The organism is Tenacibaculum sp. Ill (genome assembly GCF_051938915.1).
Classification (GTDB): Bacteria; Bacteroidota; Bacteroidia; order Flavobacteriales; family Flavobacteriaceae; genus Polaribacter; species Polaribacter larymnensis.
The window spans coordinates 2372501-2430171 of sequence record NZ_JBPSCW010000002.1 but is presented as its reverse complement, the minus strand read 5'-3'; the positions used below and the strand labels follow the sequence as shown (position 1 = coordinate 2430171).

The window sequence follows — 57671 nt, the reverse complement described above, 5'->3', positions numbered from 1 at the left end:
ATTCCCTAATAAACGTTACTTAACCTACCATGCAGAATATGTAAAAGGATGGTATTTAGCTATAACAGACAACTTTTTAGATTTAAAACGAAGAGATGAATTGCTTTCTAAATGTGATGAGGTAGAAAAAGAACATTTGTCTAAATACGATTTAACAGACGAAAACACGGAAGGAATAATTTATAAATCTCAACTAAAATAACGAAAAATGAAAGCATATAAACTTATAATAGTAACTCTATGTATTATACTTACCTACTCTTGTTCAAATAAAAAAGAGAAAGATCCAATAGCAGAAGTATCAAAAGAAGTAAGAAGTACAAGTAAAATAAAGAGTAAAGAAAATTTAAATATTAGTATAGTATTAGACTTGTCAGATAGAATAAACCCCAAAAAATATCCAAAGCCTTCAATGGAGTTTTATCAAAGAGATTTAGGTTACATCGAATCCGTTGCGAAGACTTTTGAAAATCATATTAGAGGGAAGAGAACAAATAAAATTAATGATAAAATACAGTTGTTTGTTGAACCAGCACCATCAGATAGTGAATTAAATCAGAAAATAGCTACACTCAAAACACAGTTTGATAAAACCAATGCAACCAAAGACGAAATTCTAAAAACCTCAAAGAAGTATACAGAAATATGTAATAATATTTATGAAACCGCAATTACAGATGACAGTTATGTTGGGTCAGATATAAGAGGTTTTTTTAAAAATAAACTACAAGATTATTGTGTGGAAGAAGGATATAAGAATGTGGTAGTAGTTTTAACAGATGGTTATGTGTACCATAAAGACAATCTTACAAAAGAACAAAACAGAACATCTTATTTAGTTCCAAAAACAATAAGAAGTTTTAAGCTAAACAAAGGTAATTGGAAAGAGAAGTTTCAATCAAAAGATTATGGTTTTTTACCTTTACATAAAAATTTAGAAAATGTAGAAGTATTAGTTCTGGGAGTAAATCCGAATAAAAAGAACCCCTATGAAGAAGATGTTATAAAAGAATATTGGAAAAAATGGTTAACTGAAATGAATGTTAAGAAATTTCAAATAAAAAGAGCCGATTTACCAATTCATATAAATGATGTTATCAACGATTTTATCCTTAGTAACTAAACTATGTATCTAAAAACAATACTATTATTTTTATTAATAACTTTAACAGGGGCAAAAGTACCAAAAGAATTTAGAGCAAGAGTAATTGGAGTAGTAGACGGAGATACAGTAAAGGTACTATATCAAAACAAACCAATACATATAAGGTTAGAACATATTGATTGTCCAGAAAAAGGACAAGCTTATAGTACCAAAGCAAAACAATTTGTATCTAGCAGTATATTTGGAAAAACAGTTAAAGTAGTCAACAAGGGTAAGTGGCATTGGAACCGTTTAATTGCTGAAATATATTTTGATAACCATCAAAATATCAACAAAAACTTAGTAGAAAAAGGATTGGCAATGCACTTTAAAAAATATTCAAAAAGTAAAGAATATGCCCTGTTAGAAAGGAAAGCAAAACAACTTAAAATAGGTATGTGGTCATTACCTAATGTAACCACACCTTGGCAATATAGAAAACAACCAAACTAAAAAACAAATGAAAAAAGTCATAATAATGCTACTATCAGTAGGTGTGTTAGTGGCATTTCAAAAAGTAGAAGACAAAAAAGTGTATATCTGTAGCAGTATAGCAAGCACAAAATATCACTTTAAAAAGAATTGTAGAGGATTGTCGCAATGCAAAGCAACGATAAAGGAAAGTACAGAGAAAAAAGTGAGGAGATATGGGAGATTGCTCTGTAAATGGGAGAAGAAAGCATTAAAAAAGAAATAAAACGAACTCTGTTGATAACTATATTAACAGAGTTTTTTATTTTTTCTGGCGAAGTACTATTTTAGCACAGACTTCAATTCACACGATTTTTTATGACGCAAGAAACACAATATACCGAAGACAATATACGCTCGCTCGATTGGAAAGAACATATCCGTATGCGACCTGGGATGTATATTGGTAAACTTGGAGATGGATCATCACCAGACGACGGAATTTACATTTTGGTTAAAGAGGTTTTAGATAACTCTATTGATGAATTTGTCATGGGAGGAGGTAAAACCATAGAAGTTTCTGTACAAGGAAATAAAGTAATCGTTCGAGATTATGGACGTGGTATTCCGCTAGGAAAGGTAGTTGACGTAGTTTCTAAAATGAACACAGGAGGAAAGTACGACTCAAAAGCCTTTAAAAAATCAGTAGGTTTAAACGGAGTTGGTACCAAAGCAGTAAATGCGTTATCAACCTACTTTAGAGTAGAATCTAATCGTGATGGTAAATCAGCTTCAGCAGAGTTTGAGAAAGGAAACTTAACGAATCAAGAATTACTGGATGAAACATCACGTCGTAGAGGTACTAAAGTAACCTTTATAGCAGATGAAACAATCTTTAAAAATTACAAGTATCGTCCTGAATATATATCTAAACTATTAAAAAACTATGTGTACCTAAACCCAGGGTTAACCATTGTTTTTAATGGAGAAAAGTTTTATTCAGAAAACGGATTAAAAGACTTATTGGAAGACAACAACAACAAAGAAGATATGTTGTATCCAATAATTCATTTACGAGGAGATGATATTGAAGTAGCAATAACACACAGTAGAACACAATATTCAGAAGAATACCATTCGTTTGTAAACGGACAAAATACTACACAAGGAGGAACACACTTAAATGCCTTTAGAGAAGCAGTAGTAAAAACAGTTCGAGAGTTTTTCGGAAAGAACTTCGATGCTTCCGATGTACGTAAGTCAATTATCGGTGCCATTTCAATCAAAGTAATGGAGCCTGTTTTTGAAAGTCAAACAAAAACGAAATTAGGTTCTACAGAAATGGGAGGAGACTTACCAACCGTAAGAACCTACATTAATGACTTTGTAAAAACACAGTTAGATAATTATTTACATAAAAATACAGAAATAGCTGACAAACTTCAAAAGAAGATATTACAGGCAGAAAAAGAACGTAAGGAATTATCAGGAATACGAAAGTTAGCTCGTGAACGTGCAAAAAAAGCAAGTTTACACAACAAAAAACTACGCGATTGTCGTATACATTTTGGTGACACTAAAAAAGATGGGTATTTAGATACTACGTTGTTTATTACGGAGGGAGACTCGGCAAGTGGTTCAATTACCAAATCACGTAACGTAAACACACAAGCAGTATTTAGTTTAAAAGGGAAGCCATTAAACTCGTATGGGTTATCTAAAAAGATAGTGTACGAGAATGAGGAATTTAACCTACTACAAGCAGCTTTAAATATTGAAGACGGACTGGAAGACTTGCGTTATAACAATATTGTAATAGCAACCGATGCCGATGTAGATGGTATGCACATTCGTTTGTTATTAATAACATTTTTCTTACAATTCTTTCCAGAAGTAATCAAGGAAGGACACCTGTATATTTTAGAAACTCCGTTATTTAGAGTACGAAATAAAAAGGAAACCATTTATTGTTATTCAGAAGAAGAAAAGCAAGCTGCGATAAACAAACTAAGAGGAAAACCAGAAATTACTCGATTTAAGGGGTTAGGGGAGATTTCTCCTAACGAATTTGTCCATTTCATTGGAGATGATATTCGTTTAGACCCAGTTATGTTAGACAAAGAAATGTCGATAGAACAAATGTTAGAATTCTATATGGGTAAAAATACCCCTGACAGACAAAAGTTTATCATTAACAACTTAAAGGTTGAGTTAGACTTAGTAGAAGAAAATTAATATGAAAGAATTAAAGAATTAATTATAATAGTATCATTGATAATGATTCTTGTATGTGCCTTAATGATTTATTTTGGTAGTCCATCAAGTCAAAACTCATATATAGGAATATTATTAATGCTGATTATGGCTTTAGTATTAGGTTCATCTATCAAAACAACTAAAGAATAAAGATATCAGATAAATAAATTAGCTTGCAATTAAAGTACAAGAAAAAATAATGGATAGAAATAGAAGAGCTAGAATATATTTATTAATAGCGTTTTCAATTTTTGTTGTCAACATATTTAACGTTGATTTTAGCAATTTAAACTGGGAAGCAAATAGGTCGTCTTATATCAATATGATAGTAGCAGCCCTAGTTTGTATAGCTATTTTTTTACTAATAAAGAAGAGATAAAAGAACTCCTAAACGAATAAAAGTTTAAACATTCATACATGAGTGAAGAAAACAACAAGTACGAACAAGACGAAGAATTAAATCAACCCCTTGAAAATACAGAGACCATAACCAAGGTTACGGGAATGTACAAGGAGTGGTTTTTAGACTATGCTTCGTATGTAATTTTAGAACGTGCAGTACCGTCAATGGAAGATGGGTTTAAACCAGTGCAACGTCGTATTATGCATTCAATGAAAGACTTAGATGATGGGCGCTATAACAAAGTAGCAAATATTGTTGGTCACACAATGCAGTATCACCCTCATGGAGACGCTTCAATTGCTGATGCGATGGTACAAATGGGGCAAAAAGAGCTGCTAATCGATATGCAAGGTAACTGGGGTAACATTTTAACAGGAGACCGTGCCGCAGCCTCTCGTTATATTGAAGCACGTTTATCAAAATTTGCGTTAGATGTTGTTTTCAATGCTAAAACTACTGAGTGGCAAGCTTCGTATGACGGACGTAAAAAAGAACCTGTAAACTTACCCGTAAAATTCCCTTTACTGTTAGCACAAGGAGCAGAAGGTATTGCGGTAGGATTATCAACAAAAATATTACCGCACAACTTTAACGAGTTAATAGATGCTTCTGTAAAGTACTTAAAAGGAAGAAGTTTTACTATTGTACCTGATTTTTTAACAGGTGGAATAGCAGATGTTACCAATTATAATGATGGTAAACGAGGAGGTAAAGTGAGAGTAAGAGCGAAAATATCTGCTCTTGATAAGAAAACACTAGTAATTACTGAAGTGCCTTTTGGTACAACTACATCATCTTTAATTGATAGTATTTTAAAGGCCAATGATAAAGGCAAAATTAAGATTAAGCGTATTGAAGATAATACTGCAGCTAATGTTGAAATCTTAGTGCACTTACCAGCTAATGTATCACCAGATAAAACGATAGATGCATTATACGCTTTTACTAATTGTGAAAACTCAATATCTCCGTTATGTTGTATTATTGAAGACAACAAACCTGTATTTATTGGGGTAACAGAAGTCTTAAAAAAATCGACAGACTTCACAGTAGAGTTGCTTAAACGTGAATTAGAAATTCAGTTACACGAATTAGAAGAGCAATGGCATTTTGCTTCTTTAGAACGTATTTTTATTGAGAATAGAATTTATCGTGATATTGAAGAAGTAGAAACTTGGGAAGGAGTAATTGAAGCAATTGATTTAGGGTTAAAACCGCATACTAAGCATTTAAAAAGAGAAGTAACTGAAGAAGATATTGTTCGTTTAACAGAAATCAGAATCAAGAAAATCTCTAAGTTCGATATTGATAAAGCGAAACAATTTATTGAAAGTTTAGAGGAAAAAATAGCTGAGGTTAAACATCACTTAGATAATTTAATTGACTTTGCTATAGACTACTTTAAAGAGTTAAAATCAAAATACGGAAAAGGGAAAGAGCGTAAAACCGAAATCCGCATTTTTGACGATATCGTAGCTACCAAAGTAGTAATGCGTAACTCAAAACTCTATGTAAATAGAGAAGAAGGATTCATAGGAACATCCTTACGAAAAGACGAATATGTTACAGATTGTGCCGATATTGATGATGTTATAGTATTTAGAGAAAATGGCTCTATGGTAGTAACTAAAGTAGACTCTAAAACTTTTGTTGGTAAAGGAATTATTCATGTTGCCATATTCAAGAAAAAAGATAAACGTACTGTTTACAACATGATATATCGTGATGGAGCGAAAGGAGCTTCATACATGAAGCGTTTTAATGTGACGTCAGTAACTCGTGATAAAGAGTATAACTTAGCCAATGATGATTCGAAATCAAAAGTATTGTATTTTACCGCAAACTCTAATGGAGAAGCTGAGGTGGTAACTATTTTACTACGAGCAGTAGGAAGCGTTAAAAAACTAAAGTGGGATATAGATTTTGCAGATTTAGCGATAAAAGGACGCGGTGTTAGAGGTAACTTAGTAACCAAGTACTCAATTAAAAAAGTAGAGTTTAAAGAAGCCGGAGTTTCAACTTTAAAACCTAGAAAAATTTGGTTTGACGATACAGTACAACGTTTAAATGTTGATGGTAGAGGAGAACTTTTAGGAGAGTTTAAAGCAGAAGATAAAATTTTAATAGCAACTCAATCAGGAAAAATCAAAGCAGTATCACCAGATTTAGCGATGCATTTTGAAAACGATATGATTGTGTTAGAAAAATGGAAACCTAACAAACCAATTTCAGCAATCTATTTTGATGGTGTAAAAGAACGTTATTTTGTAAAACGATTCTTAGTTGAAACACCAGACAAGGAAGAGCTTTTTATATCAGAAGACGAGAAATCAAAGTTAGAAATTATTGCTACAGATTATCGTCCTATGGCTGAGGTAATTTTCTCAAAAAGAAGTTTAGACAAAATAGAAGTTAATTTTGAAGACTTTATAGCAATAAAAGGAATTAAAGCTCAAGGAAATCAATTAACAACAGACAAAATAAGAACAGTTAATTTATTAGAATCATTGCCTTATGAAGAGCCAGAAGAGGAAAAAGTGGAGGATATCGAGGTAAATGATGAAGAAGAAATTAAAGAAGAAGCATTACCTTTGGAAGTAGAAGATGCTAAGCCTAAAGATAAAGAGTTTGTAGAGTCTAAAGAAGACAAAGCAAAGAAAGCGTTGGAAAGAGCACTTCAAAAGAAGAAGAAAGATAAGGATGACGAAAGTCAAACAGCGTTGTTTTAATGGATAAGCTTTTACCATACCGTTTTAATTTAGATACCTTTTTTGGTGTTTTAGGATACATTATCGTTGTATTTCTAGTGTCTTGGGTTATTTCTAGATTGGTAAGAGCCATTATTTGGCAACTAATTAAGAGTAAGAAAGAAGATCGTTTTGGTAGAACAAGTATTCAGTTTTTACGTAATTCAGTATCTTTTGTAATAGGGCTTTTAAGTGTCATTTATGTAATTATGACCGTGCCTGCTTTTAGAAGTAAAGCAACCTTAATTTTTTCTGGAGCCGGTATTTTAGCAGCCATTATAGGTTTTGCTGCACAAGCAGCACTTTCTAACTTAATAGCAGGAGCTTTCATAGTTATTTTCCGTCCATTTAGAGTAGGAGACTATATTAAACTGGACGATACAAGAGTTGGTATTGTTGAAGACATAACGTTGAGACATACCGTAATAAATAACTTTGAAAACAAGAGATTGATTATACCAAATTCGGTAATAAGTACAGATTCTATTTTAAATCATACTATAGAAGATTCTCATGTATTGAGTTTTAATAATTTTAAAATAGGGTTGAAAGCAGATATTGATTTAGCACGAAGAATTATACAAGAAGAGGCAGTTAAGTTACCAACTGTTATTGATTATCGTACACCAGATCAAGTGATGAGTGATATACATCAAGTAGATGTTCGTGTTATTGATGTCTACCCAGATCATATTCACATGCGTGCTTATGTATGGTTAAATGAACCATTTCAAGAATTTAAGACTAAATGTGCTTTAAAAGAAGCGGTACATAAACGTTTTCTTGAAGAAGGTGTTGACTTGCCAATACCAATTAACATAAATGAAATAATAAAAAGAGCAAACTAAGTTTGCTCTTTTTATTTAATATACTTCAAAAGTTATAAATAAGTTTTTCTCGGAAGGATTAGGAACCTCTGATATTAACCCATAAATACCTTTATTTAATATGGCTGTAAAATAAGCTTTATTACCAGTAGGCATATCGTTAACTCCACCTAAAAAAGTAACATCAGAAGGCGCAGGTTCAATTAGTCCTTTAGGATCAGCCCAATTCATCCAGTTTTCTAGGTTTTCAAAATCAGTATTGCTTTGTAGTTTTACTAAATTAATATCGTGTCCAACAAAACTTTCGTATACAATTTGATCTTTAAAATGCACTGAAAAAGTACGTTTTCCAGCAAAAATTGAATCTTTTAAAACAATCCCATCAGTACTAGAAATAGTTATGTTAGCATCTGCTTTTGGTTCTGAGTTTCCAGAATCTTTGTCAGATACAACAACATCTTTAACCATTCCCATAGAAGTATGAAATACCCCATTACTCATTTTTACATAACATTCAAGCATGTAATTTCCAGGGTTTAAATAAAGTGTAGTTTCTCCTGTACTTTCAGGAGAAAGTAATCCACTACCACCTAAAAAAACAACTTCGCTAAACCATTCGGGTAAATTAGCAAACTCAGCAAACCCTTCTTTAGCTTTACCTTCATTAATAAGCTTCATAGCTTCATCAAAAACGGGTGCTACATATTTTTTAGCATCCTCTGAATTTTTCCCTTCAGGATACTTATCAATTAGAAAAAAGTGTGTTTGTGGAGATTTATTGATGTAACGAAATGTATTCCAGCCAGAAGGTATGGTATCAGACATTTGAAAATCCATACTTTCTGTAATAATTTCAATTACCTTTTTCTTCTTAATAACTTCTTTTTTAGTTTCAGTAATATTATCAGTTTGTTTCTTCTCTTTTTTACAAGATTGAAAGATTAAAAACGAACAACATATAACTATGAGAGCTAGAGTCTCTTTAAGAAAAGTTTTCATATAGAAATGAGTTTAGTTAGTAATTCTATCTTAAAACTAGGGAAGTAAAAGAGAGGAATTATTATTTAGCTAATAATAACACAAAAATAAAAAATACTTTAGAGAAAAGTATAGGCAAATAACTGATTTTTAAATAATTGAATTATTAGTTTGCTTTTTTGAATAAAAAACTTAGTCCTAACCTACTTAAAAACTTCTTTTCAAACTCCCAAAAGAATTTAAATTGACCAAAAAGCCATCCAACTATAGGTAGTGTGGTTTGATAAATAGGAAAAATAAGTAAAATTCTTAAAGGGTAGTATAACCAAGGAGTCATTGTTTGTGGAGATAGACCCAGTAAGTTAGTAACAGGTTTAGCAACCCACGCGGCAAAAGAACCGTTTATTGCGAAAACTATAAAAATGGCAGCTAAAGCCCAATTGTTTTCTATGCCCCAACGTTGTTTAAGTTTCTCCATAAATCCTAATATCGTGGCAAAAGTAGTTAAAAGAAAAAGGGCAAACAAATGTTTGCCCTTTGATTATATTATAAATGAAAAGTTATTTTTTTCCAAATACTCCTCCTAAAAGTCCTCCTAAAAGTCCACCAGACTTTTGTTGACTGCTACTAGCGTTTCCTAAAATCATTCCAGCTACATCATCAACAATACTACCATCACCATCAGCATCTAATATTTGTTCTAAGAAACTTTGTTCTTTTTGAGCTGAACTACCACCAAGTAAACCACCTAAAAGCCCACTTAAATCACTCGAATTATTTATGTTTTCTTGACGAGATTGCTTACCTAATAATCCCATTAAAATTGGAGCTGCAGTTTTTAAGATATCAGCAACAGCACTAGTGTCCATTCCTGCTTTTTGACCAATAACTTTTTCCACTCCTTGTTGTTTATTTCCTAAAACATGACCTAAAATTTTACTACCATCTTGTAAAACATCAGAGTTAACACCACCATTAAATAAGTCACCTAAATTATCTAAGATTCCACCATCATGCTTGTTTAACGCACTTTTTAAACTTTCAGCACCTTGAGGTGTAGCAGCATTTCGTTGCATTGCTTTCATTAAAACAGGCAATGCCATTGTTAGAACACTACTAGTTTTATTAGTATCTTGTCCTGTAGAGCCAGCAACGCCAGATATTATTGCCTTTCCGGTATCGCTATTTAATAAATCTAAAATTCCAGTCATCTTTTTATTTTAATAAGGTTAGTACTTAGTATCTAATTTATGGGACACAATATACGAACTCAAGGTCACTTTTTTTTAAATAATTCTTTATACCTTACGGCCAGAAAAAAACTAATAGATTAATATATTATATGAAGAAACTTGCACTACACTGGCAAATTTTAATAGGAATGGTTTTAGGTATTTTATTTGGGTTAGCAATGACCTTTGTAGATAATGGAGCATCATTCGTATCTGACTGGATAAAGCCTTTAGGAACTATTTTCGTAAAATTATTAAAGCTAATTGCTGTACCATTAATTATTGCTTCTCTTGTAAAAGGGATATCTGATTTAAAAGATATTTCAAAATTTAAAAATATAGGTTTACGTACCATACTAATATATATAGGTACAACAGTAATAGCTATAACAGTAGGATTACTATTAGTAAATGTTGTACAACCTGGAGATGGTATTTCAGAAGATACCATAGCAAAGTTAACAGCTGATTATGCAAATAGTGAAGGTGTACAAGCTAAAATTGCAGAGGCAAGTAAGCAAAAAGAAAGCGGTCCACTTCAATTTTTAGAAGATATGGTTCCTGATAATGCTATGCAGGCAATGAGTAATAATAAAGCAATGTTACAAGTAATTTTCTTCACCATTTTCTTAGGAATATCAATGTTATTGGTAGGTGAGAAAAATGCTAAACCATTAAAAAACTTCTTTGACTCATTAAATGAAGTCGTGTTAAAAATGGTAGATTTAATAATGTTAACAGCTCCTTACGCAGTATTTGCATTATTAGCAAATGTTGTGGTTTCTTCTAACGATCCAGATTTATTATTAGCATTGTTAAAATATGGATTAACAGTTATAGGAGGGTTATTGTTAATGGTGGCACTTTATATGGTTTTAATAAGTGTGTTTACCAAAAAGAACCCATTGTGGTTTTTACAACAAATTAGCCCAGCACAATTATTAGCATTTTCAACTAGTTCAAGTGCAGCAACATTGCCTGTTACGATGGAACGAGTAGAGGAGCATATTGGAGTTGATAAAGAAGTATCGAGTTTTGTGTTACCTGTGGGAGCTACTATTAATATGGATGGTACGAGTTTATATCAAGCTGTAGCTGCAGTTTTTATATCACAGGCTTTAGGTTTTGATTTAACTTTTGGAGATCAGTTAACAATTATTTTAACAGCTTTGTTAGCCTCAATAGGTTCAGCAGCTGTACCAGGAGCAGGTATGGTAATGTTGGTAATAGTATTGGAGTCAGTTGGGTTTCCAGCAGATAAATTAGCAATAGGTTTAGCTTTAATTTTTGCGGTTGATAGACCGTTAGATATGTGTAGAACAGTTATCAATGTAACAGGTGATGCAACAGTGTCTACTTTAGTTGCGAAGTCTGTAGGTAAGTTAGGAAAACCACATCCACATGAATGGGATGAACATTATGATGAAGTAAAATAGACTTATATGCTTACAGTAAAATCACCTATAGTTCCTGTTGAATGGTTACATAATAATTTAAGTGTAGACAACTTAATAATTCTTGATGCAACTATTCAGAAAGTAGGAACAAAATCAGATGATAAAAAAGAAAAAAAGCAGATTCAAAATGCTGTTTTCTTTGATTTAAAGAATGTCTTTTTAGGTATTGAAGGAGAATATCCTAATACAGTTCCGTCAGAGGAATACTTTGAAAACGAGGTTAAAAAATTGGGAATAGACAATGATAGTTGTATTGTTGTTTATGATGATTTAGGAGTGTATTCAGCACCGAGAGTTTGGTGGTTGTTTAAAGTGTTTGGTTTTGAAAATATCGCAGTTTTAAACGGAGGTTTGCCTGCTTGGAAAGACGCTGGTTATAAAGTAGAGTCCAAAAAAGAAAGAGAACTCTTAACAGGAAACTTTAAAGCTAATCTTAGTAAGGATAAAATAAGTGTTACCGAGGAAGTCTTAAAAGCTTCTCATGATGATAATAAAGTTATTTTGGATGCTCGCTCTAAAGGAAGGTTTTATGCTACGGAACCAGAGCCAAGAAAAGACTTAAGAGGAGGTCATATACCGAATTCTAAAAGTTTGCCTTATGCAGAATTGCAATTAGAGGGAAAGATGAAATCGAAAGAGGAGCTTCAGAAAATATTTTCAGATATGAATCCGAATGAAGAAGAAATGATTTTTTCTTGTGGTTCAGGAATTACAGCGTGTATTTTAGCTTTAGGAGCAGAAGAATCAGGAAGTACTAATTATAGTGTATATGACGGTTCTTGGACAGAGTGGGCTAGTAGACTAGAATTACCTATTGAAAAATAATAGAAATAAAAAAGCCTCTGATCAGAGGCTTTTTTATTATATCAATTTCTTTACTTCTTGCTTTAAAAAGGAGATTGCAGTATTGGCGGGACTTTCTTGTTGAGAATAATCAATTAATACATTTTCTCGTAAATCTTTAGCGGTTTCAGAATCTTCTGCTGTAGAACGAAGCTTTGCTATAATGGCTAATTTAGCAGCAGTAACAGCTTTCCAGCTATCATCAGAAATGTATAGTTGTTGTACTAAATTATGTTCAAATTCTTGTTCTATGTTACCAATTAAAAGTTGTAGATAATTATCAGTATCATCTCCAATAGGGTTAACTCTTAAAAGTAATTTAGAAGGGTTGATACGCTCACAAAATAATAACATACGCTCATAAGCTTGTAGTTTTGTAGGTAAGCTTTCACGCTTTTTTTCAACTAAAGCATTGAATGTTTTTTCTTTATTATCCTGTTCAATAAAGCGACCTAAAATTAGGTAAGCCACACCTCCAGTTACTAATGCTGGTAGGGCATAAGCAAGCCCTTCAATAATTTTATCTTCCATAATGCGAATATACGAGTCCTGTTAAAATTGCCAATCCAAAACTTAATAAAGTTCCAATTAGTACATATTCGGTAAGTTTTCTGTCTTTTGAAGCAGTTAAATCTCCAAACCTAAATATAGATTTTGCTGCTAGTAAAAAGCCGACACCTGCCCATTGGTTAATTGCTATAAAAACAAAAATTAATATACGTTCTAAAAAACCAATGTACCTACCTGCATTGGCTAACGATTGTTCTGTTGATTTATTACCCTTTTCAGGATTCCATTTAGAAATTAATGTATTTATAATGATGGAAGAGGTATAAGTAACAAAAATTAAACAAGTAAAAAGTAATAGGTTTTGCTTAGTTAAAATAGTGTCGATATTAATTTTAAAAGGTGAATAAATATAGGTAGCAAGTCCTAAAAAGAATATATGTAAAGCTTGATCTAAAAAGAAAAATAAGCGTTTGTTTTTTTTCTTTTGAAGATACAGTTTTCCAAGATCAACTAAGTAGTGAGAAATAATTACGAGTAAAATAGTACTCCAATATGTAGAGTTGAATTGTAATAATATTAGTAATAAAATAGCATGAACACCTATGTGGGCATAGAGTTTTACAGATTTTATTTTCTTTTTCTCTTTGTTTTTTACCCAGTTTTTAGGTTGAAACACAAAATCACCTAATAAGTGAGCAATAAGTAATTTTAAGAAGAGTATCATAGGTTAGTTAGTTTCTGATTCATAAGTTTTCTATAACGTTTTTCTAGCTTCATAATTTCATCAAAACCAGAACGTTTTCTTCGTTCGCTAGCACTACTTTCTGAAATAGCTAGTTTTTTAGCAATAACTTTTTGAGTACACTCAGGGTTTTGTAATGACATATATACAAAAGCAGCAGAGTTAGTTGTCCAGCTATCCATTATTAACAAACTTAACCCTAAAGAAACTTCAAACTCTTCGTTAATATCTTTCCAAGGAGTTTTTAAAGCCAAATTTTGCTTTTTAAGTAAATGATCAAAAGCATACCCAGAATTTATAAAAGCTTCACCATTAGCTTCGGTAATTTTATCTGTATCAAAATTTTTATTACCAATACCAATAGCTAAACGAATGTCTAAATCTTTTATTTTCTTAATATTGGTTTTTAGCTTTATGGCATAAAGAAGAGCATCAGCAATATTTTCAATTTCAATTTGAAAACTATCTCCACGAAAAAGTTCCCATGTTTTTGGTGCTTTTCCAATAGAGTTAAAAGACTCCTTTAATAAAGGGAGCCATGTTTCAGCAGAAACACCTCTAGAATTAATAATATCACCAGTAATTACACTTGTCATGCATTTAAATTTTAGTAAAAATAGGTTTTCAAATTGAAAACGCCAAACAATTCGGGTTTTAAAACGAATATTTTAAAATAAGGGTTTTAGGACGAATTTTTGGTTATTCGGGTTTAGACTGAAATTTATCAAATAAAAATTAGTGAATAAAAAAAAGGTTAGAATCTTTAAAAAACCTAAAAGATTGGTTAATTTTCCACTTTTAAAATACTTTCAATTTAATTTCCATTGAATACTTATTTAGAGCAACTTAACGAACCACAGAGAGCAGCTGTTTTGCAAAAAGACGGCCCAATGATAATTATAGCAGGAGCAGGATCGGGTAAAACGAGAGTGCTGACTTATAAAATTGCTTATTTAATGGAGCAAGGCGTAGATGCATTTAACATTTTATCGTTAACATTTACCAACAAGGCTGCTCGTGAAATGAAAGATCGTATTGGTAAAGTAGTGGGGTATAGTGAAGCTAAAAACCTTTGGATGGGAACTTTCCACTCAGTTTTTGCACGTATTTTACGCTCGGAAGCTGATCGATTAGGCTATCCATCAAACTTCACCATTTACGATACACAAGATTCAGTTCGATTGATAACGGCGATTATCAAAGAAATGAATTTGGATAAAGATCGATACAAACCAAAGCAAATTTTAAGTAGAATTTCGTCTTTTAAAAACAGTTTAATTACGGTTAGAGCTTATTTTAATAACTCTGATTTACAACAAGCCGATTTAGAAGCAAGCAGGCCTAGAACAGGTGATATCTATAAAGAATATGTAGATAGATGTTTTAAATCTGGAGCTATGGATTTTGACGATTTACTACTGCGAACGAATGAATTGTTAGCTCGTTTTCCAGATGTTTTAGCAAAGTATCAAGATCGTTTCCGATATATTTTGGTAGATGAGTACCAAGATACCAACCATTCGCAGTATTTAATTGTACGTGCGTTGGCTGATCGTTTTCAGAATATTTGTGTGGTAGGAGATGATTCACAAAGTATTTACGGATTCCGTGGGGCAAATATTCAAAATATCTTAAACTTCCAGAAGGATTACCCAGATGTAAAAACGTTTAAGTTAGAACAAAACTATCGTTCAACAAGTAACATTGTACGTGCTGCGAATAGTGTTATTGATAAGAATAAAACCAAGCTAGATAAAGAAATTTGGACAGCAAATGATGCAGGAGATAGTGTAAAAGTAATGCGTACAATTTCTGATGGAGAAGAAGGACGTTTTGTAGCGCAATCTATTTGGGAAAACCAAATGAATCATCAGTTAACTAGTGATCAATTTGCCATTCTATACCGTACCAATGCACAATCGAGAGCTATAGAAGATGCGTTACGTAAAAAAGATATTAAATATAAAATTTACGGAGGTATTTCATTCTACCAACGTAAAGAAATTAAAGATTTACTATCGTATTTGCGAATTTTAATCAATCCGAATGACGAGGAAGCGTTAAAACGTATCATCAACTATCCGGCAAGAGGAATAGGAGCTACTACATTAGATAAATTAACAATTGCGGCGAATCATTATAAAAAATCAATGTTTGATATTTTAAAGAATATCAGTACGATTGATATTAATATCAATTCTGGAACCAAAACAAAGTTGCAGAACTTTGTAAATATGATTCAGCGTTTTCAAATAGAAGCACAAACAAAAAATGCTTTTGAAATAGCTGATTTGGTGGTGAAACAAACGCAGTTGGTTAAAGATTTACAAAAAGACGGAACGCCAGAAGGAGTTAATAAAGTTGAAAACGTTCAAGAACTTTTAAACGGAATAAAAGACTTTATAACCGATAAGATAGAAACAGGTGAAGATGCTTCGCTAACGTCATTTTTAGAAGATGTAGCACTAGCAACTGATTTTGATTCTGATAAACAAGACGAAGAACCTAGAGTTTCATTAATGACGATTCACCTATCAAAAGGATTAGAATTTCCTTACGTATACATTGTAGGTTTAGAAGAAAGTTTGTTTCCATCAGCAATGAGTATGAATACTCGTAGTGAGTTAGAAGAAGAACGTCGTTTATTTTATGTGGCGTTAACAAGGGCAGAAAAAGGAGCCTATTTGACTTATGCACAAACACGTTATCGTTGGGGTAAATTAACCGATGGAGAACCTAGTAGATTTTTAGAAGAAATTGATGATCAGTATCTAGAATACTTAACTCCCAAAGTGCCAGAACCATCAGTTAATAGATTTATAGACGCTAGCCTGTTTGAAGATGATTCTCCAAAGAAAATACGTTTTCAAAAACCAATTCAAAAAAAGAGAAAAGAATTCTTAGCTAAGAAGGAAAAGCCTAATATGGTTCCTCCAAAAAGTAAAATGAAAAAGGTTTCAGAAATGAGCCCGAAAATGAATTTGTTTGATGGAGAAATTACAGTAGGAAACGTAGTAGAACATAACCGTTTTGGCACTGGAAAAGTAGTAGCTTTAGAAGGGAAAGGTCCCAATAAAAAAGCAGAAATAGAGTTTAGTACCGTAGGTAAAAAGAAATTATTGTTACAATTTGCAAAATTGAAAGTAATCGGGTAAGTTAATTCATAATAATTACCTATTTTGCATAGATAAAATATAGAGAAATGACGTTTGATTTAGAATACAATTCGAAAAGATCCAAATTAATTATCCCAGAATATGGGAGACATATACAAAAGTTAGTGAACCATTGTATCGCTTTAGAAGATAAAGAAGAAAGAAATACAATGGCTAAGGCTATTATTGACGTTATGGGGAATTTGCAACCTCATTTACGAGATGTACCTGATTTTAAACATAAACTTTGGGATCAATTACATATAATGGCAGATTTTCAATTAGATGTTGATTCTCCATACGAAACACCTTCAAAGGAAGAGCTACAAGAATCTCCTGAGCGATTGCCATACCCTAAATCAGCATCAAAGTACCGCTTTTATGGAACAAATATCCAAACCATGATTGATGTTGCATTAACATGGGAAGAAGGAGAAATGAAAGAAGCTTTGGTGTTTACCATTGCCAATCATATGAAAAAATGCTATTTAAACTGGAACAAAGATACAGTTGAAGATAGTGTTATTTTTGATCATTTGTATGAGTTATCTGATGGGAAAATAGATATACGTAATACAGAAGAAGAGCTTACAGATAGTAAGAGCTTACTAAGAAAGAGAGGTGGTCAAGGACAGCATAAATCAAAAGGAAAAACAAATACTAAATACAGAAAAAAGTAAATGGCATCATTTAAAATAGAAGGAGGTCACAAGTTAAAAGGAACAATAACACCACAGGGAGCAAAAAATGAAGCATTACAGGTAATATGTGCGGTGTTATTAACGTCAGAAAAAGTAATTATAAACAATGTTCCTGACATTATTGATGTTAATAAACTGATTTTTATTTTAGGAGAATTAGGGGTTAAAGTAGAAAAGCTCTCTAAAAACTCGTATAGTTTCCAAGCAGATGATATCAATTTAAAATACCTAGAGTCACCAGAATTTAAAAGGGATGGAAGTTCTTTAAGAGGGTCTATTATGATTGTTGGTCCTTTATTAGCTCGTTTTGGAAAAGGATATATTCCACGTCCAGGAGGAGATAAAATTGGACGCCGTCGTTTAGATACTCACTTTGAAGGGTTCATTAACTTAGGTGCTAAGTTCCGTTATAATCGTGAAGAGTATTTCTATGGAGTAGAAACTGAAACAGGGTTAGTAGGAGCTGAAATGCTGTTAGATGAAGCTTCAGTAACAGGTACCGCAAATATTATTATGGCTGCAGTACTAGCTAAAGGAACTACAACAATATATAATGCAGCTTGCGAACCATATATTCAACAATTATCAAAAATGTTGAACTCTATGGGAGCAAAAATTTCTGGTGTAGGATCTAACTTACTTACAATTGAAGGAGTAGAGTCATTAGGAGGTTGTGAACATACCATCTTACCAGATATGATTGAAATTGGTAGTTGGATAGGTATGGCAGCTATGACTCGTTCTGAATTAACAATTAAAAATGTAAGTTGGAATGATTTAGGTCAAATTCCTAATGTATTTAGAAAGTTAGGAATTCAACTAGAAAAAGTAGGAGATGATATCTTTATTCCAGAACAAGATAGTTATGAGATTCAAAGTTATATTGATGGATCAGTACTTACGGTAGCAGATGCACCATGGCCAGGATTTACACCAGATTTGTTAAGTATTGTTCTAGTAGTAGCTACACAAGCAAAAGGAACAGTGTTAATTCATCAGAAAATGTTTGAAAGCCGTTTGTTTTTTGTCGATAAATTAATCGATATGGGAGCAAAAGTAATTTTATGTGACCCACACAGAGCTACAGTAATTGGACATGACTTTAAATCTCAGTTGAAGGCAACTAAAATGACTTCACCAGATATTAGAGCAGGTATTTCTTTATTAATAGCAGCATTATCTGCTAAAGGAACAAGTATTATCAATAATATAGAACAGATTGATAGAGGTTATGAAGATATTGAAGCACGTTTAAAATCAATTGGAGCTAAAATTGAAAGAATTGATGATTAAAAAAGTAACATCGAGAAATAAATATAAATCCCAAATCAACTGATTTGGGATTTTTTTATGATTAAAGTGTAATTGAAGTATGTTTATTTCGACTTAATGGATTAATTTTAATCAATATTATGAAAACAAGAATCATACTTACAGTATTATTATTTCAGGTAACAATTTTTACAGCCCAGGAGAGTTCCCAAACTTTTACATCATCAATAGAAAAAGCTCATAAAAAGAATGTATTTATGGGGAAGAAATACCTTAAATATACAATTGATATAACTTTTGGAGGAAAAAAACATTTAAAAGGTGTTATAACACAAGAACCAGGAGGAGGTAAAATAAAAATAGAAAAAGAAGATGGTTCATTAATTATTTTTGATGGAAAAGAAGTGTATGCATTAGGAGTAAATAAAAAGGATATGGCAACAGCTCGTTTTGATATTTTTACATGGTCATATTTTTTAGGCTTACCATATAAACTTAACGATCAAGGAACTATTTGGTCTAATTTTAGTGAAAACAAATGGGGAACTGAAAATTTTACAACAGGTAGACTGACTTTTGAATCTGGTACTGGTGATGCACCTGACGACTGGTACGTGATATATAAAAACCCAAAAACAAATATTTTAGAAGGAGCAGCATATATTGTAACCTTTGGTAAAGGAAAAGAAAAAGCAGAAAAAGAACCTCATGCTATTAAGTATAATCAAATTGAACAGGTTAATTCAATACCAATTGCTACAAATTGGACATTTCATATGTGGTCTTTAAAAAATGGATATGAAGAACAAATAGGAGAGGCAAAACTATCTAATATAAAATTCCTTAAAGAAGCAGAATTTATTGTGCCTACAAAAGCAAAAATAGTTAGCGTTGTACCAAACTAGTTAGGAATAAGAAATAAAAAAGCTGTTATCGTTTAGATAACAGCTTTTTTTTTATGTTTTAACTTTTACATTTCTTCACTACAAGTATATTCTTGTGTACAAGCAAAATATTGATGACAATAAATAGGGCCTGTAACGCTTCCAGAGCAATCACATCCACATTTACTAAGATCAATAGCAGCACCACCTGTTAAGTTCTTTTGTTGATTTTTTGAAAGAATTGTAACTCCTGAAATGTTTAAAAAATTCTGTTTCATAATGAGGGACTTTTTATGTTATAAATTAATTAATAAAAATTTCTTAAATATATAATTTTGAGATGTTTGTACAAAAGATAAATGTACTTTTTTGTATGACAGATATAAAATAATATTTACAATGTCATTATGACACATTTTTTTTATTGGCAGTATTCTTGTTAATCAAAAAGTGTTAAATACATGAAACGATTTACAATGAGTAAAGATCAATATACAAAAGAAGACGAAATTAACGACGCTATTAAAAATGGCGATTTAGGAGAGAATCAAGAAGAAACTCAGGAAAATAAAGAGGTTGAGGCTAAAGAAGAGCCAACAGCAGAAGAATTAATTCAAGCTGAAAAAGATAAATATCTACGATTATTTGCAGAGTTTGAAAATTACAAAAAACGTACTTCAAAAGAACGTATTGAACTTTTTAAAACTGCAAGTCAAGAATTAATGACAGCTTTACTGCCAATTATGGATGATTTTGATAGAGGTTTGGCAGAAATTAAAAAAACAGAAGACTCTGAACTGTTAAAAGGAATGGAACTTATTAATAACAAGTTTAAAAACACCTTAACTCAAAAAGGATTAACAGAAATAGAAGTAAAACCAGGAGATGATTTTGATGCAGAAGTTCATGATGCAATAACGCAAATACCAGCACCTTCAGATGATTTAAAAGGAAAGATTATTGATTGTGTAGAGAAGGGATATAAGTTAGGAGATAAAATTATTCGTCACCCTAAAGTAGTAATGGGGCAAGCGTAAAACAATCATCATTAATACAATTATTAGTAATTATAATAACTGTTTACTAATTAATTGAACATTGAAAGTTATGGCAAAACAAGATTATTACGAAATATTAGGAATATCAAAATCAGCCTCAAAAGCTGAAATCAAAAAGGCATATCGTAAGATGGCAATCAAGTACCATCCAGATAAGAACCCTGATGATAAAGATGCTGAAGAAAAATTCAAATTAGCTGCAGAAGCTTATGAGGTATTAAGTGACGATAATAAAAAAGCACGTTACGATCAGTACGGTCATGCTGCTTTTGAAGGAGGTCATGGAGGCTTCGGTGGTGGCGGTATGAATATGGATGATATATTTAGCCAGTTTGGAGATATTTTCGGAGGAGCCTTTGGTGGCGGTTTCGGTGGTTTTGGTGGTGGAGGTCACCGTCAAGCACGAGTAAAAGGTAGCAACTTACGTATTCGTGTAAAACTAACCTTAGAAGATATTGCTAAAGGAGTTGAAAAGAAGGTAAAGGTTCGTAGAAAAGTTCAAGCCGAAGGAGTAACGTACAAAACCTGTTCAACATGTAATGGAAGCGGGCAACAAATGCGTGTAACCAATACTATTTTAGGAAGAATGCAAACTGCTACTACTTGTAGTACTTGTCATGGAGCAGGAGAGATGCTAGACAAAAAGCCAAGTGGAGCAGATGCACAAGGGATGGTAGTAAAAGAAGAAACCGTTTCTATCAATATTCCAGAAGGAGTAACAGAAGGAGTACAATTAAAAGTAGGAGGAAAAGGAAATGAAGCTCCAGGTAAAAACTCAATTCCAGGAGATTTATTAGTGTTAATTGAAGAAGTACCACACGAAAACTTAAAACGTGAAGGAAGTAATATTCACTATGATTTATACATCAACTTTTCAGAAGCAGTTTTAGGAGTATCGAAAGAAGTAGAAACAGTTACAGGAAAAGTAAAGATTAAGATTGAACCAGGAACGCAATCAGGTAAAATTTTACGTTTAAAAGGAAAAGGATTGCCAAGTATTGAACGTTATGGTCATGGAGATTTCTTAATTCACATAAATGTATGGACTCCTCAAGAATTAACTAAAGATCAACGTAAGTTTTTCGAGGAAATGCAAGAAGATGAGAACTTTAGCCCGAACCCACAGAAGTCGGACAAATCTTTCTTTGAAAAGGTTAAAGATATGTTTTCTTAAAAAAATCATAAAAAAGATAATTTTTTTTAAATAAAATTTTTTTTAAACGAAAAACAGTTATATATTTGCAGTGTCTAGGAGACGTTCTAGACACTTTTTCTTTTTCATAGCAATTTTCCCACTCAATTCTTTTGAGTGGGTTTTTTTATGAATAGAGGTGTGAACTTTTATTTGACAACAATATAATAGCAGACCTATCTTATCGACTTATAGAAAATATAAGTAGGAAAGTCTGGACACCATAGAGTAGCATAGCGGATAACATCCGTCCGGTGTAAACCGAGGACAAGTGCAACAGAAAGAATGTACAGGTAATGCTGTAGTGAAACCAGGTAAACTCTATGCGGTGCAATGCCATGTACATTAGAGCTCGAGCGCTACTCGCGCGATTCTAAGGGGTAGGCAGATTGATTCTGAGAGTAATTTCAGAACTAGATAAATGATAAGAGCCTTATTTATAAGGAACAGAATCCAGCTTATGGGTCTGCTTTTTTTCCTATTTAGAATCATTATACTATTTTTTTCTAATCTCTTTAAAATACCAAATTATCAATTTGATAATTATATGGTGTTTTTATAGTTGTTTTTTTGAGATGTTTTTAAAAACAAGGCTTTCAAATTAAATTAATTTTCTTTTTGGACTGTTTTGTTGTTTATTTTTAAAATTAAGGTTAAAATATTACTTTTGCTAAGCAAAAATTAACAGGAAAAAGCTGTAATAACCAGTTTTAATATATATAGTAGTTTTTACTATTTCCTTCAAAATATTTTAAACAAAACTTTTTTATGAACACATACTCAGATTACCTAAAGGAGATTGAAGTAAGAAAAGGTCAAGGTCTTCACCCCAAACCTATCGATGGAAGTGAATTGTTAACTGAAATCATCTCACAAATTAAAGATGAAAACAATCCACACAGAAAAGATTCTCTTAATTTCTTTATTTATAATGTTTTACCAGGTACAACAAGTGCTGCTGCTGTAAAAGCAAAATTTTTAAAAGAGATTATTCTTGGTGAATCTGTAGTGGAAGAGATTACTCCATCTTTTGCTTTAGAGCAGTTAGGACACATGAAGGGGGGAGCTTCTGTAGAAGTTTTACTTGATTTAGCATTAGGTAGCGATGCTGCAATTGCTGAAGAAGCAGCAAAAGTATTAAAGACTCAAGTATTCTTATATGAAGCAGATACAGAGCGTTTAGAAGAAGCATACAAAGCTGGTAATAAAATAGCAAAAGAGCTTATCGAAAGCTATGCACAAGCAGAGTTTTTTACTAAGCTTCCAGAAATAGAAGAAGAAATTAAAGTAGTTACATATATAGCAGGTGTAGGAGATATATCAACAGACTTATTATCACCAGGTGCTGATGCACACTCAAGATCTGACCGTGAATTACATGGGCAATCAATTTTTGAGCATAATAAAGATATGCAAAATGAGTTGTTAGCACTTAAAGAGCAACATCCAGATAAACGTGTGATGTTAGTTGCTGAAAAAGGAACTATGGGAGTAGGTTCTTCTAGAATGTCAGGTGTTAATAACGTGGCTTTATGGACAGGTGTAGAATCAAGTCCGTACGTTCCATTTATCAATATTGCCCCAGTAATTGCAGGTACTAACGGAATTTCTCCAATTTTCTTAACTACAGTAGGTGTAACAGGAGGTATTGGTATTGATCTTAAAAACTGGGTAAAGCAAAAAGATGCTGAAGGTAATACGATTGTTGATGAAGATGGAGAGCCAGTTTTAAAACAAGAGTATTCTGTAGAAACAGGAACAGTTTTAACTATCAATACAAAAACCAAGAAATTATATAACGGAGATAAAGAATTAAAAGACATCTCTACAGCATTAACCCCACAAAAAATGGAGTTTATAAAAGCTGGAGGTTCTTATGCTGTTGTTTTTGGTAAGAAATTACAAACATTTGCAGCTAAAGTATTAGGGATTGATGTACCACAAGTATATGCTACTTCTAAAGAAATATCTGTAGACGGACAAGGATTAACTGCAGTTGAAAAAATATTCAATAAAAATGCAGTAGGAACAACTCCAGGAAAAACATTACATGCAGGTTCTGATGTTCGTGTAGAAGTTAATATTGTAGGTTCTCAAGATACTACAGGTTTAATGACTTCTCAGGAATTAGAAATGATGGCTGCTACTGTTATTTCTCCAATAGTTGACGGAGCTTACCAATCTGGTTGTCATACAGCTTCTGTATGGGATGATAAGTCAAAAGCAAACATTCCAAGGTTAATGAAATTTATGAATGACTTTGGTTTAATTACAGGGCGTGATCCTAAAGGACAATATCCTGCAATGACAGATGTAATTCATAAAGTGTTAAATGACATTACAGTAAGTGATTGGGATATTATTATTGGAGGAGATTCTCATACACGTATGTCAAAAGGAGTTGCCTTTGGAGCTGACTCAGGAACTGTAGCATTAGCTTTAGCAACAGGTGAAGCAACAATGCCTATTCCACAATCAGTTAAAGTAACGTTTAAAGGAGACATGAGAAGTTTCATGGATTTCCGTGATGTTGTACACGCAACACAACAACAAATGTTAAAGCAGTTTGACGGAGAAAATGTTTTCCAAGGAAGAGTTATTGAAGTACATATCGGAACCTTAACAGCTGACCAAGCCTTTACATTTACTGACTGGACTGCTGAAATGAAAGCTAAAGCTTCTATTTGTATTTCAGAAGATGAAACATTAATTGAATCATTAGAAATTGCTAGAGATCGTATCCAAATCATGATTGATAAAGGAATGGATAACGAAAAGCAAGTATTAAAAGGTTTAGTAGAAAAAGCAAATGCAAGAATTCAAGAAGTTAAAACAGGAATTAAGTCAGCATTAAAACCTGATGCAGATGCAAAATACTACGCAGAGGTTGTTATTGATTTAGATGAAATTGCTGAACCAATGATTGCTGATCCTGATGTAAATAACGAAGATGTATCTAAACGTTATACACATGATACAATTCGCCCATTGTCATTCTATGGAGGGACTAAGAAAGTAGATTTAGGTTTCGTAGGATCTTGTATGGTGCATAAAGGAGATATGAAAATCTTAGCTCAAATGTTAAAGAACATTGAAGCACAAGAAGGTAAAGTAGAATTCAATGCTCCATTAGTAGTAGCACCACCTACATACAATATTGTAGACGAGTTAAAAGCTGAAGGAGATTGGGAAGTATTACAAAAGTATTCAGGATTTGAGTTTGATGATAATGCACCTAAAGGATTAGCACGTACAAAGTATGAAAACATGTTATACTTAGAGCGTCCTGGATGTAACTTATGTATGGGTAACCAAGAAAAAGCTGAGCCAGGAGATACAGTAATGGCTACATCAACACGTTTATTCCAAGGAAGAGTTGTAAAAGATTCTGGAGAGAAAAAAGGTGAATCTCTATTATCTTCTACACCAGTAGTAGTATTGTCTACTATTTTAGGAAGAACACCTACTATGGAAGAATATGAAAAAGCAGTAGACGGTATTGTTTTAACAAAATTTAAACCATCTCAAAAACAACTAGTAATTTCATAGTTAAATAAAACTATTAGTTATAATATAGAAGCCCGAGTGTTAAAGCTCGGGCTTTGTTGTTATTAATTAATTTCTGTATAAAACTCTACTATAGAAAAAACTTATTTAAACTTATTATAATTATATAGTTACTCCATCTTTTGTACTGTTTTTTTTGGTAAATTCGTACAGCAACAAAAAAATTACATATATGGCTTTTGATATTAATATGATAAAAGAGGTATACAATAAAGTAGTTGAACGAGTAGATGCTGCTCGTGAAATTACAGGTAAACCTTTAACATTAGCAGAGAAAATTTTATACACACACCTTTGGGACGGAAATCCAACGAAAGCATTCGAAAGAGGAAAGGATTATGTTGATTTTGCCCCAGACCGTATTGCTTGTCAAGATGCAACAGCCCAAATGGCGTTATTGCAATTTATGCAAGCAGGAAAAGATAAAGTAGCAGTACCAACAACGGTACATTGCGATCACTTAATTCAAGCAAAAGTAGGTGCTTCAACAGATTTACAAACAGCATTAAATAACTCAAACGAAGTATTTAACTTCTTAGAGTCAGTTTCTAATAAATATGGAATTGGTTTCTGGAAACCTGGAGCAGGTATTATACATCAAGTAGTATTAGAAAATTATGCATTTCCAGGAGGAATGATGATTGGTACAGATTCTCACACGGTGAATGCAGGAGGATTAGGAATGGTGGCGATTGGAGTAGGTGGAGCTGATGCAGTAGATGTAATGGCAGGAATGCCTTGGGAATTGAAGTTTCCTAAGTTAATAGGTGTAAAACTAACAGGTAAATTATCTGGTTGGACAGCACCTAAAGACGTGATTTTAAAAGTAGCAGAAATTTTAACCGTAAAAGGAGGAACAGGTGCTATTGTAGAATATTTTGGACCTGGAGCTACTGCAATGTCATGTACAGGTAAAGGGACTATTTGTAACATGGGTGCGGAGATTGGAGCAACAACCTCTACTTTTGGTTATGATGAGTCTATGGAGCGTTATTTACGTGCTACTGATAGAAACGATGTTGCTGACGCAGCAAATGAAATAAAAGGATACTTAACGGCAGATGCTGAAGTGTATGCAAACCCTGAACAATATTTTGATCAGGTAATTGAAATTAACTTATCAGAATTAGGGCCATTATTAAACGGACCTTTTACTCCTGATTTATCTACTTCTGTTGGTAAAGAAATGACAGAAAAAGCACAAGCAAACGATTGGCCTTTACAAGTAGAATGGGGGTTAATAGGTTCTTGTACAAACTCTTCTTATGAAGACTTATCACGTGCTGCTTCTATTGCACAGCAAGCTATAGATAAAGGATTGAAAACTAAAGCAGAATTTGGTATTAACCCAGGTTCGGAGCAAGTACGTTACACAGCAGAAAGAGATGGAATCTTACAAGTTTTTGAAAATTTAGACGCTAAGATATTTACCAATGCATGTGGACCGTGTATTGGACAATGGGGACGTTATGAGGATCCTAAAAATGCACCTAAAAATAGTATTGTTCACTCTTTCAATCGAAACTTTGCTAAACGTGCTGATGGAAATCCAAATACACATGCTTTTGTAGCTTCACCAGAATTAACAGCAGCCATTGCCATTGCAGGACGCCTAGATTTTAATCCATTAACAGATAAACTAATTAATGAGAATGGAGAAGAGGTAATGTTAGACGAACCTACAGGTTGGGAATTACCTCCAAAAGGATTTGAAGTAGATGATAATGGATATTTAGAGCCAGAGGCTGATGGAAGCCATGTAGAAATAGTAGTAAACCCTAATTCAGAGCGTTTAGAGTTGTTAACTCCGTTTGAACCATTAGGAGATACTATTAAAGATGCTAAATTGTTAATCAAAGCTCATGGAAAGTGTACAACTGACCATATATCTATGGCTGGACCTTGGTTACGTTATCGTGGACATTTAGATAATATTTCTAACAATATGTTAATTGGAGCTGTAAATGCTTTTAACATGAAGACAAACTTCGTAAAAAATCAGTTAACAGGAGAGTATGATGCTGTGCCTAAAGTGCAGCGTGAGTACAAAGCAAAAGGAATTAAAACAGTTGTAGTAGGAGATCATAACTATGGTGAGGGGTCTTCTCGTGAACATGCAGCAATGGAACCACGTCATTTAGGAGTGGCAGCTGTGTTAGTAAAATCATTTGCACGTATTCATGAAACAAACTTGAAAAAACAAGGGATGTTAGGGTTAACATTTGATAATGAAGCTGATTACGATTTAATTCAAGAAGATGATACGTTTAACTTCTTGGACTTAAATGAATTTGCACCAGGAAAGCCATTAACTATTGAAGTGGTTCATGCAGATGGTTCAAAAGATATCATTGTAACTAATCATACCTATAACAAAGGACAAATAGAGTGGTTTAAAGAAGGCTCAGCTTTAAACTTAATCAAAAAACAAAATGCTTAATAAATAGTATTTTAAATATTAATAGTATAAAGGCTCTGGAGTTTTCCAGAGCTTTTTTTGTAATGCGCTTTTAATTTTTTCGACTTAAAATTTAAAAGTAAAAACTATGAGTGCACTTTGGTACTTTGAGGATGTTAACTTGTTTAAAATATTGTGTCCCCACAAATATCCTGCTTTTAAAGAAAACCACACACTGAATAAATATAAAAAGAAAGATTATATCTATTTTGAAGAAGATGCTGCAAATAAAATTTATTTAATAGATAAAGGAAAAGTAAAAATAGGGTATTACACAGAAGAAGGTGAAGAAGTAATCAAAGCAATACTAACTAAAGGAGAAATATTTGGTGAAAAAGCAATTTTAGGAGTTGAAAGACGAAATGAGTTTGCTCAATCTATAGATAATGCAACAGAAATTTGTCCTGTATCTAGAGAAACCATGTATTCATTAATGAGAGATAATGTATCTGTAAGTTTTAAGATTTACAAATTTATAGGATTGCGAATAAAAAGATTAGAGAGAAGACTTCAATTATTATTATTTAAAGATACACGTACTCGCTTATTAGAGTTTTTTAAAGAGTTGTGTGAAGAATATGGGCATGAATGTGAAAAGACAGGAGATCAAGTAATAGAACATCCATACACACAAAAAGATATTGCTAGCTTAATAGGAACATCAAGGCCAACATTAAATACTTTAATGAATGAGTTAAAGCAAGAAAAAGTCATTGATTTTAACAGAAAAGAAATACGATTACTTAATAAAGTAGCGTAAGTGTAAGCTAGCTAACATTTTAATAGAAAAGGGGTAGGTAACTTTGTTTTTGTATAAATTCAAAATTACAAAAACAATGAAAAAAATACTTTTAACAATAGCAGCAGTAAGTGCGTTAACTTTTGTTGCTTGTAGCGATGATGACGATAACACCCCAAAGACATCAAATTTAAGTTTAAATGTTAATGGTTTAGAAAACTTAGGAGCTGACTATGTGTACGAAGGTTGGATAATTGTTGGAGGTTCGCCATTATCAACAGGTGCTTTTAATGTAAATGATTCAGGAGAATTATCTAAAAGTTCTTTTGTAGTAGATTCAGATATGCTATCAGCGGCATCTACCTTTGTTTTGACAATTGAACCAACGAACGATCCAGACCCATCACCATCAAGTACTAAAATTTTAGCAGGAGATTTTTCAGGAAATAGTGCTTCTATAAACTCGAACATTGTTGGAGATTTTAGTAGTTCTTGGGGGAAATTCATTTTAGCTACACCAACAGATGGAGAAAACACAAACGAAAGAAGTGGTGTTTGGTTTTTAGAGCCAGGAATGCCACCACAAGTAGGTTTAGGATTACCAGAATTAGATGAAGGATGGAAATATGAAGGTTGGGCTGTGATAAATGGAGTACCAGTTACTACAGGTAAATTCACAAAACTTGCTGCAACAGATGAGTTTGATGGCTTTAGTGGGCCTATGGATTTACCAGCACCAAATGGAGCTGATGGATTTTTCCCAGGAGAAGATTTCTTGCTAAATGCTCCAGACGGAGTAACTTTTCCAACTGATTTAAGAGGTTCAACTATTGTAATTACAGTAGAACCAAATCCAGACAATAGTCCAGCACCTTTTACTCTTAAACCATTAGCTAAAAAAGTAGCTGACGATGCTCAAGATCATGTTGCTATAGATTTAGGAGTTGGACCATTGGTAACTATTACAGGAACCGTTTCAAGATAACAGAAAACTGTATCATAGTGTTTAAAATTAATTAATACGCTTAATTCCCCTTATATTTTAAGAGTAATCAATTATTTTTGGTTACTCTTATTTTATATATAAAATTCATTTTATGAAAGACTTTTTAAATAATATATCTCAAAAACCATTACATATAGTTGATACGAGTATACCTTTTAGCGAATACATTCCAATTTCAATAGCAGCATCTAACGAAGAATTAAGTTTTGATGTTTCTTCATCAAAAGAATGGGAGGCTTATTTAGAATATTATTTTTCAAAACATAAAAAAACAGTTGCTTTTGGAGGATATTTGGAAGTAAGAGATATTTATAGTAGAAGTGAGCATTTTAATAAACTATCAGAAGAAAACCAACGAAATATTCATTTGGGAATTGATTTTTGGTGTGATGCAGGTACAGATATTTTAGCTGTATTAGATGGGGAAATTCATAGTTTTAAAAACAATTTAAACTATGGAGATTATGGGCCAACAATTATTGTAAAACATTCAATAGAAGGAAATGAGTTTTATTCATTATATGGTCATTTATCATTAGAATCTTTAGAAGACTTATCAGTTGGTACAAAGGTTAAAAAAGGGGAGAAGATAGGAACTTTAGGAGATAGTTCTGTAAATGGAGATTATGCTCCTCACTTACATTTTCAGTTAATGATAGATATTGAAGATTATAAAGGAGATTATCCAGGTGTTTCTTCAAAAAAAAGCCTAGGTTTTTACAAGGAAAATTGTCCTAACCCTAATTTATTACTAAAATTGCCAAATGAAACAAACATTAATAAATTTTAAAATTTTCTTTATAAAAGATTTTTTTTAAAATTTTTAATGAGAGAACGAGTGGAGCGAGTGGTTGCAAACGTTCTTAATTTTATAATTATAATATATCAATTAATAAAAAAAACTTAAAACGTTTGAAATATAGACAACTTACAAAAGAACAGTTTGAAGGATTACATGAAGAATTTGCTCGATTTTTAGCATCTCAAAACATTGATAAAAAAGAATGGGATGAACTAAAAAAAGAGAAACCAAATGTAGCAGAAGATGAAATGAATGTATTTAGTGATGTCGTTTGGGATGATGTATTGACTAGAACAGCGTACTTAGAACATTTTTCTCCAAACTTAGTAAATCTGTTTAAATGTGAAGAAAAGGAAATACATCGTATTGTAATAAAAATAGAAAAAGATATTAATGTTTTGGAGCAAGAAGGGTTTGAGTGGTTACTAAAAAATCCAAATGATGAAGCAATTGAGTTTTTAAGAGGCTCAAAAGCATATCAAGAAGAAAGAAATGTTGAACTTTTTGATTTGATTGAAAAAGGAAGTAACATCTCTAAAGGAGAATTGTATGAGTATTTTGACCGATTAACATCAAATTCATAAAACTTAGATGCTAAGCTTTATTTTAGCATAGTAATTAATTTATCAGTACCAGAACTAGCAACGTCTTCAATAATAGTTAAGTTATTGAAGGCGTTTTTATTTACAGCAGGTTTAGGATCTATAAAATATATAGGTGTATTATGCTGTACATAATTAACCAAACTAGCAGCAGGATATACTTGCATAGAAGTTCCTATAATCACTAAAATATCTGCTTGTAAAGTAATTTCTGCAGCTTTTTCCAAAAGAGGAACATCTTCACCAAACCAAACAATGTGTGGGCGTAATTGAGCATTTTCTTCGCATACATCACTTATAGCAATATCTTTATTCCAATTATAAACAAGATGTTTGTTTTTGGTACTACGAGCTTTTAATAGTTCGCCATGTAAATGTATTACATTTTTGTTTCCTGCTCTTTCATGTAAATCATCTACGTTTTGAGTAATAATATCAACTTCAAAATCCTTTTCTAAGGAAACTAAATTGTGATGTGCTTTATTAGGAGAAACTTTTAAAAGTTGTCTTCTACGTTGATTGTAAAAGTCTAATACTAATTCAGGATTAGCATGAAACCCTTGTGGAGAAGCTACTTCATAAATATCATGACCTTCCCATAAGCCATCAGCATCTCTAAAAGTTTTTATACCACTTTCAGCACTAATACCAGCACCTGTTAATACAACCAAACGTTTTTTCATAGATAAAAAAATAAAGTTTTAAAAATAGAAAAATTTATTATGTATGTTACTTGATTAATTAGGGTTTGTAGACCTATTTAAAGATTCCTTTATTTCTTTTCAAAAGCGATAATATAAATAGTTTTTCTATTTTTTTTGTTTTGCATACTTGTTTATGTATTTGAAACCCTAAAAAGATAATTTTTCAGTACTTAAGTAAACTCCAAGAAAAAATTACTCTAGCTTTTCTAAGAATTTAGTAACTTTATCTGTAAGCATAAAAAGACCTAAAAAGAAGATAACATAAATCAGTAAAAATGAAATTATCCATAAAGTTTATAATATTACTATCGATTACAGTTGTCGCACTTAATAGTTGTACAACAACTCAATTAGTTGAAGATTGGAAAAACCCAGAAATAGATTCGCTATCATTAACCAAAGTGTTAATTATTGGTATGACTCCAAATTTAGAGGCTAGAGATAAGTTCGAAGAGTTACTAAAAAAGGAGTTTGAATCTAGGGATATTGCAGCTGTACCAAGTTTAGATATTTTTGAGCCAAAATTTAGAATGGAAGGGAAAACAGAAGAAGAATTAAAACATATAGAAAATGTTTTAACAGCAAACTTTTATGATGCAGTACTTTATACTAAGGTGGTAGGTGTAGAAGATAGAAAAATCTTCTCAGAAAAATATAAAGAAAAAAAATACCTAGATGTAAAGTTTAAGGAAGATTATTATAATCACCGTGAAATTCTAGAAGACCCCAATTATTATGAAAAATATAAAATATACAAAGCTGAAACCTCTTTATATTGTATTTGCCCTACAAAAGAACGAGAGTTAATTTGGAAGGGATATATAGATATTATTGATCCTAAGTCTATAGAAGAAACTGTAAATGATTATGTTAATTTATTGATTCTTGCCCTAGAAGAAAGACAACTTATTAGTAAAAAATTAAATTAGGCTTATTTTCTCTTTGAGTACTTGTTATACCATTTTAATTTAGTTGTGAATAGAGTTTACTGCCTTTATTAAAAAAGAACGAGTTGTTTAAGCATAAGAGAAAATAGGAAAATTCACTATGTTTGTTGTATGATTGATGAAGGATTATTAGCCTATTTAGAAGGTTACATTACTGAAAAAAGGAAAGATACATTTCACAAAGTTTTGAATGAAAGAACACGCTATTTTACGGTAGTGTTAGAAGACATTTATCAGCCACATAATGCAAGCGCAGTGGTAAGAAGTTGTGATATATTTGGTATACAAGATGTATATGCCATAGAAAATAAGTTCACAAACAAAGTATCAAGACATGTAGCCAAAGGAAGTCAAAAATGGCTTGATATTCATCGATATAAAGAAGACGGAGACAATACAAAAGCTTGTTTGGAAGATTTAAGAGCAAAAGGGTATCAAATTATAGGTACCACACCACATACAGATTCGTGTATATTACCTGATTTTGATGTCACAAAAAAATCAGCATTTGTTTTTGGTGCTGAAAAAGATGGAATTTCGGATTACATAAAACAAGAAGCAGATGGATTTTTAAAAATTCCAATGGTTGGTTTTACCGAAAGCTTAAATATCTCAGTAGCAGCAGCAATCACACTACAAGATGTAACTACCCGTTTAAAAAGAACAAATTTAGATTGGCAGCTATCAGAAGAAGAAAAGAAGGTACTGTACTTTAAATGGATACAAAACACCATTAAAAACCCAGAAAAATTAATAGAATACTATAATAAAGAACTTACTTAGAAGTCAATATTTTATATACTAACTCTTTGGTTAATGGTTGCCCGTTAGCCATTTTTTTGATGTTTTCAAAAGTAAACACAAAGTCACAACCATTCTTATACTCAGAACACCCATAAGCAGATTTTCCTTTTAAAACAGTTCCTTTGCTACATTTAGGACAAGTTATTTTTTCACTGTCATTACGAGGAGTTTGCGACGAAGTAATTTTTTCATTTGTAACAACTCCTTTTTTAGGTTCAAATTTTAAATTGAAATTATCATCAAAACGAACTAAACCTTCTACTTTTTTATCTTCTTGTTTGAATCCTTTTAAGTTAGTAGTACAACCTTTGTCTAGCAAACGAATTAGTTGGTTTTCGGATATTTTTTTATCCATAAACTCAAAAGCTAAGGTAAAATCACAACCATTTTTATAGGCAGAACAACCATAAGCAGCAGTTCCTTTTAATAATTGTCCTTTCTTACATTTCGGACATTCTTTGCCAACAACGGTTTTCTTTTTTGAAGTTGCTTTCTTGGTTTTTTGTTTTGTTTTTTGAGCTTCGTAAGAAATCCTTTTTGTCTTAGAGCTTGAACGGACTTCATACACCAAATCATCAACCATTTTTTTCATTTGGTTGATAAATGTAGCAGCGTGGTATTCACCACGTTCAATTTCCTTCAAACGTTTTTCCCAGAGTCCTGTTAATTCAGCAGATTTTAAAAGTTCGTTGTCAATTAAATCAATCAAGTCGATACCTGTTTGGGTAGGAATAATTAATTTTTTTTGACGCTCAATATATTTTCGTCTGAATAACGTTTCAATAATGCTAGCACGTGTAGATGGACGACCAATACCATTTTCTTTCATCAATTCACGCATTTCATCATCATCTACTTGCTTCCCCGCAGTTTCCATGGCACGTAATAAACTCGCTTCGGTATAATTTCTAGGAGGCTTTGTTTCCTTTTCTAAAAATGAAGGTTCGTGCGGACCTTTTTCTCCCTTTTCAAAGGTAGGAAGTACATCTTTTTCTTCTGTTTTTTTAGTATCGCTTCCGTATTCAAAAACAGCTCGCCAACCTTTGGTAAGTATTTCTTTTCCTGAAGTTCTAAAAGGAACTTTATCTGCTTCTCCTTTAACTTCAGTTTTAGAAATATCACTATCAGGATAAAACACGGCAATAAATCGTTTTACGATGATATCATATACTTGTTGCTGATTGTACTGTAAGTTTATCTCTACTCCTGTAGGAATTATTGCATGGTGATCGGTAACTTTTTTATCGTTAAAAACTTTACTCGACTTACGTATTTTCTTTCCTAATAAAGGTTGTGTTAATGAAGCATACTGTTTTAATCCCTTTAAAATATTAGGAACTTTAGGATATATATCGTTTGGTAAAAAAGTAGTATCAACCCTAGGGTAGGTAACCACTTTCATTTCATAGAGTTTCTGTACAATTTTTAAGGTTTCATCGGCAGAAAACCCAAATTTGTTATTACAATATACTTGCAAGCCAGTTAAATCGAATAGCTTCGGAGCGTATTCTTTACCCTTCTTTTTAGTAACTGAGGTTATTTCAAAATCACTTTCTTTTACTTTATCTGCAAAAGCTTGTCCTTCTTCCTTCTTCAAAAAACGACCTTCTTCACAACTAAAAAGTGTATCACGATATTGAGTTTGTAATTCCCAATACGGTTCAGGTTTAAAGTTTTGGATTTCTTTATAGCGATCAACTAACATAGCTAGGGTAGGAGTTTGCACTCTACCAATAGATAAGACTTGTTTGTAACCACCAAATTTTACAGTATACAAACGGGTAGCATTTAACCCTAACAACCAATCACCTATAGCACGAGAAAACCCCGCATAATATAAATTGTTGTAGTCGTCGTTGTCCTTTAGGTTTTCAAAACCTTCTTTAATAGCTTCTTCTGTTAAGGAAGAAATCCATAATCGTTGGATTTTACCTTTGTAATTTGCCTGATTAATAACCCAACGTTGAATAAGCTCTCCTTCTTGACCAGCATCCCCACAGTTAATAACCACATCGGCTTTTTCAAATAAAGATTTAACAATATTGAACTGTTTCTGAATTCCACTATCGTTGGTTACTTTAGTATCAAAACGCTCAGGAAGCATGGGTAAATTGTTCAAATCCCAACTTTTCCAGTGTGGTTTGTAATCTTTAGGTTCTAAAAGTGTGCATAAATGACCGAATGTATAGGTAACAGCATAGCCATTACCTTCGAAATATCCATCTCGTTTGGTATTGGCTCCTAAGATATTAGCAATCTCACGGGCTACACTAGGTTTCTCGGCGATACAAACTTTCATAAAAATGATTTAGAAGATCGAAATTACTAAATTATTTGTGAATGTTAAACGATGTTCTTTGATGAAGTTTTAATAAATGTAATTAGTTATTAACCAATAAAAGTTAGGTTGCTTCGAAAGTTTTCTCCGATAGGGATTTCAATTTTTCCTATCTCAATATCATTTTTAGTATATGCAGTAATTTTATCAATATTAACAATATATGAGCGATGTATCCTTATGAATCGTTGATCTAATTTTTCTTCAAAAGCAGTTATACTAGATTTGGTAACATGTTTTTCTTTTTCTAAATGTATTTTAATGTAGTCTTTTAGACTTTCTATATATAAAATAGAATCTAAATGTACTTTTACTTGTTTTCTGTCTTTTCTAATATAAATAAAAGAGTTGTTGTTATGATTAGAAACTATTAAAGGGTTGACAATGTTTTCTTTTTGTGAAACTTTAAATTTTTGTATGGCACTAAAAAAGCGTTGAAAAGTTATAGGCTTTAAAATATAATCGACTGCATTTAATTCAAATCCTTCAACGGCATAATCTCTATAGGCTGTGGTAAAAATAACTTTAGGTTTGTTTACTAAGTTTTTGAAAAAATCAGTACCCTTTAAAACGGGCATTTCAATATCTAAAAACAATAAATCGATAGTTTCTTTTTGAAGTATGTTACTAGCTTCAATAGCGCTACTGCAAGAAGCAATTAGTTCAAAATCTTCTAATTGAGATAAATGTGTTTTTATAAGACCTCTAGCCAACTTTTCATCATCAACTATTAAACATTTGTATGTCATTTTATAGGTAATTTTAAGTCCAAGTTAAAACTATTAGAATCTTCCTTAATATGTAAAGAATAGTTATTATGGTATAATAATTCCAATTGCTTTTTTACGTTGTTTAAGCCAATACTTTTTTTATTTGTAGCTATACTATTTTTTGCCTTTGAATTCATAATATTGAACTTTATAAATTCTTCTTCAACAGACATATTTATATGTATAAAAGCTTTTTTTAATTCTTGAGAAACCCCGTGCTTAAAGGCATTTTCTATAAATGTCAGGAGTATTAAAGGAGCAATTTTAACATCGGTTTTTATTTCCTTATCAAACTTAATATCCACACGCTCATCATACCTAACTTTTTCTAAAGCGAGATAGTTTTCTATTAGTTCAATTTCTTTTTTTAGCGAAACGTATTTGTCATTACATCCATACAACATATAGTCTAACATTTCCGAGAGCTTTGCAATCACCTCAGGAGCTTCGTCAGACTTTTCTATAGATAAGGCATATAAGTTATTTAAAGTATTGAATAAAAAATGCGGATTTAATTGATGTTTTAAAACAGATAATTCTGTATACATTTTTTGCTCATTAAGTTGTAAGTAGGTTTGTTGGTCTTTGTAAAACTTAGCGATAACTAATAATATAGTGGGAGTTAAGATTATTGTTGATTTTCCTAAAAATACTCGAAGATCTAATAGCTTTTCCCAAAACATTTTATTAGAATCATATACACTGTTATTACTAGACTTAAAATATTTTGGAATGTGATAATATTCGTGAAATCCAACAAAAATTATAAACACACCAACTAATAAAAGCAAAAGGTATATTGTAAATAGAATATTTTTTTTAGGAATTAAAAACTTAGGAACTAAAAAATTAATAGAAACATAAGCTACAATAAACTGACAAAAAATATAAATAGCAAAATGTTCTAAAACTTCAAGATACCCGCTATAATAATTCATGTTTACAGTGCCAATAAAATAGACGTACACTCCCAACCAAAACAAAATCTGTTTTACTATAGGAGCCTTAAAAAATCTTATTATGTTTTTTAAAATATGCATGTGCGCGCTAAAATACAATTTTAAAGAAGAGACAAATTAAAAATAGCTTAAAGCTAATTTTTTGTAGCTAGAAATAAAGAAATGATAGACTAAGCTTAGTTTCTTCCAAACATAACTTTCCAACTGTAAAAGCAACTCGTTAGTCTACTTTTTAAAAAGTAGGTATATCTCCATAATAGTTTTGTTTACTAAATGTGCTTAAAGATGATAGCACTTTGTTAATTTTTAATTTAAGTAAATGAAGAAAGTTGTATTTTTTTTAATGTTATTTTTTGAGGTGTTTTATATTCAGGCTCAATCTGAGGTAGAAACAAGTAAAATAATTTTCAGTGATAGTGATATTCAATTAGATGGAAAATTAGATGAACCTATATGGAACAAATTAATTTCTGAAGGAGAATTTCTTAACTATATACCCAATAATGGAGATTTAGCTTCTAACAAAACAGAGGTAAAAATGTTTCATAATGGAAAAAAACTATACATAAGTGCTGTGTATCAGGATATAACTAATGATGTTCAAATAGGGTCTTTAAAAAGGGATGATATTGGAACTTCTGGAGCTGATAGCGATTCTTTTGCTATAATTCTAGATACATATAACCAGCAACAATCAGGTTATTTTTTTATTGTTAATATGGGAGGTGCTTTGGTAGACGCATTAGTATCCAGAAATGGCGATGGTTTTAAAGTAAGCACTAGTTGGAATACTGTTTGGAATGCAAAAACTTCAGTAAAAGGAAATTTAAAAATATTTGAAATAGAAATTCCTTTGAAGGCCTTAGGTTATAAGGTTAATTCTGCTGAATGGGGAGTCATGTTTCACACAAGAAATATTAAACTGAATGAATGGACAACTAGCACGTTAATAGATCGTAATTATAGGCAATTTGATTTACGATTTACCAAATTGTTTGAAGTAGAGAACTTGTGGAAAAATAAACCATCTAGGTTTGTTGTAACACCATCTGTTACTATGAACTATTCAGAAGATGTAATAAATAATGTAGAAGATACTATGGTGAAACCAAGTGTAGATATACAATTTAACGTAAGTTCTTCTTTGAAGTTAGATGCTACTATAAATCCTGATTTTTCGCAAATAGATGTAGATAGACAAGTAACAAATCTAAGTAGGTTCTCTATATTTTTTCCTGAACGACGTAACTTCTTTTTAGAAAATAGTGATTTATTCACAAGTTTAGGAGTAAGTGAAGTAAATCCTTTTTATTCCAGACGTATTGGAGCGAATAGCGAAATATCTTTTGGGTTAAAATTATCTGGAAATATTACTAAAAAAACACGGTTAGGAATACTTAATGTCGCTACAAAAGCGAAAAACGATAATCCTGCTCAGAATTATGGAGCATTTGTAGTGCAACAACAATTATCTAAGCTTTTTACAGCAACTGGGTATCTTATTAATAGGCAAGAAACTGATGGTTTTTCTTTTATGGATGACTATAATAGAATTACTGGAATTAACCTAAACTATCAATCAAAAAATAATAGATGGACTGGGCTTGCAAATTTTGCAGGTAGTTTAACAAGTAATATTTCAGGAAATAATAAATTTTATAACACAGAAGTTTGGTACAATAATATAAATGTCTCTGGTTATGCAGGAATAAGAAAAGTTGAAAAAAACTATATTACTGATGTTGGTTTTGTGCCACGTTTATATAATCATGATGCTATTTTAAATGAAGTTATACGTGAAGAATATACTCAGATAAGTGGTCGTATTAGTTTAACCAAATTTTATAAAAATTCTAAAACCTTCGATAATCATCGTTATTTAAACTTGTCTAATGATACCTATTGGGATGATCAAGGAAATGTTAGTCAGTCGACTACAGTATTAAATAATGATTTAGTATTTAAAGATCAATCGTTTTTGTATGGTGGATTTCGTCATGAATATGTAAACTTAAAATATGCATTTGACCCTTTAAATAACGGAAAAGCTATAACAGCAGGAAGGTATAAGTATTTCGATGCAGGTTTTGGGTATGCTTCAGCCGATAATAAAAAGTTTCAATACAGCGGTAATATTAGTTATGGGAGTTATTACAGTGGTTATAAAAACGGTGTTAGCGTAAATGCTCAATATAGATTAATGCCCTTAGCACGTTTGCAAGTTCTATATGAAAGAAATAGAATAAATTTAAAAGAACTAGGAAGAGAAACCTTTCATTTAGCACGTTTTACAGGAGAAATATTCTTTTCTAACCGATTAAATTGGACTACTTATGTACAGTATAATACTCAGTTTGATAACTTTAATATTAATAGTCGTTTACAATGGGAATATAAACCGCTATCTTACATATATGTAGTTGTTTCGGATAATTATAATCAAGATATATCACGTAAAAACTGGGGGATAGCTTTAAAAGCAAACTATAGATTCGATTTTTAAGAAGACATAGAAGGAATTAGTAAAATTCAATTGATTTAGAGATAAATTAAAATGTGTTTTTAAAAAGAAAGTTAGTTAAATTCTATTGGTATAATATTTGTTAACTTGCGGATAAACGTCGTATTTAAATAAAAAAATAAAGTTAAGTATGGTGTTATAAGCTTTAAACTAAATTATGAAAAAATGAGAGGATTTAAATTTTTAGGAGCGTTATTACTTGTTGTGTCTGCATTTGTAGGATGTAACTTGAGTAGCAATAAATCAAAGGATACAAAAGAAGAAACTACTAAAACAAATGAAACTGTAACAGTAACATATAAAGTTGCTTCAAGATATTTTATTAAAAATAATGTAACTAAATTGCCTAGTAAAATAAATAGCAGAGAGGAGTTTGAAAAGTATTTTGGAGCGGCAACAGTAATGGGAGAAGATGGAAAACCAACTCCAATTGATTTTGAGAAGGAGTATGTAATTGCAGTAACTGTTGAAGCTAGTAACAAATTAATAGAACTTCAACCAATATCTCTTACTAAAACAGGAGAAGAAATTAATTTTGACTATTCTGTTACTGAAGGTGGAGAAACTAGTTATACTTCACGAACTGCATTGGTTATAATTGTTTCAAAGAAAATCGAAGGTAATATAAATGTAAAACCAATAAAAGTAGTGGTTGACGAGCATAATGCAAAAAACTCTTTAGATTGGAATGGAGAATATGAAGGGGTACTACCATGTGCAGATTGTGAGGGAATTAAAACCACTATTCAGCTAAAAGATAACGGTACTTATACAATAACTACAAAGTATTTAGGAAAAGGAGAAGAAGATACAGTTGAAGGAAGTTTTAAATGGGATGTTACAGGAACTGTTATCACATTGCTAAATGATGAAAAAGAACCATATAAGTTAAAAGTAGTAGAAGGAGCTATTCAGAAATTAGATATTGAAGGTAAAGAAATAACAGGAGAGATAGCTAAATTATATTTTTTACAGAAAAAGTAAATCAACCTACATACAACGTAAAGAAAAACGTTCACCAATGGTGAGCGTTTTTTATTTTTAAACAAAACCTAAAATATGTTTATAAATTAACGAGGGTAAAAGTAAGGTAGTTTGTTTTTTTATTATTTTTAATTGTGTGGAAATAACCATTTACAAGAGATAATAAATTTTTAAAAGAATAATGAAAACAATAGAACTTATAAAACCTAATACATTTAATAACGAGAACCATTGGTACCCTAAGGTGCTGAATGCCACAATTCACCCAATGGTAAACTTTTTTTTAAATCTAGATAAGGAACGAATTATTGCTAGGTACTGCCATTTACATCCTAAAGTAAATGCTGATAAGCTTAGAGAGATTTTGTCGTATGAATGTAAGTACTTTTTATGGGGAGGAGCAGATTTGATAAACTCAACATCAGCAGATGGAGATAAAAACATGGTTATTATTGAGAACAACTCATGTCCATCAGGTCAAAAGTCAATGCCATTACTAGACGATAATAAAGAAGACGGAGTATATCGCTTATTAATTGAAAGAACTTTTAAGCCTATTTTAGAGAAAAAACGAAAACTTGTTAAAGATGGTAGGTTAGCAGTACTTTACGATAAAAATTATATGGAAACATCAGGTTATGCAGCAGTTATAGCAGATGTTTTTAAAGAAGATGTTTTTCTAGTACCATATTATTCAAACAAAGATAACAATCATATAAAGATAGAAAATGAAATTTTCTACCTTAAACAAGATGAAGAATGGATTCCGTTGCGAGGTATTTTTAGATATGTAACCCAAAAGCCATGGAATAGATTTCCCATTAATAGTAAAACAAAAATTTTAAATCCAATTATAACTTGTCTAGCTGGTGGAAGAAATAAAATGGTCGCAGCCAAAGCATATGATATTTACAATACTGAGTTGGAAGAATACGGAATGAAAATAAACATACCAGATACTATTTGGGATGTAAGCAAGAATGAAATACCGTTATGGGTGAAAAAAATGGGCGGACAAGCTGTTGTAAAAATACCTTATAGCAATGCAGGGCAAGGGGTTTATACGATTGTTAATGAACAAGAACTAGAAGAGTTTATGAAGTTAGAAATCGAGTATGAACGTTTTATTGTACAAAGTTTAATAGGAAATTATAATTGGAGCTCAGTAAGTACAAAAGGTAAATATTACCATGTTGGTACAATGCCAAATGCTAAAGGAGAAACGTTTGTATCTGACATTAGAATGATGATTAGTAGTACAAAAGATGGGATAAAACCATTGTGTATGTATTCTAGAAGAGCATTGTTACCTTTAGTAAACGACTTAGAAAGTAGTAAAGATTCTTGGCAAATGTTAGGAACCAATTTATCAGTTAAGTTAGGAGAAAATGAATGGACATCTGACACAAATCGTTTGTTAATTATGGATAGAAGAGATTATAATAAACTAGGTTTAGGAATAGATGATTTAATAGAAACTTTTATCCAAACAGTACTTTCTACCATTGCTATCGATAAAATGTGTATTAGCTTAATAAATTCAAATAAAAAGTTTAAAAAGAAGCTATTTACTTCATTAAACAACGATAGTACGCTGTTAAACGAACTATATTAAATGTATGAATATGGGACACCAAATTGAATATATTACTGAGTTTGATGTAAATCAAACTCCTAAAAACTCTATAAAAAATTATTGGTTAAAGGTAACCTCCAATGCAATGGGAATACCCACATGTATTCCTGTTATGGTTGCTAGAGGAAAAGAAGACGGTATAGTATTAGGACTTACAGCAGCGGTTCATGGAAATGAATTGAATGGAATATCAGTTATACAGCGATTATTTAAAGATTTAGATACAGAAAACTTAAAAGGAACAATCGTAGGAATTCCAGTGGTTAATGTACCTTCATTTGTTCGAGGAACAAGAGTTTTTAGTGATGGAGTTGATATTAACAGAATTATGCCAGGAAAAGATAATGGAAATACAAGTGAAGTATATGCCAATCGTTTTTTGAATTTGGTAGTAAAGAAATTCGATTATTTATTGGATTTACATACAGCTAGTTTTGGTAGAGTGAATTCATTTTACATTAGAAGTGATATGAATAATAAAGTAACTAAAAAACTAGCCTTATTACAAGATGCTGAAATTATAGTACATACACCTCCGTCAGATGGTACTTTACGTGGAGCAGCAGAAGAATTAGGAATTCCGTCTATTACTATTGAAGTAGGTAATCCGCATAGTTTTCAAAAGAAAATAATTAAAAGTGGAGTAGCAGGAGTGCACAATGTATTGGCATATTTAGGGATTACGGATGATGAATATGAAACCTCTAAGAGAAATACAGTAGTTTGTGAAAAATCCTATTGGTTATATACACAAGAAGGAGGCCTACTTACTGTTCATGTTGATTTAAGAGATATTGTAGAAGAAGGAGACCATATTGCTACACTAAGAGATGTGTTTGGTAATAGAATTAAGAAATATTACGCTCCAGAAAAAGGAATTGTAGTAGGAAAGAGTGTAAATCCTGTAAATCAATCAGGTGGACGTATTATTCACTTAGGAGTTATAAAATAAAAAGACTGTTTTTTAACAGTCTTTTTATTTTAAGATTTTAACTAGCCTTTACCAATGTTTTATTCCTAAACACAATAGCTGTAATTAGTAAACCGATACCTATACCAAAACTCAAACCTTGTATTAAGTCTGATACTTTTAAATAATGGGCAAGTATTTGTGAAGAGGCAATGGTTAAAATCCCTATTGATAATAACATCAAAGATTTTTTACGATATAAATTTTTCATAGTAAAACCGTTTTATACTGTATTAGTAGAAAAACAATGTAATTTGTTACATAAAATAGAGATATAAACAAAAAACTCGCCAATTGGCGAGTTTTTTATCTTTTAAAAAAGTTTAGCAGAAAAAATTACTTCATTTCAGCAATAAACTCTTTATTCATTTTTACATAATCAGCATTTCCAACTTTTTCAGCACCTGCTAATGAAGCTTTCGCAGCTTTAATAGCTCCTTTTTTATCTCCAGCTTTAGCTAAGATTAACGACTGTTGACGTAAGTACCAAAAACGAGGTTGGTCTTTAGTCATATCAACTGCTTTGTTAATCCAATTTTTAGCTTTGTTAATGTCTTTTCCTTCTTGTAAGTAATACACAGCAGAAGAAAAATAATCATTGGCAGAAGGCCCTCCCATTACTTGTGCAATGCTTTTTTCTACAGCCTTGTCTGTAGGAGTATTAAACTTTACACCTACGTAAGCATTTTCCCATAAAATTCCTAACACAGCAGAATCGTTTGTTAAATCGTCAATAGACATTGTAAACGTTTCAATTTTCACAGGCATAGCTTCAACTTTAGCAGTAGTAGATACAGCTACTTTAGAGTCATCCCATTTTTCAGGAGTTCCCCAGTTGTTAGCATCAGAATAAAATAATACTTCCCAAGAATCTTTACCTGGTTTAGTATATAAAGCGTACGTTCCTTTCTTCAAGGTTTTACCATCAATAGTAACGTCGTCGCTAAAAGTAACAGTTGTATTTTTATTGGCTCCAGTTCTCCATACTTTTCCGTAAGGAACTAAATTTCCAAAAATAGTTCTCCCTTTCATACTTGGTCGAGAATATTCAACTGATACATCTGTTAAACCTACAGTTTGCTCCAATTTAGCTGCAGGACTAGGGGCTGGGGTTTTTAATTGTGCATTGATATTTGTTGATAAAGCAACAACAAACAAGCTTAAAAGTATTTTTTTCATGTTGATAGATTTGTTTTTTAATTAGTTTTGTTAAAATTACAAGGAATTATTGGGATTAATGTTAACAAAAACTTAAAATACCTAAGAGTTGTTTTAATGGATATTTGCAACCAAAGTTAAGGATGACAAAAAAAGGAACACATAGAAGTAATGGAGCTATTGGGGCTTTGTTAGATGAATATGAAAAGTCAATAGCAGAGTTTAAGGAGGTTATTAAAGATGTTACCTCAAAAGAATTGATTCAAATAGTTGATGGTGAAACTAAAGATGAAGATTGTAAGTCAATTCAAACAATACTGACACACGTAGTTAGGGCAGGATATACCTATGTTATTGAAATAAGAAAGTGGCTAGGAGAAGATATAGTTTATAAAGAAAAAGAGCAACTAAACTCTGTTTCGGAGTATAATAAAGCATTAGATACAATGTTTGCTTATAATGAGCAACTCTTCAAAGATTACCCTAATATTAAACTAGAAGAATTAAATCCAAATAAAAAGGTGTACGTGAGGTGGGGACAGAAATATGATGTAGAACAATTATTTGAACATGCTATTGTGCATATATTAAGACATAGAAGACAAGTAGAATTATTCAAAGAAAAAATTAGTAGATAGAAACTTATAAAATGAAAAAATATATAGCTGAAAGTATAGGAACTTTTGCTTTAATTTTCTGTGGAACAGGAGCAATGACTGTAAATGAAGTTACCAACGGAGCAGATTTGACGCATATTGGGGTTGCAATTACTTGGGGATTGATAGTGATGGCAATGATTTATGCCTTTGGAGAAATTTCTGGAGCACATTTTAATCCTGCAGTAACCATTGCTTTTGCCTATGCCAAAAGATTTTCATGGAAAGAAGTACCTAAATATATCATAGCTCAATTAGTAGGCGCTTTGTTAGCAAGTATTATGCTTTGGGTATTATTTCCTACAAGTGAATTTTACGGAGCAACATTACCAACGGTAGTGCCTTGGCGAGCTTTTATTTTAGAATTGTTATTAACCTTCTTTTTAATGCTAACGATAATAAATGTATCTACAGGAAGTAAAGAAGTAGGGGTAATGGCAGGTATAGCCATTGGTGGTGTGGTTTTGTTAGAAGCTATGTTTGCAGGACCTATAACTAAAGCTTCTATGAATCCTGCTCGTTCCATAGCACCAGCATTAATTTCTGGTCACTTAGAGCATTTATGGTTGTATATATTAGCACCAATTATAGGAGCTTTATTAGCGGTAGTTTCATGTAAAATAGTAAAAGACGATAGTTGTTGTAATGAAAAATGTTAGTATTTTAGGTTGTGGATGGTTAGGCAAAGAATTAGGAATATATTTTACAAAGAAGGGATATAAAATAAAAGGTTCAACAACATCTAAAGATAAACTTCAAGAATTAAAATCAGTTGAAATTAAACCTTACTTAGTTAATGTTTCTGACGAACATATTTCATCAGAATTCTTAGATGCAGATGTTCTAATCATAGCTATCACTTCCAAAGAGATAGAAAACTTTAAAAGGTTGATTTCTTCTATAGAAAAATCAAACACAGCTAAAGTAATTTTTATTAGCTCTACTTCGGTGTACCCTAGTTTAAATAAGGAAATGACTGAAGAAGATACAACAATAGATTCACCACTAGTTGAAATAGAAAACTTATTTAGAAACAACAATAACTTTCAAACAACCATAATTCGTTTTGCTGGATTATTTGGAGGAAAAAGACAACCAGGGAATTGGTTTGCTGATAGAAAAATACCGCATCCAAAAGGGTATGTAAATATGATACATAGAGAAGACTGTATTGCTATTATAGAACAAATAATTGAACAGAATGTTTTTGGTGAAGTTTTTAATGCCTGTACAAACGATCACCCAACCAGAGAAGATTTCTATATAAATGCTAGAAAAACTCTAGGAAAACCTATTCCAGAGTTTGATGATTCAAAACCATTGGAATATAAAATAATTAGCAGTAAGAAACTTCAAAATGAATTGAAGTATCAATTTATATACGATGATTTGTTACGTATATAGCTTAGTCAAAAGTCAAAAGTGAGTAGTATGTATTATTAATTTTTTCTTCTCTTACACGTATTTAAAAAATAACTTAACCACTAACCACTAACCACTAACCACTTATTGATATTTCTTCTTCCTCCAGTAATTAAAGCCAAAACCAAACATTGCTAATAGTACTAATGGAATACCAATATTGATAAATTGCCAAAAACGTTTTTCAGCAAAAGCACGTTGCTTATCCAATAAGTTAATTTGAATGGTTTTATTACGCAGTTGAATCAATCCAGAATCATCTAATAAATAATCAATAGCATTGATTAAAAATTCTTTATTCCCAAACTGTTCTCCCGTCCATTTATCTAAGGACAAATCGTGTGGTTTTCCTTTTAAAATCTGATTTCTACCTACATCACCATCAGCAATTACAATCATTTTATTGTTTGTGCTCTCAGCTTTAAAATCAGGAGTATCAAAAGGTTTTATTCTGTTTTTATATGCAGAAGGAATGTTTCCTTCTATAAGAACGGCTAATAATTGCGGACCAGAAGCAAACTCATTTTCTTTCGGTTCTTTCGCAATACTTTGTAACTCAATAAAATTAGGAGTTCCTGTTTGTTTGGTAAGCACGGAAGTTACTAATAACGGAGTCTTTTTTAAGTTTCCTTTTAAAGTATCTATTTGAGTAGCAAAACGAAAACGAATAGGTGCTACATTTTTGGTAATAGGGTGATTAGGATTACCATTAACTAATGGATGATAAAACCAGTTTAAGTGTTGGAACTGTGTTTGGTTTCCTACATTTCCTGTAGCTAAAGGGATTTTAGCCGAGTATAAATCTTGAATTAGTTTATTATTTACACGAACTTGATATCCAAACAATAAATCAGTTAAATTCAAATCACGAGGAAATGCTAACATTTTCCCTTCATTGTATAAACTATCAGTATCCGCATAGTTATTATCTAGCATCCATAAACTTTTACCACCGTTTGCTATAAACTGATCAACGGTAAACTTTTCTTCTTCAGTAAAACGTTCAGTAGGTTTTGCAATAATCGCTAAATCATAATTGCGTAAATCTTTCAAGGTTTTTTGCGGATTGCTTGCCACACTATCTAATGTAAATTTGGCTAAGCGGTATTTTTTACCAACTTCACTTAACAAGCTATATTGATAAATATCTTGAAGTTCTCCATTACCAGCTAACACCGCTATTTTTTGCCTTTCTTTTAGAGTAACATTATGTAACGCATTAGCAAAAGAATACTCTAATTTTTCAATAGCATTTTGTAGCTGTGCCTCTTGCGTTTTAGCAATTGAGTTAGGAAGTAAAGAAATTAACTCTACTTTTTTATCATAAGTAATTTCTGCCCAAGGAAAAATAATAGCTTCAGATAACTTTCCATCTTCTTCTACAGTTAACTGGCTAGGCATCATTCCTCTTTTTACCAAACGTTCACGAATATTATCAGGATTGATAAATCTGAATCGGATGTTAGAGTTTTTAGCTTGTAATTCTTCTAAAAACTGGCGTGTTTCTATTTGTAAACGCTTAAATTCCGCAGGAAAATCACCTTCTAAAAATACGTGAATCGTTAGTGGTGCATCAATTTTATCAATAAGACTTTCACTTACTTCCGATAAGGTATATCGCTTGTCTTGTGTTAAGTCGAAACGTTTATATACAGAGTTTGCTATATAATTAATAACTAATAGCCCTATAATTGCTAATGCGATGTGTTGTAATTTCTTATTCATTTTTTAACTGTTGTTTAGTGATGAATAAAAAGAAGAAGGTAACACTGATAAAATAGATTAAATCACGAGTGTCTACTACACCACGACTAATACTTTTAAAGTGTTCGTTAATACCAAATTGTTGTAAGGCATATCCTGAGTTACCTAAAGAAGACCCGACAGCATCAAACCCGTAAAATAAAGCAAAAGTGATAAATACACTTACAATAAATGCTACAATCTGATTATTTGAAAGGGTAGAAGTAAATAACCCTACAGCAGTATAGGTTGATGCTAAAAATAACAATCCTAAATACGAACCAATTGTACTACCTACATCTAAATTTCCAACAGGACTTCCTAATTGATACACAGTATAAGCATAAGTTAACGTAGGTAATAATGCTATAATAACGAGTAAAAGCGAAGCAAAAAATTTGCCCAGCACAATTTGCCAATCGGTAAGTGGTTTAGTTTTTAAAATTTCAATGGTTCCACTATTAAACTCATCTGCAAAACTTTTCATTGTAATAGCAGGAATCAGAAATAAAAACAACCATGGAGCTAAATAAAAAAAGCTATTTAAATCGGCAAATCCCGCATTTAAAATATTGAAATTATCTTTAAATACCCATAAAAATAAGCCATTTACAAGTAAAAATACTCCAATAACCAAATAGGCAATGGGAGAGGCAAAAAATGAGTTAATTTCTTTTTTTAGTAGTGGTAGCATAAAATACTATTGTTCGTTTTTAAGAAGTCCAAAAATAACATTATTATCGAAGTCGTTATCTTTTTTATTGGGACGTAATTTAAAGTTAAACCTTTTTAACAAATTTATAGAACCTTTATTGTGTTTATGAGTATAAGCTTCAATTTCATTCAAGTTAAGTGAACTAAAACCAAATTGAATAACTTCTTTTAAAGCTTCACTCATAAAACCTTTCCCGTGAGCGTCAGGATGTAATTCATAGCCAATTTCGGCATAAGAAAAATTATCATTAAAATGACGTAAACCAATAGAACCTATAACCTCGTTGTTGTTTTCAATAATCCAGTAAATACCTTCGTTTTTAAGTACTAATTCATCAATTAGTTTTATAAAATCTTCCACATCAGAAATATCACTAGGAATCTTTCTATCAATAAATTTATTGACTACTGAATTCGATCGAATTTTAAAAACAGCCTCTTTATCATTATCAACAAGTTTTCTTAGTACAAGCCGAGGTGTATATAAAACAGGAAAAGGACTGAATAAATTCATTAAGTTAACGATTCAACTTTATCTACACTCCAAGCAAGAGGCTTGTCATTAAATAAAACTTTGGTTTGTGCCCAAACGCCTTTAAATAAATCAGAATTTCTATAATTTTCTAAATCTTGTTCAGCATCCCAATAGCTATAAGTGAAAAATATATTCGGATTTGTTTTGTCTCTGTATAATTCTAATAAACGGCAACCAGGTGAGTTTCGTATAAACTCTTTTTTTGAATTAAAGTTGTTTAAAAACTCTTCAATTTTTTCTGGCTGAAAGCTCATTTTTACAATTCGTACAAACATAAATTTAATTTATAGGTGTAAATTCTGGTTTAATAGGGTTTTCAAATTCAATGGTAATGGTATCACGGTATTCTAAACCTAGTAGGGTAGAAGCTCCACCAACCGTTTCTAAATTACTTCGGTAAATAGCAATTTCTAAAAAACCAGCAGAATTAAAAATAGCTAACTTTTCACCATCGTATTGTCTTTTGTCAGTAACCGAAAAATCAACAATTTCATTATATCGGCTGTAAATTTTAGAAAAGGTATAGCGTCTTGCTGTTACTTTGTAATCACGACCTTTTCCAATAGTATTAAATTGTTTTTTACTAATGTTTGTAATTACATTTCCGTAATTATCAATGTAAATAACACCTCCTGAGATAATAGTTTGCTGTTCGTTTACCTTAGGTTTAATCTCAACAATCTTTTTATAAGTATCAACCTCTCTACCAATAACACTTAAACTACCACCACGAGCAATATGAGAAGCTACTTGCACAAAAACATCTAAAACAGGAAAACTACTTTCAATACGATCGTGAATATTAATTTCAACAATTTTAGTAGGTTTAATTTCAGAAGCAATCATAGAAATTAATCCATTGTCAGGACAAATAAAATAATGATTGTCCAACTCTAAAGCAATATGCTTATTGTCTACACTTAACTCGGAGTCTACACCAATTACATGAATCGTTTTATCTGGAAAACTTTTATAAGCATTCTTTAAAATATAAGCCGTTTCAGTAATATTGAAAGGAGAGATTTCATGCGTAATATCAACAATCTTTGCATCAGGTAACTCAGAATAAATAGCTCCTTTTACAGCACCTACAAAGTGGTCTTTCGTTCCAAAATCAGTAGTTAATGTAATAAGAGACATTAATTTAGGTGTTTGTTAATTAATTTGTGAAAAATTATGCTGAAATTTTAAACAAAACTACGTAATTCAAGAAAAATAATCATTATTTTTAGTGTGAATAATATTAAAACTTTTATCATTTGAACGAACGCGTAATTGAATTAACAGAAATCAACCCAAACGATTTTTTTGGAGCTCAAAACAGTACTATTACTCAGTTAAAAACATTCTTTCCTAAAATAAAAATAGTTGCTAGAGGAAATAAACTTAAGGTTTTTGGAGAACCTGAATTATTAAATGAATTTGAAAAGCGATTAGAAATGCTTATCAAATACTTTAATAGGTATAACAAGCTAGATGAAAATAGTATTGAGCGTATCTTAACATCAACAGGTAAGGAAGAAGAAATACGAAAATCTGGAAATGCAAAAGATGTATTAGTTCACGGTGTTAGTGGTAGGTTAATTAAAGCGCAAACGGCTAACCAACGTAAAATGGTTGAGTTAATGCAAAAAAATGATATGTTATTTGCTGTTGGACCAGCAGGTACAGGTAAAACATACACAGCAGTTGCTTTGGCTGTAAAAGCATTAAAAGAAAAAGAAGTAAGACGAATTATTTTAACAAGACCTGCGGTAGAATCAGGAGAGAACTTAGGTTTTCTTCCAGGAGATTTAAAAGAGAAATTAGATCCATACATGCAACCTTTATACGATGCACTTCGTGATATGATTCCTCATGAAAAATTAGAATCACACCTAGAAAAAGGAGTAATACAAATAGCTCCACTAGCTTTTATGCGTGGACGTACTTTAGATAATGCTTTTGTTATTTTAGATGAGGCACAAAATACTACGCATGCACAAATGAAGATGTTCTTAACACGTATGGGAATGCATGCAAAATTTATTATAACTGGAGATCCAGGTCAGATAGATTTGCCAAGAAGACAAGTATCAGGGTTAAAAGAATCGTTATTAGCGTTAAAAGATATTGATGGAATTGCTCAGGTGTATTTAGATGATAAAGATGTAATCCGTCATCGATTAGTTAAAAGAATTATTTCAGCTTATAAAAGTATAGAAACCGAGTAGTTTTTAGTTGTCAGTATTTAGTGATTAGTTTACATTTGCGGGTAACAACACAACAACATATAATGAACACAATTAACGAAACAAACTTCCAGTTTCAAGGACAAAAAGAAGTTTATAAAGGAAAAGTAAGAGAAGTTTATAATATCAATGACGAGTTGTTGGTAATGATTGCTTCTGATAGACTTTCCGCTTTCGATGTAATTTTACCGCGTCAAATACCTTTTAAAGGACAAATTTTAAACCAAATTGCTACTAAAATGATGAACGATACTGTAGATATTGTTCCGAATTGGTTATTAGCAAATCCAGATGAAAATGTAGCAGTAGGTCATTTATGTGAACCTTTTAAAGTAGAAATGGTTATCCGTGGATATTTATCGGGGCATGCGGCTCGTGAATATACAGCAGGAAAAAGAACGCTTTGTGGGGTAGCAATGCCAGAAGGAATGAAAGAAAATGATAAGTTCCCAGAGCCAATTATTACACCATCTACTAAAGCAGATAATGGAGAGCATGATGAAGATATTTCTCGTGAAGACATTTTAGCTAAAGGAATTGTATCAGAAGAAGATTACTTAGTTTTAGAAGACTATACCAGAAAACTATTTCAAAGAGGTACCGAGTTAGCAGCTAAAAGAGGATTGATTTTAGTAGATACTAAATATGAATTTGGAAAAACAAAAGATGGTAAAATTGTATTAATTGATGAAATCCATACACCAGATTCTTCTCGTTATTTTTATGCTGATGGATATGCAGAACGTCAAGAAAAAGGAGAAAAGCAAAAACAATTATCAAAAGAGTTTGTACGCCAGTGGCTAATTGAAAACGGATTTCAAGGAAAAGAAGGACAAGAAATCCCTGAAATGTCTGATGAAAAAGTTATTGAAATCTCAAATAGATATATTGAGCTATACGAGCAAATCACAGGAGAAAATTTTGTGAAAGCAAATACTGAAAACGTACTCGAGAGAATAGAGAAAAACGTAAGTACGTTTTTAGAAAACAAATAATAAAAAGAGAGGCTCTAGCCTCTCTTTTTATTTAAAATTATCTTAAAAGAACTTCATTAACAAACAGGCATTTATATTTTTTGTAACTTACACGAGACAAACAAAAATTAGCCAAAATGCCAAATTATACATTAAAAATTAACGGAAAGTCGGTGTCCTTTAAGGCAGATGCTGATACACCATTGTTGTGGGTTTTACGAGATGAACTCAATATGGTTGGAACTAAATTCGGTTGTGGAATAGCACAATGCGGAGCCTGTACTGTTCATGTAGATGGAACAGCAATGAGAAGTTGTCAATTACAAGTTTCTATGTTGGATGGTGAAGAAATAACAACCATTGAAGGGTTGTCAACCGAAGGAGATCATCCATTACAAGAAGCCTGGAAAGAAGTAGACGTCCCACAATGTGGTTACTGTCAAGCAGGTCAAATTATGACAGCTGCTTCCTTTTTAAAAGAAAACCCAAATCCTTCAAAAGAAGAGATAAGAGAAGCAATGCAAGGTAATATTTGTCGTTGCGCTGCATACAATAGAATAGAAAAGGCAGTTGCATTGGCTGCAGATAAAATGTCTTAAAAACTTTCAATCATGAGTACACAAGAAAAAAACTTTACGTTTAGCAGAAGAAACTTTTTAAGAACTTCTGCATTAGCTAGTGGTGGTATTATGATTGGATTTAATCTATTTACTGCCTGTAAACCTAATGTAAAACCATCTGTAGATGTTGAAAATCTAAATTTCAATGATTTTAATGCATTCATAAAAATATCCGATGAAGGTTATGTAACTATATACTCTCCCAATCCAGAAATTGGACAAGGAGTAAAAACATCAATGCCGATGGTTATTGCTGAAGAATTAGATGTTGAATGGGACAAAGTACATGTAGTCCAAGCTCCGTTAGATACAAAAAATTATACTCGTCAATTGGCAGGAGGAAGTGGGTCTATTCGAGTAAGCTGGCCTGTTTTAAGACAAACAGGAGCAACTGCTAAGCAAATGTTAATTAATGCAGCAGCAGTAAAATGGGGGGTAGATGCAGCTACATGTTCAGCTTTAAGAGGAGTTATTACAAATGCAAAAGGAGAAACTTTAGGTTATGGTGAAGTAGTTAAAGAAGCAGCTACTTTAGAAGTCCCAGAAAATGTAACATTGAAGAAACCTTCAGAGTTTTCTATCATAGGTAAAGATGCTATAAATGTTGATGTAGAAAAAATAGTAACAGGAAAACCTTTATTTGGATTAGATTATAAAGAAGAAGGAATGGTTTATGCAGCTGTAGTAAGACCTCCAGCTTTCGGACAAGAACTTGAATCGTATGATGCTACAGAAGCAAAAAAAATATCTGGAGTAGTAGATGTTATAACAATAGGAGAAAAAGCAAGAAATTTTATTGAGTCAGGAAAAACTAATTGGACATTCAAGTTAACAAAAACAGATAAAGTAGTTGTGTTAGCTGATAATACTTGGGCAGCAATCAAAGGAGCAAAAGCAATTAAAGCAGTGTGGAAAGATAGTTCTAAGTTAGAAGACACAAAACTTCATGATGAAAGGCTAATAAACTTGTTAGAATCTAATGATTTAGATGTAAGAAGAGAAGATGGAGATGTGAAAAAAGCTTTTAAAGAAGCAGATAAAGTAATTGAACGTACTTATCACTCACCTTTTTTACCTCATAATTGTATGGAGCCGATGAACTTTTTTGCTAATGTAACTCCAGAAAAAATATATCTAGTAGGACCAACACAAACGCCAGAGTTTGTAGCAAGAGTTGCTGCCGAAATGTTAGGACGTGATGTAGAACAAGTTCATGTAGAAATGACAAGAATGGGAGGAGGGTTTGGAAGAAGATTATATGGCGATTTTGTGTACGAAGCACTAGAAATATCCGATAAAGCTAAAAAACCAGTAAAAATGGTTTCAACAAGAGAAGAAGATGTAACAAGTGGTACATTTAGACCAGCAATCAAATATAGAATAGCAGCGTCAATTAAAGATGGAAATGTAACAGGGTACCATTTAAAAGAAGCAGCGATTAATGATAATATGTATGGATTGGTTCCACATTTCTTTCCAGCAGGATGTATTCCAAACTATAAAGTATCAACAGGAAACTATAATAGTAATATTAGCACAGGAGCTTGGAGAGCACCATATACCAACTTTTTAGGATATGCAGAACAATGCTTTTTTGATGAATTAGCACAAGAACTAGAGGTTGATCCAGTACAATTGCGTTTAGATTTACTAGAAAATGTAAAAGAAACGAAAGACGAAAAAATTCAGTACTCAGGAAAAAGAATGCAAGATGCAATAAGGTTGGCTGCTGAAAAAGGAAACTGGGGTAAAGCTAAAGAAGGAGTTTATCAAGGTTTTTCAGCCTATTACAGCCATAATACTCATGTAGCCGAAGTAGCTGAAGTAGAGTTAAAAGAAGGAGTAGCTGTGGTAACAAAAGTAGTTGCAGCTGTTGATTGTGGTATCGTTGTAAATCCAACAGGAGCAAAAAACCAAGTAGTAGGAGGAGTAATTGATGGTATTGGACATGCTATGTATGGTAATTTAACCTTTAATGAAGGAAAACCATCAAGTAGAAATTTTGATAATTATCGATTAATAAGAATAAATGAGACTCCAAAAGTAGAAGTACATTTCGTAGAAAACGAAATAGCACCAACAGGCTTAGGAGAACCAGGTTTACCACCTGCAGGAGGAGCAGTAGCAAATGCAATTCATAGAGCATTAGGAAAAAGATTATATAAACAACCATTTATAGAAGAGCTAAAATCAAACATTTTATCCTAAAAACTGAAGAACTTTATAGGTTTAATAAAGTAGTGTTTTTATTATTTATTGAAAATGAAACAGTAGGTAATTTTTGAAAATCTGTTAAAAAGCACTACTTTCGCATCCTATAAAAATCAAAAATAACAATGGTTAAAGATTTATTTGAAAGAATTAAAGGAGATAAAGGACCTTTAGGAAAATGGGCAGATAAAGCAGAAGGATATTATGTGTTTCCTAAATTAGAAGGACCAATTTCTAACCGTATGTCTTTCAATGGAAAAAAAGTAATAACTTGGAGTATTAATGACTACTTAGGATTAGCAAATCATCCAGAAGTATTAAAAGTAGATGGAGAGTCAGCTGCTACAGACGGAATGGCATACCCTATGGGAGCTCGTATGATGTCAGGTCACACAAAATACCATGAACAACTAGAGCAGGAGTGTGCTGAGTTTGTAGGAAAAGAATCAGCTTACTTAGTAAACTTCGGATACCAAGGAATGGTATCAGCAATTGATGCTTTAGTAGGAAAAGACGATATCATAGTATATGACATGGATACACATGCATGTATTATTGATGGAGTTCGCTTACATGCAGGAAAACGTTTTGTTTATCGTCACAATGATATAGAAAGCTGTGAGAAAAACTTGAAGCGTGCCACCAAAATGGCAGAAAAAACAGGAGGTGGAATTCTGTTAGTTTCTGAAGGTGTATTTGGTATGCGAGGAGAACAAGGACGTTTAGCAGAAATCGTAGCCTTAAAAGAGAAGTATAATTTCCGTTTATTAGTAGATGATGCACACGGGTTTGGAACTTTAGGAGAAGGAGGAAGAGGAACAGGATTTGAACAAGGAGTACAAGACGGAATAGATGTATACTTTGCGACGTTCGCAAAATCTATGGCAGGAATTGGAGCATTTTTTGCTGGAGATAAAGATGTAGTTCAGTACTTACAGTATAATATGCGATCTCAAATGTTTGCAAAATCTTTACCAATGCCAATGGTAAAAGGTGCTTTAAAACGTTTGGATATGATTCGTACTATGCCTGAACTTAAAAAAAACCTTTGGAAAATAACCAATGCATTACAGTCAGGTTTACGTGAAGCAGGTTTTGATTTAGGAACAACACAAACATGTATTACGCCAGTATACTTAAAAGGAGAAATTCCTGAAGCCATGGCAATGGTAAATGATTTACGAGAAAATCATGGTGTATTCTGTTCAATTGTAGTATACCCAGTAATACCTAAAGGGTTAATAATACTAAGATTAATTCCAACAGCACGTCATACAATTGAAGACGTGAATGAAACAATCGAAGCATTCTCTGCAATCCGTGAAAAATTAGAGAACGGAACTTATAAGCAAGTAGCAGCTTCAATTATGGCAGAATAGTAAGGAATTGCAAAAAAATAAATAAAAACTCATGAAATACTTCATGAGTTTTTTTGTTTTAAAAGAGAAATGATACATTTGGAATCCTTTTGCTTATCAAAAAATCAAATGAAAAAATTACTATACATATATATATTATTATTCGTAGCAACATTAAGTGCACAAATTAAAGATACATTACCAAACTTTAATGACGAATATATTTTGATAAGAGAAGGAGATAGTTTAATGATAGAGCTAAATGAAGTAACAGTACTTCCAAAACATAAGTTTAAGGAAAAAAAAGATATTTTATATTATTATTGGCTTCGTAAAAAAGTATTCAAAGCATATCCTTATGCAATTTTAGCGGCAAAAAGAGTGGATAGTGTAAACTCTCGTCTAGCTAGAGTTAAATCAAAAAGTAAAA

General features: G+C 31.8%; 54 protein-coding genes and 1 other RNA gene (2 of these 55 running past the window's edge). 37 read left to right on the top strand and 18 right to left on the bottom strand.

The features are described from left to right. The 7 genes from ACTPNM_RS11370 to ACTPNM_RS11340 form a co-directional block, all read left to right on the top strand. Positions 1-202: the 3' end of an ABC transporter permease gene (locus ACTPNM_RS11370; protein ID WP_440121892.1), read on the top strand. 1061 nt of this gene lie to the left of the window's left edge; the window shows 202 of its 1263 coding nt (coding positions 1062-1263); the start codon falls outside the window, past its left edge; it ends in the stop codon at positions 200-202. Between the two features lie 6 nt (positions 203-208). Beyond that, the gene (locus ACTPNM_RS11365) at positions 209-1123 is read left to right on the top strand and encodes a hypothetical protein (protein WP_440121891.1); all 915 of its coding nucleotides are present in this window, start codon (positions 209-211) and stop codon (positions 1121-1123) included. Positions 1124-1126: 3 nt separating this feature from the next. Next, positions 1127-1597, top strand: coding sequence for a thermonuclease family protein (locus ACTPNM_RS11360; protein ID WP_440121890.1), 471 nt, complete (start codon positions 1127-1129; stop codon positions 1595-1597). A gap of 336 nt (positions 1598-1933) precedes the next feature. Beyond that, positions 1934-3790: a DNA topoisomerase IV subunit B gene (locus ACTPNM_RS11355; protein ID WP_440121889.1), complete on the top strand. Its 1857-nt coding sequence runs from the start codon at positions 1934-1936 to the stop codon at positions 3788-3790. 42 nt (positions 3791-3832) lie between these two features. Next, on the top strand, positions 3833-3961 hold the full coding sequence (locus ACTPNM_RS11350) for a hypothetical protein (RefSeq protein WP_440121887.1): 129 nt from the start codon (positions 3833-3835) through the stop codon (positions 3959-3961). A gap of 267 nt (positions 3962-4228) precedes the next feature. Continuing rightward, positions 4229-6943: a DNA gyrase/topoisomerase IV subunit A gene (locus ACTPNM_RS11345; protein WP_440121885.1), complete on the top strand. Its 2715-nt coding sequence runs from the start codon at positions 4229-4231 to the stop codon at positions 6941-6943. Then, complete coding sequence (locus ACTPNM_RS11340) at positions 6943-7809, top strand: mechanosensitive ion channel family protein (protein ID WP_125067321.1); 867 nt, start codon at positions 6943-6945, stop codon at positions 7807-7809. The genes ACTPNM_RS11345 and ACTPNM_RS11340 overlap by 1 nt, the downstream gene beginning before the upstream one ends. A gap of 15 nt (positions 7810-7824) precedes the next feature. Here ACTPNM_RS11340 and ACTPNM_RS11335 read toward each other — a convergent pair whose 3' ends face one another. From ACTPNM_RS11335 to ACTPNM_RS11325, 3 genes are all read right to left on the bottom strand, one after another. Beyond that, a complete protein-coding gene (locus ACTPNM_RS11335; RefSeq protein ID WP_440121883.1) occupies positions 7825-8787 on the bottom strand; it encodes a hypothetical protein in 963 nt (320 codons plus the stop codon). Positions 8788-8932: 145 nt separating this feature from the next. Beyond that, complete coding sequence (locus ACTPNM_RS11330; protein WP_274641006.1) at positions 8933-9244, bottom strand: DUF6787 family protein; 312 nt, start codon at positions 9242-9244, stop codon at positions 8933-8935. Between the two features lie 82 nt (positions 9245-9326). After that, positions 9327-9977, bottom strand: a complete 651-nt coding sequence (locus ACTPNM_RS11325; protein WP_274641005.1) for a DUF937 domain-containing protein — start codon at positions 9975-9977, stop codon at positions 9327-9329. 131 nt (positions 9978-10108) lie between these two features. On the opposite strand from ACTPNM_RS11325, the gene ACTPNM_RS11320 reads away from it, so the two are divergent. Further along, entirely contained in the window at positions 10109-11434 is a 1326-nt protein-coding gene (locus ACTPNM_RS11320) for a dicarboxylate/amino acid:cation symporter (protein ID WP_274641004.1), read from the top strand. A gap of 6 nt (positions 11435-11440) precedes the next feature. Continuing rightward, positions 11441-12280: a sulfurtransferase gene (locus ACTPNM_RS11315; RefSeq protein WP_440121882.1), complete on the top strand. Its 840-nt coding sequence runs from the start codon at positions 11441-11443 to the stop codon at positions 12278-12280. Between the two features lie 36 nt (positions 12281-12316). Here the strand turns inward: ACTPNM_RS11315 and ACTPNM_RS11310 are convergent, their stop codons facing one another. From ACTPNM_RS11310 to ACTPNM_RS11300, 3 genes are read right to left on the bottom strand one after another with little or no spacing between them, the layout of a single operon-like run. Next, positions 12317-12829, bottom strand: coding sequence for a hypothetical protein (locus ACTPNM_RS11310; protein ID WP_274641002.1), 513 nt, complete (start codon positions 12827-12829; stop codon positions 12317-12319). Further along, the gene (locus tag ACTPNM_RS11305; protein ID WP_440121881.1) at positions 12819-13532 is read right to left on the bottom strand and encodes a DUF3307 domain-containing protein; all 714 of its coding nucleotides are present in this window, start codon (positions 13530-13532) and stop codon (positions 12819-12821) included. The genes ACTPNM_RS11310 and ACTPNM_RS11305 overlap by 11 nt, the downstream gene beginning before the upstream one ends. Then, positions 13529-14146, bottom strand: coding sequence for a SatD family protein (locus ACTPNM_RS11300; protein WP_440121880.1), 618 nt, complete (start codon positions 14144-14146; stop codon positions 13529-13531). The genes ACTPNM_RS11305 and ACTPNM_RS11300 overlap by 4 nt, the downstream gene beginning before the upstream one ends. A 228-nt stretch (positions 14147-14374) precedes the next feature. On the opposite strand from ACTPNM_RS11300, the gene ACTPNM_RS11295 reads away from it, so the two are divergent. The 4 genes from ACTPNM_RS11295 (at position 14375) to ACTPNM_RS11280 (ending at position 19583) form a co-directional block, all read left to right on the top strand. Beyond that, the gene (locus ACTPNM_RS11295; protein WP_440121878.1) at positions 14375-16705 is read left to right on the top strand and encodes an ATP-dependent helicase; all 2331 of its coding nucleotides are present in this window, start codon (positions 14375-14377) and stop codon (positions 16703-16705) included. Between the two features lie 47 nt (positions 16706-16752). Then, a complete protein-coding gene (locus ACTPNM_RS11290; protein WP_440121877.1) occupies positions 16753-17385 on the top strand; it encodes a DUF4290 domain-containing protein in 633 nt (210 codons plus the stop codon). Continuing rightward, positions 17386-18699, top strand: coding sequence for a UDP-N-acetylglucosamine 1-carboxyvinyltransferase (gene murA / locus ACTPNM_RS11285; RefSeq protein ID WP_274640997.1), 1314 nt, complete (start codon positions 17386-17388; stop codon positions 18697-18699). A 119-nt stretch (positions 18700-18818) separates the two neighbouring features. Continuing rightward, positions 18819-19583: a DUF6503 family protein gene (locus tag ACTPNM_RS11280; protein WP_440121876.1), complete on the top strand. Its 765-nt coding sequence runs from the start codon at positions 18819-18821 to the stop codon at positions 19581-19583. Between the two features lie 65 nt (positions 19584-19648). Here the strand turns inward: ACTPNM_RS11280 and ACTPNM_RS11275 are convergent, their stop codons facing one another. After that, positions 19649-19840 (bottom strand): hypothetical protein, encoded by a 192-nt coding sequence (locus ACTPNM_RS11275; RefSeq protein WP_099216630.1) that lies wholly within the window; start codon positions 19838-19840, stop codon positions 19649-19651. 183 nt (positions 19841-20023) lie between these two features. Between ACTPNM_RS11275 and ACTPNM_RS11270 the strand changes: the two genes are divergently transcribed. The 9 genes from ACTPNM_RS11270 to ACTPNM_RS11230 all read left to right on the top strand — a co-directional run bounded on the left by ACTPNM_RS11270 (position 20024) and on the right by ACTPNM_RS11230 (position 30968). Next, positions 20024-20599, top strand: coding sequence for a nucleotide exchange factor GrpE (locus ACTPNM_RS11270; RefSeq protein WP_440121875.1), 576 nt, complete (start codon positions 20024-20026; stop codon positions 20597-20599). Between the two features lie 70 nt (positions 20600-20669). Next, on the top strand, positions 20670-21794 hold the full coding sequence (dnaJ, locus tag ACTPNM_RS11265) for a molecular chaperone DnaJ (protein ID WP_099216632.1): 1125 nt from the start codon (positions 20670-20672) through the stop codon (positions 21792-21794). Between the two features lie 185 nt (positions 21795-21979). After that, an RNA gene (gene rnpB, locus ACTPNM_RS11260) (RNase P RNA component class A) lies at positions 21980-22289 on the top strand. 291 nt (positions 22290-22580) lie between these two features. Then, complete coding sequence (locus ACTPNM_RS11255; protein WP_440121874.1) at positions 22581-25361, top strand: bifunctional aconitate hydratase 2/2-methylisocitrate dehydratase; 2781 nt, start codon at positions 22581-22583, stop codon at positions 25359-25361. Positions 25362-25551: 190 nt separating this feature from the next. After that, on the top strand, positions 25552-27819 hold the full coding sequence (locus ACTPNM_RS11250; RefSeq protein ID WP_440121873.1) for an aconitate hydratase: 2268 nt from the start codon (positions 25552-25554) through the stop codon (positions 27817-27819). A gap of 106 nt (positions 27820-27925) precedes the next feature. Next, on the top strand, positions 27926-28597 hold the full coding sequence (locus ACTPNM_RS11245) for a Crp/Fnr family transcriptional regulator (protein WP_440121872.1): 672 nt from the start codon (positions 27926-27928) through the stop codon (positions 28595-28597). A 76-nt stretch (positions 28598-28673) separates the two neighbouring features. Continuing rightward, positions 28674-29561: an anti-sigma factor gene (locus tag ACTPNM_RS11240; protein WP_440121870.1), complete on the top strand. Its 888-nt coding sequence runs from the start codon at positions 28674-28676 to the stop codon at positions 29559-29561. A 112-nt stretch (positions 29562-29673) separates the two neighbouring features. After that, positions 29674-30372: a peptidoglycan DD-metalloendopeptidase family protein gene (locus tag ACTPNM_RS11235; protein ID WP_440121869.1), complete on the top strand. Its 699-nt coding sequence runs from the start codon at positions 29674-29676 to the stop codon at positions 30370-30372. Positions 30373-30494: 122 nt separating this feature from the next. Continuing rightward, complete coding sequence (locus ACTPNM_RS11230; protein ID WP_440121868.1) at positions 30495-30968, top strand: DUF6495 family protein; 474 nt, start codon at positions 30495-30497, stop codon at positions 30966-30968. Positions 30969-30985: 17 nt separating this feature from the next. Here the strand turns inward: ACTPNM_RS11230 and ACTPNM_RS11225 are convergent, their stop codons facing one another. After that, entirely contained in the window at positions 30986-31669 is a 684-nt protein-coding gene (locus ACTPNM_RS11225; RefSeq protein WP_440121867.1) for an SIR2 family NAD-dependent protein deacylase, read from the bottom strand. A gap of 296 nt (positions 31670-31965) precedes the next feature. Between ACTPNM_RS11225 and ACTPNM_RS11220 the strand changes: the two genes are divergently transcribed. Continuing rightward, positions 31966-32619, top strand: a complete 654-nt coding sequence (locus ACTPNM_RS11220) for a hypothetical protein (protein WP_440121866.1) — start codon at positions 31966-31968, stop codon at positions 32617-32619. 129 nt (positions 32620-32748) lie between these two features. Further along, entirely contained in the window at positions 32749-33420 is a 672-nt protein-coding gene (locus tag ACTPNM_RS11215) for a TrmH family RNA methyltransferase (protein WP_440121864.1), read from the top strand. Here the strand turns inward: ACTPNM_RS11215 and ACTPNM_RS11210 are convergent. The 3 genes from ACTPNM_RS11210 to ACTPNM_RS11200 all read right to left on the bottom strand — a co-directional run bounded on the left by ACTPNM_RS11210 (position 33413) and on the right by ACTPNM_RS11200 (position 37487). After that, entirely contained in the window at positions 33413-35740 is a 2328-nt protein-coding gene (locus tag ACTPNM_RS11210) for a DNA topoisomerase 3 (protein ID WP_440121863.1), read from the bottom strand. The two genes, ACTPNM_RS11215 and ACTPNM_RS11210, sit on opposite strands and share 8 nt — an antisense overlap. A gap of 89 nt (positions 35741-35829) precedes the next feature. Continuing rightward, positions 35830-36528, bottom strand: a complete 699-nt coding sequence (locus tag ACTPNM_RS11205; protein ID WP_440121862.1) for a LytR/AlgR family response regulator transcription factor — start codon at positions 36526-36528, stop codon at positions 35830-35832. Beyond that, on the bottom strand, positions 36525-37487 hold the full coding sequence (locus tag ACTPNM_RS11200) for a sensor histidine kinase (RefSeq protein WP_440121861.1): 963 nt from the start codon (positions 37485-37487) through the stop codon (positions 36525-36527). The genes ACTPNM_RS11205 and ACTPNM_RS11200 overlap by 4 nt, the downstream gene beginning before the upstream one ends. A 340-nt stretch (positions 37488-37827) precedes the next feature. Here ACTPNM_RS11200 and ACTPNM_RS11195 point away from each other — a divergent pair, with 340 nt between their 5' ends. From ACTPNM_RS11195 to ACTPNM_RS11180, 4 genes are all read left to right on the top strand, one after another. After that, the gene (locus ACTPNM_RS11195; protein ID WP_440121859.1) at positions 37828-40011 is read left to right on the top strand and encodes a DUF5916 domain-containing protein; all 2184 of its coding nucleotides are present in this window, start codon (positions 37828-37830) and stop codon (positions 40009-40011) included. Between the two features lie 183 nt (positions 40012-40194). After that, entirely contained in the window at positions 40195-41013 is an 819-nt protein-coding gene (locus ACTPNM_RS11190) for a copper resistance protein NlpE (protein WP_440121858.1), read from the top strand. Positions 41014-41194: 181 nt separating this feature from the next. Beyond that, positions 41195-42628 (top strand): hypothetical protein, encoded by a 1434-nt coding sequence (locus ACTPNM_RS11185; RefSeq protein ID WP_440121856.1) that lies wholly within the window; start codon positions 41195-41197, stop codon positions 42626-42628. A gap of 10 nt (positions 42629-42638) precedes the next feature. Then, positions 42639-43601 carry a succinylglutamate desuccinylase/aspartoacylase family protein gene (locus ACTPNM_RS11180; RefSeq protein WP_440121854.1) on the top strand — a complete coding sequence of 321 codons (963 nt, stop codon included), beginning with the start codon at positions 42639-42641 and terminating at the stop codon, positions 43599-43601. 37 nt (positions 43602-43638) lie between these two features. On the opposite strand, the gene ACTPNM_RS11175 is transcribed toward ACTPNM_RS11180, so the two are convergent. Further along, complete coding sequence (locus tag ACTPNM_RS11175) at positions 43639-43830, bottom strand: hypothetical protein (protein WP_440121853.1); 192 nt, start codon at positions 43828-43830, stop codon at positions 43639-43641. A 125-nt stretch (positions 43831-43955) separates the two neighbouring features. After that, positions 43956-44798 carry a DUF2911 domain-containing protein gene (locus ACTPNM_RS11170; RefSeq protein ID WP_440121852.1) on the bottom strand — a complete coding sequence of 281 codons (843 nt, stop codon included), beginning with the start codon at positions 44796-44798 and terminating at the stop codon, positions 43956-43958. 122 nt (positions 44799-44920) lie between these two features. On the opposite strand from ACTPNM_RS11170, the gene ACTPNM_RS11165 reads away from it, so the two are divergent. From ACTPNM_RS11165 to ACTPNM_RS11155, 3 genes are read left to right on the top strand one after another with little or no spacing between them, the layout of a single operon-like run. After that, a complete protein-coding gene (locus ACTPNM_RS11165; RefSeq protein ID WP_440121851.1) occupies positions 44921-45415 on the top strand; it encodes a DinB family protein in 495 nt (164 codons plus the stop codon). 11 nt (positions 45416-45426) lie between these two features. Beyond that, the gene (locus tag ACTPNM_RS11160) at positions 45427-46092 is read left to right on the top strand and encodes an MIP family channel protein (protein ID WP_440121849.1); all 666 of its coding nucleotides are present in this window, start codon (positions 45427-45429) and stop codon (positions 46090-46092) included. Next, positions 46079-46837, top strand: coding sequence for an NAD(P)-binding domain-containing protein (locus ACTPNM_RS11155; protein ID WP_440121848.1), 759 nt, complete (start codon positions 46079-46081; stop codon positions 46835-46837). Before ACTPNM_RS11160 ends, ACTPNM_RS11155 begins: the two co-directional genes overlap by 14 nt. Before the next feature lie 102 nt (positions 46838-46939). On the opposite strand, the gene gldG is transcribed toward ACTPNM_RS11155, so the two are convergent. From gldG to ACTPNM_RS11130, 5 genes are read right to left on the bottom strand one after another with little or no spacing between them, the layout of a single operon-like run. Continuing rightward, positions 46940-48580, bottom strand: coding sequence for a gliding motility-associated ABC transporter substrate-binding protein GldG (gene gldG / locus ACTPNM_RS11150; protein ID WP_440121847.1), 1641 nt, complete (start codon positions 48578-48580; stop codon positions 46940-46942). Continuing rightward, positions 48573-49292 carry a gliding motility-associated ABC transporter permease subunit GldF gene (gldF, locus tag ACTPNM_RS11145; protein WP_440121846.1) on the bottom strand — a complete coding sequence of 240 codons (720 nt, stop codon included), beginning with the start codon at positions 49290-49292 and terminating at the stop codon, positions 48573-48575. The genes gldG and gldF overlap by 8 nt, the downstream gene beginning before the upstream one ends. A 6-nt stretch (positions 49293-49298) precedes the next feature. Continuing rightward, positions 49299-49826 (bottom strand): GNAT family N-acetyltransferase, encoded by a 528-nt coding sequence (locus ACTPNM_RS11140; RefSeq protein WP_440121845.1) that lies wholly within the window; start codon positions 49824-49826, stop codon positions 49299-49301. After that, on the bottom strand, positions 49826-50122 hold the full coding sequence (locus tag ACTPNM_RS11135; RefSeq protein WP_440121843.1) for a putative quinol monooxygenase: 297 nt from the start codon (positions 50120-50122) through the stop codon (positions 49826-49828). The genes ACTPNM_RS11140 and ACTPNM_RS11135 overlap by 1 nt, the downstream gene beginning before the upstream one ends. A gap of 4 nt (positions 50123-50126) precedes the next feature. Beyond that, positions 50127-50987 (bottom strand): SAM hydrolase/SAM-dependent halogenase family protein, encoded by an 861-nt coding sequence (locus tag ACTPNM_RS11130; protein WP_440121842.1) that lies wholly within the window; start codon positions 50985-50987, stop codon positions 50127-50129. 119 nt (positions 50988-51106) lie between these two features. On the opposite strand from ACTPNM_RS11130, the gene ACTPNM_RS11125 reads away from it, so the two are divergent. The 6 genes from ACTPNM_RS11125 to ACTPNM_RS11100 all read left to right on the top strand — a co-directional run. Then, positions 51107-52060 (top strand): PhoH family protein, encoded by a 954-nt coding sequence (locus ACTPNM_RS11125; protein WP_440121841.1) that lies wholly within the window; start codon positions 51107-51109, stop codon positions 52058-52060. Positions 52061-52122: 62 nt separating this feature from the next. Further along, entirely contained in the window at positions 52123-53073 is a 951-nt protein-coding gene (locus tag ACTPNM_RS11120) for a phosphoribosylaminoimidazolesuccinocarboxamide synthase (protein WP_440121840.1), read from the top strand. Positions 53074-53189: 116 nt separating this feature from the next. Next, on the top strand, positions 53190-53651 hold the full coding sequence (locus ACTPNM_RS11115) for a (2Fe-2S)-binding protein (protein WP_415269866.1): 462 nt from the start codon (positions 53190-53192) through the stop codon (positions 53649-53651). A 12-nt stretch (positions 53652-53663) separates the two neighbouring features. Next, complete coding sequence (locus tag ACTPNM_RS11110) at positions 53664-55880, top strand: molybdopterin cofactor-binding domain-containing protein (RefSeq protein WP_440121839.1); 2217 nt, start codon at positions 53664-53666, stop codon at positions 55878-55880. A 128-nt stretch (positions 55881-56008) separates the two neighbouring features. Next, on the top strand, positions 56009-57262 hold the full coding sequence (locus ACTPNM_RS11105; RefSeq protein WP_440121838.1) for an aminotransferase class I/II-fold pyridoxal phosphate-dependent enzyme: 1254 nt from the start codon (positions 56009-56011) through the stop codon (positions 57260-57262). Between the two features lie 108 nt (positions 57263-57370). Then, positions 57371-57671: the 5' end (the start) of a DUF4294 domain-containing protein gene (locus ACTPNM_RS11100; RefSeq protein WP_440121836.1), read on the top strand. The gene runs 425 nt beyond the window's last position; only the first 301 of its 726 coding nucleotides appear in the window; its start codon is at positions 57371-57373; its stop codon lies off the right edge, out of view.

Bases quoted from the DNA above. Each gene is read 5' to 3' on its own strand.
- ACTPNM_RS11240 (WP_440121870.1), top strand. From the start codon at position 28,674: ATGAAAAAAATACTTTTAACAATAGCAGCAGTAAGTGCGTTAACTTTT.
- ACTPNM_RS11105 (WP_440121838.1), top strand. From the start codon at position 56,009: ATGGTTAAAGATTTATTTGAAAGAATTAAAGGAGATAAAGGACCTTTA.
- ACTPNM_RS11245 (WP_440121872.1), top strand. From the start codon at position 27,926: ATGAGTGCACTTTGGTACTTTGAGGATGTTAACTTGTTTAAAATATTG.
- ACTPNM_RS11120 (WP_440121840.1), top strand. From the start codon at position 52,123: ATGAACACAATTAACGAAACAAACTTCCAGTTTCAAGGACAAAAAGAA.
- ACTPNM_RS11250 (WP_440121873.1), top strand. From the start codon at position 25,552: ATGGCTTTTGATATTAATATGATAAAAGAGGTATACAATAAAGTAGTT.
- ACTPNM_RS11225 (WP_440121867.1), bottom strand. From the start codon at position 31,669: ATGAAAAAACGTTTGGTTGTATTAACAGGTGCTGGTATTAGTGCTGAA.
- ACTPNM_RS11185 (WP_440121856.1), top strand. From the start codon at position 41,195: ATGAAAACAATAGAACTTATAAAACCTAATACATTTAATAACGAGAAC.
- ACTPNM_RS11175 (WP_440121853.1), bottom strand. From the start codon at position 43,830: ATGAAAAATTTATATCGTAAAAAATCTTTGATGTTATTATCAATAGGG.
- ACTPNM_RS11205 (WP_440121862.1), bottom strand. From the start codon at position 36,528: ATGACATACAAATGTTTAATAGTTGATGATGAAAAGTTGGCTAGAGGT.
- ACTPNM_RS11255 (WP_440121874.1), top strand. From the start codon at position 22,581: ATGAACACATACTCAGATTACCTAAAGGAGATTGAAGTAAGAAAAGGT.
- ACTPNM_RS11355 (WP_440121889.1), top strand. From the start codon at position 1,934: ATGACGCAAGAAACACAATATACCGAAGACAATATACGCTCGCTCGAT.
- ACTPNM_RS11275 (WP_099216630.1), bottom strand. From the start codon at position 19,840: ATGAAACAGAATTTTTTAAACATTTCAGGAGTTACAATTCTTTCAAAA.
- ACTPNM_RS11335 (WP_440121883.1), bottom strand. From the start codon at position 8,787: ATGAAAACTTTTCTTAAAGAGACTCTAGCTCTCATAGTTATATGTTGT.
- ACTPNM_RS11340 (WP_125067321.1), top strand. From the start codon at position 6,943: ATGGATAAGCTTTTACCATACCGTTTTAATTTAGATACCTTTTTTGGT.
- ACTPNM_RS11110 (WP_440121839.1), top strand. From the start codon at position 53,664: ATGAGTACACAAGAAAAAAACTTTACGTTTAGCAGAAGAAACTTTTTA.
- ACTPNM_RS11200 (WP_440121861.1), bottom strand. From the start codon at position 37,487: ATGAATTATTATAGCGGGTATCTTGAAGTTTTAGAACATTTTGCTATT.
- ACTPNM_RS11195 (WP_440121859.1), top strand. From the start codon at position 37,828: ATGAAGAAAGTTGTATTTTTTTTAATGTTATTTTTTGAGGTGTTTTAT.
- ACTPNM_RS11330 (WP_274641006.1), bottom strand. From the start codon at position 9,244: ATGGAGAAACTTAAACAACGTTGGGGCATAGAAAACAATTGGGCTTTA.
- ACTPNM_RS11130 (WP_440121842.1), bottom strand. From the start codon at position 50,987: ATGTCTCTTATTACATTAACTACTGATTTTGGAACGAAAGACCACTTT.
- ACTPNM_RS11345 (WP_440121885.1), top strand. From the start codon at position 4,229: ATGAGTGAAGAAAACAACAAGTACGAACAAGACGAAGAATTAAATCAA.
- ACTPNM_RS11165 (WP_440121851.1), top strand. From the start codon at position 44,921: ATGACAAAAAAAGGAACACATAGAAGTAATGGAGCTATTGGGGCTTTG.
- ACTPNM_RS11270 (WP_440121875.1), top strand. From the start codon at position 20,024: ATGAAACGATTTACAATGAGTAAAGATCAATATACAAAAGAAGACGAA.
- ACTPNM_RS11365 (WP_440121891.1), top strand. From the start codon at position 209: ATGAAAGCATATAAACTTATAATAGTAACTCTATGTATTATACTTACC.
- ACTPNM_RS11350 (WP_440121887.1), top strand. From the start codon at position 3,833: ATGATTCTTGTATGTGCCTTAATGATTTATTTTGGTAGTCCATCAAGT.
- ACTPNM_RS11160 (WP_440121849.1), top strand. From the start codon at position 45,427: ATGAAAAAATATATAGCTGAAAGTATAGGAACTTTTGCTTTAATTTTC.
- ACTPNM_RS11140 (WP_440121845.1), bottom strand. From the start codon at position 49,826: ATGAATTTATTCAGTCCTTTTCCTGTTTTATATACACCTCGGCTTGTA.
- gldG (WP_440121847.1), bottom strand. From the start codon at position 48,580: ATGAATAAGAAATTACAACACATCGCATTAGCAATTATAGGGCTATTA.
- ACTPNM_RS11315 (WP_440121882.1), top strand. From the start codon at position 11,441: ATGCTTACAGTAAAATCACCTATAGTTCCTGTTGAATGGTTACATAAT.
- ACTPNM_RS11220 (WP_440121866.1), top strand. From the start codon at position 31,966: ATGAAATTATCCATAAAGTTTATAATATTACTATCGATTACAGTTGTC.
- ACTPNM_RS11300 (WP_440121880.1), bottom strand. From the start codon at position 14,146: ATGACAAGTGTAATTACTGGTGATATTATTAATTCTAGAGGTGTTTCT.
- gldF (WP_440121846.1), bottom strand. From the start codon at position 49,292: ATGCTACCACTACTAAAAAAAGAAATTAACTCATTTTTTGCCTCTCCC.
- ACTPNM_RS11170 (WP_440121852.1), bottom strand. From the start codon at position 44,798: ATGAAAAAAATACTTTTAAGCTTGTTTGTTGTTGCTTTATCAACAAAT.
- ACTPNM_RS11320 (WP_274641004.1), top strand. From the start codon at position 10,109: ATGAAGAAACTTGCACTACACTGGCAAATTTTAATAGGAATGGTTTTA.
- ACTPNM_RS11135 (WP_440121843.1), bottom strand. From the start codon at position 50,122: ATGTTTGTACGAATTGTAAAAATGAGCTTTCAGCCAGAAAAAATTGAA.
- ACTPNM_RS11310 (WP_274641002.1), bottom strand. From the start codon at position 12,829: ATGGAAGATAAAATTATTGAAGGGCTTGCTTATGCCCTACCAGCATTA.
- ACTPNM_RS11215 (WP_440121864.1), top strand. From the start codon at position 32,749: ATGATTGATGAAGGATTATTAGCCTATTTAGAAGGTTACATTACTGAA.
- ACTPNM_RS11115 (WP_415269866.1), top strand. From the start codon at position 53,190: ATGCCAAATTATACATTAAAAATTAACGGAAAGTCGGTGTCCTTTAAG.
- ACTPNM_RS11305 (WP_440121881.1), bottom strand. From the start codon at position 13,532: ATGATACTCTTCTTAAAATTACTTATTGCTCACTTATTAGGTGATTTT.
- ACTPNM_RS11180 (WP_440121854.1), top strand. From the start codon at position 42,639: ATGGGACACCAAATTGAATATATTACTGAGTTTGATGTAAATCAAACT.
- ACTPNM_RS11235 (WP_440121869.1), top strand. From the start codon at position 29,674: ATGAAAGACTTTTTAAATAATATATCTCAAAAACCATTACATATAGTT.
- dnaJ (WP_099216632.1), top strand. From the start codon at position 20,670: ATGGCAAAACAAGATTATTACGAAATATTAGGAATATCAAAATCAGCC.
- ACTPNM_RS11325 (WP_274641005.1), bottom strand. From the start codon at position 9,977: ATGACTGGAATTTTAGATTTATTAAATAGCGATACCGGAAAGGCAATA.
- ACTPNM_RS11290 (WP_440121877.1), top strand. From the start codon at position 16,753: ATGACGTTTGATTTAGAATACAATTCGAAAAGATCCAAATTAATTATC.
- ACTPNM_RS11190 (WP_440121858.1), top strand. From the start codon at position 40,195: ATGAGAGGATTTAAATTTTTAGGAGCGTTATTACTTGTTGTGTCTGCA.
- murA (WP_274640997.1), top strand. From the start codon at position 17,386: ATGGCATCATTTAAAATAGAAGGAGGTCACAAGTTAAAAGGAACAATA.
- ACTPNM_RS11155 (WP_440121848.1), top strand. From the start codon at position 46,079: ATGAAAAATGTTAGTATTTTAGGTTGTGGATGGTTAGGCAAAGAATTA.
- ACTPNM_RS11280 (WP_440121876.1), top strand. From the start codon at position 18,819: ATGAAAACAAGAATCATACTTACAGTATTATTATTTCAGGTAACAATT.
- ACTPNM_RS11360 (WP_440121890.1), top strand. From the start codon at position 1,127: ATGTATCTAAAAACAATACTATTATTTTTATTAATAACTTTAACAGGG.
- ACTPNM_RS11210 (WP_440121863.1), bottom strand. From the start codon at position 35,740: ATGAAAGTTTGTATCGCCGAGAAACCTAGTGTAGCCCGTGAGATTGCT.